Origin of the sequence: Streptomyces sp. HNM0645 (assembly GCF_030056615.1) — a bacterium.
Taxonomy (GTDB): domain Bacteria; phylum Actinomycetota; class Actinomycetes; order Streptomycetales; family Streptomycetaceae; genus Streptomyces; species Streptomyces marianii.
Genome location: NZ_JASHLT010000009.1, coordinates 114,888 through 166,476 on the forward strand (window position 1 = coordinate 114,888; position 51,589 = coordinate 166,476).

At 72.9% G+C, this 51,589-nt stretch carries 41 protein-coding genes and 2 pseudogenes (1 of these 43 running past the window's edge); 20 read left to right on the forward strand and 23 right to left on the reverse strand.

The annotated features are described in order from the left end of the window. Window positions 1-347 carry the 3' end of a LacI family DNA-binding transcriptional regulator gene (locus QMZ92_RS08045; protein WP_283296533.1) on the forward strand. Its footprint begins 745 nt before the window's first position, so only the last 347 of its 1,092 coding nucleotides appear in the window; its start codon lies off the left edge, out of view; its stop codon occupies window positions 345-347. Window positions 348-366: 19 nt separating this feature from the next. Here the strand turns inward: QMZ92_RS08045 and QMZ92_RS08050 are convergent, their stop codons facing one another. After that, window positions 367-930 carry a VanZ family protein gene (locus tag QMZ92_RS08050; protein ID WP_283296534.1) on the reverse strand — a complete coding sequence of 188 codons (564 nt, stop codon included), beginning with the start codon at window positions 928-930 and terminating at the stop codon, window positions 367-369. 154 nt (window positions 931-1,084) lie between these two features. Here QMZ92_RS08050 and QMZ92_RS08055 point away from each other — a divergent pair, with 154 nt between their 5' ends. Next, on the forward strand, window positions 1,085-1,591 hold the full coding sequence (locus QMZ92_RS08055; protein WP_283296535.1) for a metallophosphoesterase family protein: 507 nt from the start codon (window positions 1,085-1,087) through the stop codon (window positions 1,589-1,591). 16 nt (window positions 1,592-1,607) lie between these two features. Here the strand turns inward: QMZ92_RS08055 and QMZ92_RS08060 are convergent, their stop codons facing one another. Further along, window positions 1,608-3,245: an FAD-dependent oxidoreductase gene (locus QMZ92_RS08060; protein WP_283296536.1), complete on the reverse strand. Its 1,638-nt coding sequence runs from the start codon at window positions 3,243-3,245 to the stop codon at window positions 1,608-1,610. Between the two features lie 204 nt (window positions 3,246-3,449). Between QMZ92_RS08060 and QMZ92_RS08065 the strand changes: the two genes are divergently transcribed. The 7 genes from QMZ92_RS08065 (at window position 3,450) to QMZ92_RS08095 (ending at window position 8,732) form a co-directional block, all read left to right on the forward strand. Continuing rightward, complete coding sequence (locus QMZ92_RS08065; protein ID WP_283296537.1) at window positions 3,450-4,571, forward strand: SchA/CurD-like domain-containing protein; 1,122 nt, start codon at window positions 3,450-3,452, stop codon at window positions 4,569-4,571. A gap of 79 nt (window positions 4,572-4,650) precedes the next feature. Next, the gene (locus tag QMZ92_RS08070; protein ID WP_283296539.1) at window positions 4,651-5,091 is read left to right on the forward strand and encodes a cupin domain-containing protein; all 441 of its coding nucleotides are present in this window, start codon (window positions 4,651-4,653) and stop codon (window positions 5,089-5,091) included. After that, window positions 5,088-6,356, forward strand: a complete 1,269-nt coding sequence (locus QMZ92_RS08075; protein ID WP_283296540.1) for a beta-ketoacyl-[acyl-carrier-protein] synthase family protein — start codon at window positions 5,088-5,090, stop codon at window positions 6,354-6,356. Before QMZ92_RS08070 ends, QMZ92_RS08075 begins: the two co-directional genes overlap by 4 nt. Then, the gene (locus QMZ92_RS08080; RefSeq protein ID WP_283296541.1) at window positions 6,353-7,600 is read left to right on the forward strand and encodes a beta-ketoacyl synthase N-terminal-like domain-containing protein; all 1,248 of its coding nucleotides are present in this window, start codon (window positions 6,353-6,355) and stop codon (window positions 7,598-7,600) included. The genes QMZ92_RS08075 and QMZ92_RS08080 overlap by 4 nt, the downstream gene beginning before the upstream one ends. A 23-nt stretch (window positions 7,601-7,623) precedes the next feature. After that, window positions 7,624-7,890 carry an acyl carrier protein gene (locus tag QMZ92_RS08085; protein ID WP_093652936.1) on the forward strand — a complete coding sequence of 89 codons (267 nt, stop codon included), beginning with the start codon at window positions 7,624-7,626 and terminating at the stop codon, window positions 7,888-7,890. A 1-nt stretch (window position 7,891) separates the two neighbouring features. After that, window positions 7,892-8,374, forward strand: coding sequence for an SRPBCC family protein (locus QMZ92_RS08090; RefSeq protein WP_283296542.1), 483 nt, complete (start codon window positions 7,892-7,894; stop codon window positions 8,372-8,374). 25 nt (window positions 8,375-8,399) lie between these two features. Continuing rightward, window positions 8,400-8,732 carry a TcmI family type II polyketide cyclase gene (locus QMZ92_RS08095; RefSeq protein WP_093652938.1) on the forward strand — a complete coding sequence of 111 codons (333 nt, stop codon included), beginning with the start codon at window positions 8,400-8,402 and terminating at the stop codon, window positions 8,730-8,732. A 63-nt stretch (window positions 8,733-8,795) separates the two neighbouring features. Here the strand turns inward: QMZ92_RS08095 and QMZ92_RS08100 are convergent, their stop codons facing one another. The 3 genes from QMZ92_RS08100 to QMZ92_RS08110 form a co-directional block, all read right to left on the reverse strand. Beyond that, window positions 8,796-9,866, reverse strand: a complete 1,071-nt coding sequence (locus QMZ92_RS08100; RefSeq protein ID WP_283296543.1) for a methyltransferase — start codon at window positions 9,864-9,866, stop codon at window positions 8,796-8,798. Then, entirely contained in the window at window positions 9,863-10,924 is a 1,062-nt protein-coding gene (locus QMZ92_RS08105; RefSeq protein ID WP_283296544.1) for a right-handed parallel beta-helix repeat-containing protein, read from the reverse strand. Before QMZ92_RS08105 ends, QMZ92_RS08100 begins: the two co-directional genes overlap by 4 nt. 89 nt (window positions 10,925-11,013) lie before the next feature. After that, window positions 11,014-11,874 (reverse strand): (2Fe-2S)-binding protein, encoded by an 861-nt coding sequence (locus QMZ92_RS08110; RefSeq protein ID WP_283296545.1) that lies wholly within the window; start codon window positions 11,872-11,874, stop codon window positions 11,014-11,016. 190 nt (window positions 11,875-12,064) lie between these two features. On the opposite strand from QMZ92_RS08110, the gene QMZ92_RS08115 reads away from it, so the two are divergent. Genes QMZ92_RS08115 through QMZ92_RS08130 form a run of 4 tightly spaced genes read left to right on the forward strand, consistent with a single transcriptional unit; the run spans window position 12,065 to window position 18,020 of the window. Further along, window positions 12,065-13,252, forward strand: a complete 1,188-nt coding sequence (locus QMZ92_RS08115) for an ATP-grasp domain-containing protein (RefSeq protein WP_283296546.1) — start codon at window positions 12,065-12,067, stop codon at window positions 13,250-13,252. Beyond that, on the forward strand, window positions 13,249-15,027 hold the full coding sequence (locus QMZ92_RS08120) for an IucA/IucC family protein (RefSeq protein ID WP_283296547.1): 1,779 nt from the start codon (window positions 13,249-13,251) through the stop codon (window positions 15,025-15,027). The genes QMZ92_RS08115 and QMZ92_RS08120 overlap by 4 nt, the downstream gene beginning before the upstream one ends. Before the next feature lie 6 nt (window positions 15,028-15,033). Then, entirely contained in the window at window positions 15,034-16,785 is a 1,752-nt protein-coding gene (locus tag QMZ92_RS08125) for an IucA/IucC family protein (RefSeq protein ID WP_283296548.1), read from the forward strand. After that, a complete protein-coding gene (locus QMZ92_RS08130) occupies window positions 16,782-18,020 on the forward strand; it encodes a type III PLP-dependent enzyme (RefSeq protein ID WP_283296549.1) in 1,239 nt (412 codons plus the stop codon). Before QMZ92_RS08125 ends, QMZ92_RS08130 begins: the two co-directional genes overlap by 4 nt. Before the next feature lie 269 nt (window positions 18,021-18,289). On the opposite strand, the gene QMZ92_RS08135 is transcribed toward QMZ92_RS08130, so the two are convergent. From QMZ92_RS08135 to QMZ92_RS08165, 7 genes are all read right to left on the reverse strand, one after another. Next, complete coding sequence (locus tag QMZ92_RS08135; RefSeq protein ID WP_283296550.1) at window positions 18,290-18,472, reverse strand: hypothetical protein; 183 nt, start codon at window positions 18,470-18,472, stop codon at window positions 18,290-18,292. After that, a complete protein-coding gene (locus QMZ92_RS08140) occupies window positions 18,469-19,209 on the reverse strand; it encodes a DUF2470 domain-containing protein (protein ID WP_283296551.1) in 741 nt (246 codons plus the stop codon). The genes QMZ92_RS08135 and QMZ92_RS08140 overlap by 4 nt, the downstream gene beginning before the upstream one ends. Window positions 19,210-19,641: 432 nt before the next feature. Then, complete coding sequence (locus QMZ92_RS08145; protein ID WP_283296552.1) at window positions 19,642-22,440, reverse strand: DUF5682 family protein; 2,799 nt, start codon at window positions 22,438-22,440, stop codon at window positions 19,642-19,644. Continuing rightward, complete coding sequence (locus QMZ92_RS08150; protein ID WP_283296553.1) at window positions 22,437-23,549, reverse strand: ATP-binding protein; 1,113 nt, start codon at window positions 23,547-23,549, stop codon at window positions 22,437-22,439. Before QMZ92_RS08150 ends, QMZ92_RS08145 begins: the two co-directional genes overlap by 4 nt. Window positions 23,550-23,763: 214 nt before the next feature. Beyond that, window positions 23,764-25,518 (reverse strand): vWA domain-containing protein, encoded by a 1,755-nt coding sequence (locus tag QMZ92_RS08155; protein ID WP_283296554.1) that lies wholly within the window; start codon window positions 25,516-25,518, stop codon window positions 23,764-23,766. Next, window positions 25,515-26,933 carry a hypothetical protein gene (locus tag QMZ92_RS08160; RefSeq protein WP_283296555.1) on the reverse strand — a complete coding sequence of 473 codons (1,419 nt, stop codon included), beginning with the start codon at window positions 26,931-26,933 and terminating at the stop codon, window positions 25,515-25,517. The genes QMZ92_RS08155 and QMZ92_RS08160 overlap by 4 nt, the downstream gene beginning before the upstream one ends. Then, entirely contained in the window at window positions 26,903-27,415 is a 513-nt protein-coding gene (locus QMZ92_RS08165; RefSeq protein ID WP_283296556.1) for a hypothetical protein, read from the reverse strand. Before QMZ92_RS08165 ends, QMZ92_RS08160 begins: the two co-directional genes overlap by 31 nt. Before the next feature lie 341 nt (window positions 27,416-27,756). On the opposite strand from QMZ92_RS08165, the gene QMZ92_RS08170 reads away from it, so the two are divergent. Both QMZ92_RS08170 and QMZ92_RS08175 read left to right on the forward strand, forming a co-directional pair. Beyond that, on the forward strand, window positions 27,757-29,226 hold the full coding sequence (locus QMZ92_RS08170) for an aldehyde dehydrogenase family protein (protein ID WP_283296557.1): 1,470 nt from the start codon (window positions 27,757-27,759) through the stop codon (window positions 29,224-29,226). A 247-nt stretch (window positions 29,227-29,473) separates the two neighbouring features. Beyond that, a complete protein-coding gene (locus QMZ92_RS08175; protein ID WP_283296558.1) occupies window positions 29,474-31,054 on the forward strand; it encodes a GMC family oxidoreductase in 1,581 nt (526 codons plus the stop codon). Window positions 31,055-31,296: 242 nt separating this feature from the next. Here QMZ92_RS08175 and QMZ92_RS08180 read toward each other — a convergent pair whose 3' ends face one another. From QMZ92_RS08180 to QMZ92_RS08200, 5 genes are all read right to left on the reverse strand, one after another. Further along, complete coding sequence (locus tag QMZ92_RS08180; RefSeq protein ID WP_283296559.1) at window positions 31,297-33,516, reverse strand: NADP-dependent isocitrate dehydrogenase; 2,220 nt, start codon at window positions 33,514-33,516, stop codon at window positions 31,297-31,299. A gap of 115 nt (window positions 33,517-33,631) precedes the next feature. Beyond that, window positions 33,632-36,235: a SpoIIE family protein phosphatase gene (locus QMZ92_RS08185; RefSeq protein ID WP_502962010.1), complete on the reverse strand. Its 2,604-nt coding sequence runs from the start codon at window positions 36,233-36,235 to the stop codon at window positions 33,632-33,634. A 20-nt stretch (window positions 36,236-36,255) separates the two neighbouring features. Next, the gene (locus QMZ92_RS08190) at window positions 36,256-38,328 is read right to left on the reverse strand and encodes a SpoIIE family protein phosphatase (RefSeq protein ID WP_283296561.1); all 2,073 of its coding nucleotides are present in this window, start codon (window positions 38,326-38,328) and stop codon (window positions 36,256-36,258) included. Window positions 38,329-38,496: 168 nt separating this feature from the next. Further along, window positions 38,497-39,474 (reverse strand): SAM-dependent methyltransferase, encoded by a 978-nt coding sequence (locus QMZ92_RS08195; protein WP_283296562.1) that lies wholly within the window; start codon window positions 39,472-39,474, stop codon window positions 38,497-38,499. A 387-nt stretch (window positions 39,475-39,861) separates the two neighbouring features. Then, on the reverse strand, window positions 39,862-40,044 hold the full coding sequence (locus QMZ92_RS08200; protein WP_283296563.1) for a hypothetical protein: 183 nt from the start codon (window positions 40,042-40,044) through the stop codon (window positions 39,862-39,864). 225 nt (window positions 40,045-40,269) lie between these two features. Here QMZ92_RS08200 and QMZ92_RS08205 point away from each other — a divergent pair, with 225 nt between their 5' ends. Both QMZ92_RS08205 and QMZ92_RS08210 read left to right on the forward strand, forming a co-directional pair. Beyond that, window positions 40,270-41,292: a zinc-dependent alcohol dehydrogenase family protein gene (locus tag QMZ92_RS08205; protein ID WP_283296564.1), complete on the forward strand. Its 1,023-nt coding sequence runs from the start codon at window positions 40,270-40,272 to the stop codon at window positions 41,290-41,292. 86 nt (window positions 41,293-41,378) lie between these two features. After that, window positions 41,379-42,461, forward strand: a complete 1,083-nt coding sequence (locus QMZ92_RS08210) for an NAD(P)/FAD-dependent oxidoreductase (protein WP_283296565.1) — start codon at window positions 41,379-41,381, stop codon at window positions 42,459-42,461. Window positions 42,462-42,620: 159 nt separating this feature from the next. Here QMZ92_RS08210 and QMZ92_RS08215 read toward each other — a convergent pair whose 3' ends face one another. Further along, window positions 42,621-45,188 (reverse strand): SpoIIE family protein phosphatase, encoded by a 2,568-nt coding sequence (locus tag QMZ92_RS08215; protein ID WP_283296566.1) that lies wholly within the window; start codon window positions 45,186-45,188, stop codon window positions 42,621-42,623. A 231-nt stretch (window positions 45,189-45,419) separates the two neighbouring features. Here QMZ92_RS08215 and QMZ92_RS08220 point away from each other — a divergent pair, with 231 nt between their 5' ends. Together QMZ92_RS08220 and QMZ92_RS08225 are read left to right on the forward strand one after the other, a co-directional pair. Next, window positions 45,420-45,917 carry a peptidylprolyl isomerase gene (locus tag QMZ92_RS08220; protein WP_283296567.1) on the forward strand — a complete coding sequence of 166 codons (498 nt, stop codon included), beginning with the start codon at window positions 45,420-45,422 and terminating at the stop codon, window positions 45,915-45,917. A gap of 650 nt (window positions 45,918-46,567) precedes the next feature. Then, window positions 46,568-46,918: a WhiB family transcriptional regulator gene (locus tag QMZ92_RS08225; protein WP_283296568.1), complete on the forward strand. Its 351-nt coding sequence runs from the start codon at window positions 46,568-46,570 to the stop codon at window positions 46,916-46,918. A 136-nt stretch (window positions 46,919-47,054) separates the two neighbouring features. On the opposite strand, the pseudogene QMZ92_RS36300 reads toward QMZ92_RS08225, so the two are convergent. From QMZ92_RS36300 to QMZ92_RS08240, 4 genes and pseudogenes are all read right to left on the reverse strand, one after another. Next, window positions 47,055-47,792: pseudogene (locus tag QMZ92_RS36300) on the reverse strand (iron-containing redox enzyme family protein); the annotation flags it as partial. A 197-nt stretch (window positions 47,793-47,989) separates the two neighbouring features. Then, window positions 47,990-48,451, reverse strand: coding sequence for an SRPBCC family protein (locus QMZ92_RS08230; RefSeq protein ID WP_283296569.1), 462 nt, complete (start codon window positions 48,449-48,451; stop codon window positions 47,990-47,992). A 112-nt stretch (window positions 48,452-48,563) separates the two neighbouring features. Next, entirely contained in the window at window positions 48,564-48,944 is a 381-nt protein-coding gene (locus QMZ92_RS08235; protein ID WP_283296570.1) for a VOC family protein, read from the reverse strand. A gap of 144 nt (window positions 48,945-49,088) precedes the next feature. Further along, window positions 49,089-49,409 (reverse strand): DUF6480 family protein, encoded by a 321-nt coding sequence (locus QMZ92_RS08240; RefSeq protein WP_283296571.1) that lies wholly within the window; start codon window positions 49,407-49,409, stop codon window positions 49,089-49,091. Window positions 49,410-49,780: 371 nt separating this feature from the next. On the opposite strand from QMZ92_RS08240, the gene QMZ92_RS08245 reads away from it, so the two are divergent. After that, window positions 49,781-50,536 (forward strand): VOC family protein, encoded by a 756-nt coding sequence (locus QMZ92_RS08245; protein WP_283296572.1) that lies wholly within the window; start codon window positions 49,781-49,783, stop codon window positions 50,534-50,536. A 123-nt stretch (window positions 50,537-50,659) separates the two neighbouring features. Here the strand turns inward: QMZ92_RS08245 and QMZ92_RS08250 are convergent. Further along, a pseudogene (locus QMZ92_RS08250) lies at window positions 50,660-51,589 on the reverse strand (DUF1996 domain-containing protein); the annotation flags it as partial.

Sequence of the window (51,589 nt, forward strand, 5' to 3'; positions counted from 1 at the left end):
GCGCCGCGGTCACCCGCGGAGTGCTCTCCGGCGACGCGCCGCCGACCGCTCTCGTGTACGACAACGACGTGCTGGCCGTGGCCGGCGTCGCCGCGGCGACGGGTCTCGGCTGGGGGGTGCCCGAGGACGTGTCGATCGTGGCCTGGGAGGACTCGGCGCTGTGCCGGCTGGTCGACCCGTGGCTCACCGCCCTCTCCCGGGACACCGTCTCCTTCGGCCGCATCGCGGCGGGCGAACTCACCGCGCTGCTCGACGGAGGCGCCGCTCGTACGGTCCGGGTGCCGGTTCCTGGCCTGATCGAGCGGGCCAGCATCGGTCCGGGTCCGGCGGCGGCCGGCCGCGGGTGACCGGGACGTCCCCCGGGCCTCAGGCGTCGGGCGCCGCCGCGCCGCGGGGCCGGCGCCGCCACCAGTGGTGGCGGCGCGGGTGCACGGCGCGGCCGAGCCGGCGGCCGATGAGGAGATAGCCCAGCACGGCACCCGTGGTGTTCAGGATGACGTCGTCGACGTCGAACGCACGGCCGGTGACCAGCGCGCCCTGGACGAGTTCCACCAGCGCCATGACCAGCGCCGTCGCCAGCAGCACCCGTAGGAGGCCGCGGGCCTTCGGCACCAGGACCGGGAGCAGCACGCCGAACGGGACGCCGAGCAGGACGTTGCCACCGAGCTGCTTGACGGTGTCGCGGAACGCCGGCTGGGACAGGTAGTCCCGGATGGACGCGCCCGGCCGGACGTTGCTGTGGGTGAGCGGTTCCGACGCGGCCGACGGCTCGAGGGTGAGCCGGGCGAGGACCACGCTGAAGCCGACGGTCGCCACGAACGCGGCAACCACGGCCAGTGCCCGCAGAGCGGGTGCCATCGGTTCCGCTCCCGGTGCCGGCCGGGCTCCGGTCTCCTTCGCCGCCGTGTCGTTGCCGCCGCTGCGCCTCATGGTCGCCTCTCCCCAGCCGTGTGGGCCCGCCAGTGCCCGCACCGGATACCCGCGCCCCGTGGGCTTCATGCGCCCTGCCGCGAGCCCTGCGCCCGCCCTCCACGAGCCCCCTTCCGGACGGCCGGCGGACGCCCGTCCGGTGGACAATGCGCTCATGAGGCTGGTGCTGACGTCGGACACCCATGTCCCCGCGCGGGCCCGGGAACTGCCGGGTGAGCTGCTGCGGCGGATCGAACGTGCCGACGTCGTGATCCATGCCGGCGACTGGGTGGACACCGCCACCCTGGACCTGCTCGAAGCCCGTGCGCGGCGGCTCGTCGCGGTGTACGGCAACAACGACGGTCCCGCACTGCGGGACCGGCTGCCGGAGGTCGCCCGGACGGAACTGTGCGGTCTGCGCTTCGGCGTCGTGCACGAGACGGGTCCCGCACAGGGCCGCGAACGGCGGTGCGCGGAACGGTTCCCCGACCTGGACGTCCTGGTGTTCGGCCACAGCCACGTTCCCTGGGACAGCACCGCCGAGGGCGGGCTGCGGCTGCTGAACCCCGGCTCGCCCACGGACCGGCGGCGGCAGCCGTACTGCACGTACATGACCGCCGTGGCGGCCCGCGGTCGGCTGACCGCGGTCGGACTGCACCGGCTGCCGCCACGGCGGCCGTGAGGATGCCCGCGCCGGGTCAGGCGCGGTGGAGCAGGGCTTTCATGGTGTCGAGCAGGGCCGTCTCCGGGTCGCGGACCGCACCCGGCGCGCGCCAGGCGACGAAGCCGTCGGGGCGCACCACCACGGCGCCCTCGTCGGTCGTGCCGTGCAGTTCGGCCCAGTCACCCGCTTCGGGTACGAGTTCCGCGTGCGGCTCAGCGCCGATCCGGTAGGCGTCCAGTGTGATGGACAGCTTCTCGGCCACCTTGGCGGCCGCCGTGTGCCACGGTGTGCCGCCGGAGCCGGTGAGCAGCACGAAGCTGCGCTCGTACAGGTCCAGCGTGGAGATCGTCCGCTCGCTGCCCTGCGGGTGCAGCCACATGTGCGGGGCGCGGGTGCCGGGGTCCCCGGAGAGGTCCATCCGATCGGGTACGACCGCCATGTCCGGATCGGCTCCGACGACGGCGCCGCGCGGATAGCGGTAGCCCATGGCGACGGTGAGCATGCCGCGCTGGCGGCCGCCGACCATCTCCGGTCCGGGGGTGTAGCCCGGATGGCTGTGCTCCGCCGACCGTGCCGAGGCGCGCTCGCTGGTGGCCTCGGCCACCGGCCGGCGCTCGGCCTCGTAGCTGCTCAGCAGCCCGGGACCCGCCGACCCGTCGAGGACGAGGGAGAGCTTCCAGGCGAGGTTGTGGGCGTCCTGGATGCCGGTGTTGGAGCCGAACGCGCCGGTGGGCGACATCTCGTGGGCGGAGTCGCCGGCGAGGAAGACCCGGCCCCGGCCGTACCGTTCCGCGACGCGTTCGGCCGCGTGCCACGGGGCCTTTCCGGTGATCTCCACGTCGATGTCCGGGGCCCCGACCGCGCGGCGGATGTGCGCGGCGCAGCGCTCGTCGGTGAAGTCCTCCAGCGTCTCGCCGGTGTCCGGCTGCCAGGGGGCGTGGAAGACCCAGTTCTCGGTGTTGTCCACGGGCAGCAGGGCACCGTCCGCACCCTCGGCGGTGAGGTAGCAGACGATGAAGCGCCGGTCGCCGACGATGTCCGCCAGCCCGCGTGAGCGGAAGGTGATGCTGACGTTGTGGAACAGGTCCCCGTGGCCCGTCTGGCCGATGCCGAGGTGCTGGCGGATCGGGCTGCGGGGCCCGTCGGCCGCGATCAGGAAGTCGGCGCGCACGGTCCTGCGCCGTCCCGACCCGCGTTCCTGCACGACGGCGGTGACGCCCTCCGCGTCCTGCTCGAACGAGACCATCTCGGTGGAGTAGCGCAGGTCGCCGCCGAGTTCGCGCGCGCAGTCCAGCAGCACCGGCTCGAGGTCGTTCTGGCTGCACACGCACCACCCGGACGGGCTGAAGCGGGCGATCCCGCCCCCGGGGTCGATCTCCTTGAGCAGCCACTCCCCGGCGTCGCCGTGGAGCGACGGGGTCTGGAAGATGCCGTGGTTGCCGGCGAGGAGGGACGCGGCCTCGTGGATCAGCGGCTCGGCACCCGCCACCCGGAACAGCTCCATGGTGCGGACGTTGTTGCCCCGGCCGCGCGGATGCCTCGACGTGCCCGCGTGTCTCTCCACCAGCATGTGCCCGACGCCGAGCCTGCCGAGGAACAGCGAGGAGGACAGCCCCACCAGGGAGCCGCCCACGATGAGTACCGGTACGCGCTCGTCGATGTGTTCTTCCATCAGTAGCTCCAGCTCCAGCCGCCGGTAGGGGGGAATGGAGTTTCCATGCCCTGGCGGGAGGGGCTCGATCGCCTGGTTCACCCACCTGGTTCACACATCTCGCGCCACCCGTGGTACCGGCACAGGATCGAAGCCTGAAACCCCCGAGCCGGCTTCGTGCACCGCACGCGGCGGCCCCACCGTCTCGAAGGAGATGCGTGCATCATGACAACGCTTTCCGAACGTATATCCCAGTCGGCCTTTGACGGCTCCAGGCTGCGTGTCGTACTGCTGCTGGACCTTCATGACGGCGCTCAGCAGAACTTCCTGAAGGCGTACGAGCACATGCGCAACCAGGTCGCGTCGGTGCCGGGCCACATCAGCGACCAGCTGTGCCAGTCGATCGAGAATCCCTCGCAGTGGCTGATCACCAGCGAGTGGGAGAGCGCACCGCCCTTCCTCGCCTGGGTGAACAGCGAGGAGCACGTCGAGACCGTACGGCCGCTCCACAACTGCGTCCGGGACACCCGCTCCCTTCGCTTCAGCGTGTTGCGCGAGACGGGCAAGCTGAACACCTCCGCAACCGCCGACGCCGTTCAGGGCGGACTGCAGCCGTTCCCCCGTGTGGGTGACAACGTGGTGCGCCACGCCCTCACCTTCACCGTGAAGCCGGGCACCGAGGCGCTCGTGGCCGACATCCTCGCGGGGTACCAGTCGCCGCAGGCGAAGGTCGACGAGCACACCCGGCTGCGCCGGACCTCGCTGTTCATGCACGGCAACCGTGTCGTGCGGGCCGTCGAGGTGGAGGGCGACCTGATGGCGGCGCTGCGTCACGTGGCCCGTCAGCCCGAGGTGCGTGCCGTCGAGGAGGCCATCAACCCCTATCTGGAGCAGGACCGGGACCTCAACGACCCGGACTCCGCACGGGTGTTCTTCACCCGGGCCGCGCTCCCCGCGGTGCACCACCTGGCCTCGGCGGGCACCGACGACGAGGCCGTCAAGCGGCACGCGCTCTACTACCCGGCCAAGCCCGGTTGCGGCATGGCGCTGGCGCGGCTGCTCGCCGGTCAGGACGAGGCGGCGGCGGGCGACCCGTCGACCCCGATCGACAGCAGCACGATCTTCCAGCGGGACGACATCGTCGTACGCCTGGTCGACGTGCGCGGCTCCGGTGACGCGGCGCCGCTGCAGGTGATCGGGGCGCACGGACCGCGCAAGGCGGCCATGCTGTCCCGCCTGCTGGACAGCGAGGCACTGGGCATCGACGCCCCGGCCACGGAGGAGGACATGTCCAAGCTCCTGTCGTCCGCGGACATGCGTCCGATCACCGACCGCCACGCCCCCTGACCCGTGCGGTCGGCCGCCCAGGCACCCGCACACCCCGACCGCCGGCGCCCCATCGCGCGGCCACGTGGAGGAACCCGTCATGACCACACCCCATCGCATCGTCGACCTCAGCGAGACCCAGCACAACACCAAACGCGGAGGCGATCTGCGCGCCATGCTCACGCCCACGGCGGTGGGCGCCACGAGCGGCTTCATGGGCCTGGCGACCGTCGAGCCCGGCGACCGCATCGGCGAGCACTACCACCCGTACTCCGAGGAGTTCGTGTACGTCGTGTGCGGCGAGATGGAAGTCGACCTCGACGACGAGACGCTGTCGATCCGGCCGGACCAGGGGCTGTTCATCCCGCCCTACGTGCGGCACCGGTTCCGCAACGTCGGCAGCACCCAGGCCCGGATGGTCTTCCACCTCGGGCCGCTGGCCCCGCGGCCGGAGCTGGGGCACGTCGACACCGAGGAGACACCGGTGGCGGAGGCCGCGGCGGCCCACCGGCCGCCGGAACGCACCGGGACGGCTTCATGACCCGGCGCGTGGCGGTCACCGGTGTCGGCATAGTCGCGCCGGGGGGTGTCGGGATACCGGCGTTCTGGGACCTCCTGGCCAACGGCCGTACGGCGACGCGCGGCATCACCCTCTTCGACCCGACCGGCTTCCGCTCGCGGATCGCCGCCGAGTGCGACTTCGACCCGAAGGAGCACGGTCTGGGGCCGGAGGAGGTGCAACGCGCGGACAGGTACGTCCAGTTCGCGATGGTCGCCGCCCGGGAGGCGCTCCGGGACGCCGGTCTCGACCCGGAGAAGGAGGACCCCTGGCGGATCGGGGTGTCGCTCGGCACCGCCGTGGGCGGCACCACCCGGCTGGAGCACGACTACGTCAAAGTCAGCAGTTCCGGCCGGCGCTGGGACGTGGATCCGAGCGAGGCGGAGCCGCATCTGCACCGGGCGTTCTCGCCCAGCGCCCTCGCCTCCGAGGTCGCCGAGCAGACGGGCGCCCACGGTCCGGTCCAGACCGTGTCCACGGGCTGCACCTCCGGCCTGGACGCGATCGGGTACGCCTTCCACGCGATAGAGGAGGGCAGGGTCGACGTGTGCGTGGCCGGCGCGTCGGACTCGCCCATCTCCCCCATCACCGTGGCGTGCTTCGACGCGATCAAGGCCACGTCACCCAACAACGACGATCCGGCCCACGCCTCCCGCCCCTTCGACGCACGCCGTGACGGGTTCGTCATGGGCGAGGGCGGAGCCGTGCTCGTCCTGGAGGAACTCGAACACGCGCGTGCCCGCGGTGCCACGGTGTACTGCGAGATCGGCGGCTACGCCACGTTCGGCAACGCGTACCACATGACGGGTCTCACCCGTGAGGGCCTGGAGATGGCGCGTGCCATCGACAGCGCCCTGGACCACGCCCGGATCGACGGGTCGGACATCGACTACGTCAACGCGCACGGCTCCGGTACGCAGCAGAACGACCGGCACGAGACGGCCGCGGTGAAGCAGTCGCTCGGTTCCCACGCGTACAAGGTCCCGATGAGTTCCATCAAGTCCATGGTGGGTCACTCGCTCGGGGCGATCGGGGCGATCGAGGTCGTCGCATGCGTGCTGGCACTGGCCAACCAGGTGGTGCCGCCGACGGCGAACTACGAGACCCCCGACCCCGAGTGCGATCTCGACTATGTGCCGCGCACGGCGCGCGCCCTCAAGCTGCGCAACGTGCTCTCGGTCGGCAGCGGATTCGGCGGGTTCCAGTCCGCCGTGGTCCTGACCCGGCCAGGAGGGAGGACACCATGAGTCCTCGGCAGGACCGGCGACCGGTCGTCACCGGAATCGGTGTCGTCGCCCCCAACGGGGTCGGTGCCGATGCCTTCTGGAAGTCCACACGGGAGGGCATCAGCGTCCTCGACCACATCACACGTGAAGGCTGCGACCACATGCCGGTCCGGGTCGCGGGAGAGGTCCGCGGCTTCGACCCCGAATCCCTGGTCGAGGAGCGCTACCTCGTCCAGACCGACCGGTTCACGCACTTCGCGATGGCCGCCGCCGACATGGCGCTGGCCGACGCGAGGATAACGTCGGGCGACTACAGCGACTCCCCGTTCGCCGTGGGCGTGGTCACCGCGGCCGGCTCAGGCGGCGGCGAGTTCGGCCAGCGGGAGCTGCAGCGGCTGTGGGGACAGGGTTCGCGCTATGTGGGCCCGTACCAGTCCATCGCCTGGTTCTACGCGGCGAGCACCGGTCAGATCTCCATCCGCGGCGGGTTCAAGGGCCCCTGCGGTGTGGTGGCCAGTGACGAGGCGGGCGGTCTCGACGCCCTCGCGCACGCGGCCCGGGCCATCGGCCGGGGCACGGACGCGGTCGTCATCGGGGCGGCGGAGGCGCCGCTCGCGCCGTACTCGCTGGTCTGCCAGCTCGGATACCGGGAACTCAGCACGAACGAGGACCCGGAACGGGCCTACCGGCCCTTCACCTCGGCCGCGAGCGGGTTCGTGCCCGCGGAGGGCGGGGCCATGCTCGTCGTCGAGGAGGAGTCGGCAGCCCGCCGGCGGGGCGCCGCGGTCCGCGCCGTCGTCGCCGGTCACGCGGCGACGTTCACCGGAGCCTCCCGGTGGGAGGAGTCGCGCGAGGGGCTGGCCCAGGCGATCCGGGGAGCCCTGGCGGAGGCCAGGTGCGCGCCCGAGGAGATCGACGTCGTCTTCGCGGACGCGCTCGGCATCCCGGACGCGGACCGTGCCGAGGCCCTGGCGCTCGCCGACGCGCTGGGGACCCACGGCCGGCGGGTGCCGGTGACCGCCCCCAAGGCCGGTACGGGCCGGGCGTACTGCGGAGCGCCCGTGCTGGACACGGCTGCCGCCGTGCTCGCTCTGCAGGACGGTGTCGTCCCGCCCACGCCCAACGTCTTCGACGTGTGCCACGAGCTCGAGGTGGTCACCGGCAGGCCCCGTCCTGCCGAGCTGCGCACCGCCCTGGTGCTGAGCCGAGGGCTCATGGGCTCGAACGCGGCGCTCGTGCTGCGGCACGGCGCCAACACCCGGTGAAGAACCGTGAGAAGGAGGACCTCATGACCATGCAGATCTCCAAGCTGACCATCGAAGAGCTGGCCGCTCTGATGAAGAAGGGCGCCGGCATCACCGTCGACCCCGCGGAGATGGGCGGCCGCCCCGAGGCGCGGTTCGACGAGTACGGCCTCGACTCCCTCGGTCTCCTCGGCATCGTCGGGGAGCTCGAGAACCGCTACGGCCGTGCGCTCCCCCAGGACGCGGACCGCTGCAAGACCCCGCGCGAATTCCTCGACCTCGTCAACAACTCCCTCATGGCAGGAGCCTGAAGTGTCCGGGCACACCGAGAACAAGATCGTCATCAACGCTCCCATGGACCTCGTCTGGGACGTCACCAACGACATCGAGAACTGGCCCCAGCTGTTCAGCGAGTACGCCTCCGTCGAGATCCTGGAGCGCGAGGGCAACCGGACGAAGTTCCGGCTGACCATGCACCCGGACGAGAACGGCACGGTGTGGAGCTGGGTGTCGGAGCGCGTCGTCGACCCGGGTGCGAGGACCGTCCGCGCCCGCCGGGTCGAGACGGGCCCCTTCCAGCACATGGACATCCACTGGAAGTACGCCCGGACTCCCGACGGCGTCCTCATGCACTGGACCCAGGACTTCGCGATGAAGCCGGACGCCCCGGTCGACGACGACTGGATGACCGACAACATCAACAAGAACTCCAAGGTCCAGATGGCCCTCATCAAGGAGAAGATCGAGCAGCGCGCCCGGGACCGCGGCACGCCGGTCTCGGTCCACTCCGACTGACCGTCCAGCGAAGGGATCCCCCTCGATGCACCACGCCCTCATCGTCGCCCGTATGGCACCGGACTCGGCCCATGACATCGCCAAGGTGTTCGAGGCCTCCGACCGGGGCGAACTGCCCGACCTGGTCGGGGTGACCCGGCGCAGCCTCTTCCAGTTCGGCGATGTCTACCTCCATCTGATCGAAGCCGACCGGCCGCCGGGGCCGGCGGTGGCCAAGGTGGCGGGCCATCCCGAGTTCCGTGACATCAGCGACAAGCTCTCCGCGTACGTCAGCGCGTACGACCCGGAGACCTGGCGCAGCCCGAAGGACGCCATGGCCCACGAGTTCTACCGCTGGGAGCGAGCGGCGAAGGGATGACCACGACGAGTCGCCGGCTCCGCGTGCGGACGCGGAGCCGGCGAGGGGGAGGGAGCCCGGCGGTCAGCCGCCGGGGGTGACGCTGTCGAACGCGTGGAGGTACGCGTTGACCGGACGGACGTCGCCGACGACGAGACCGGCGTCCGCCATCCTGGCGGTCATGCTCTGGCGGGTGTGCTTCGCACCACCCACGTTGAGGAGCAGCAGCAGGTCCATCGACGTGGTGAACTTCATCGACGGGGTGTCGTCGACGAGGTTCTCGATGACCACCACCCTGGCCCCCGGACGAGCGGCCGAGACGACGTTGCGGAGGGTTCTGCGGGTGCTGTCGTCGTCCCATTCCAGGATGTTCTTGATGATGTAGACGTCGGCCTCGACCGGGATGGCTTCCCGGCAGTCGCCGGGGACGATGGTGACCCGGTCGGCGAGGGCCCCGCCGTCCCGCAGCCGGGGATCGGCGTTGGCCACGACGCGCGGCAGGTCCAGCAGCGTGCCCCTGAGGCCGGGGTTCTTCTCCAGCAGACTCGCCAGGACGTGGCCCTGGCCACCGCCGATGTCCGCGACGGTGGCCGCTCCCGTCAGGTCGAGCAGTTCCGCCACGTCGAGCGCGGACTGCATGCTGGAGGTGGTCATGGCCTGGTTGAAGACGTGCGCGGACTCGTGCGCGTCCTCGTGGAGGTGGTCGAAGAAGCCCTTGCCGTACAGGCCCTCGAAGACGCTCCGGCCCGTCCGTACCGCCTCGTCGAGGCGGGGCCAGGCGTCCCAGGTCCACGGTTCGGTGCACCACAGGGAGATGTACTTCAGGCTGTGCGGGTCGTCCTCCCGCAGCAGCCGTGACATCTCGGTGTGGGCGAACGTGCCGTCCGCGTGTTCGGTGAAGATGCCGTAGCAGGTCAGCGCGCGCAGCATCCGCCGCAGTGCCCGGGGGTCGGCCTCGACGGCCGCCGCCAGGTCCTCGGCGGTGGCCGGTGTCTCGCCCAGCGCGTCCGCGACGCCGAGCCGGGCGGCGGCCCGTACGGAGCCGGCCAGGGCGGCGCCGAAGACGAGCTCCCTCAGCCGCATGGACGGCGGGGTGGCGGTGCGGACGGTGGAACCCGCGGTGTCCGCGGCCGCGCCGGTCGTGCCGGTCGTCATGCGCACTTCCCCGCCTTCTCGGACAGGCGGCAGTAGTTGCCGGAGAAGGTGTTGCCGGTGCCGGTGTCCCGGTTGGCGAGGTCCGCCGGACGGTTGGCCACCAGCATGTTGTCCTTGATGACGTTGCCGCTGTTGGGGGCGCCCACGATGCTCTTGAAGAGCACGATCCCGCCGGAGAACGGGGAGGTGCCGACGTTGCTCCAGACGGCGTTCGACGCGACGGTGGCGCCCTCGACGCCGGTGAGGACGATGCCGGCGCCCTGGATCCTCGGGAGCCGTGCGGTCTTGGCGCAGGACTTGTTGTTGTGGTGCACGCGGTTGCCGCGCACGGTCAGGTCGCCCGTCCGGGGGACACCCTCGTCGCCCACGACGAACATGCCCGCGCAGTTGCCGGTGACGACGTTGTTGTTCACGTACAGGTTCCGCAGGCGCCGGACGGTGATGCCGATGCGGTTCCCGGCCAGCAGGTTGTCCATGACCACGGTGCGGCGGGTGTTGACGGCGCCGGCCTCGGTGTCGATGGTGTTCGACACGAAGATGCCCGACTCCGCGTTGTCACGGGCTGCGTTGCCGCGGATCTCGGACCGCAGGGAGCGCTCCTGGGCGATGCCCCAGTTGCCGTTCCCCATCGCGGTGACGCCGCGGATGCTCAGCTTGTTGGTGCGCGAGGCCCAGATGCCGTTCTTCTTGAACCGCGACACCGTCAGCGAGTGGACCCGGACGTTCGTGGCGGGCCTGGCGTCGGTCCCGATGACGCAGATGCCGTTGCCGCCCACCCCGCAGATGTGCGTCGGCTTGGCCGTGGAGGGCATGAGGACGGTCCGCTCGCCCGCGCCGCGCAGCGTCAGGTCGGACTTCCTGATGATGACGCTCTCCCGGTAGACGCCGGGGGCGATGTCGATGGTGTCGCCGGGGCGCGCCCGGTCGACCGCGAGCTGGATCGACTCGCCGGGGACCACGTCGTAGGTGGTGCGGGCGCCTGCCGGTGCCGCCACGCCCAGCCCCGAGGTCACCATCAGAGCGACACAGCCGAGGTACATGAACTGTCGTTTCGTCATGAGCTCAAATTATGTGGCGAATAGGATAAGTCGCCACATAACTCACCCATCAGAAGCGTGTCGTGGACACCTCCCGGGCGGGACCCCCGTCAGCAGGGGCGGTCACCCTCCAGCCTGCGCAGCCGCTCGGCGTCACTCGTACGGGGGCAGGTGCCGCACGCCTCGGCCGGGCGGACGGTGTAGTGGAGGCAGCAGCCCGCGCGGGTGCGGGTCGGGTACGACCGGCCCTCGCGGCCGGCGAGCCGGCGGAAGTCGGCACCGCCGGGGAACGGGGGGACGGGCTCCGGCAGCAGTTCGGCCGCGGCCCGCACACCGCGCTCCTCCTCCCCCAGCATCCGGCCGAGGTACCAGACGCCGGACACCAGGTCGTCGCCCGCCATGCCCCACAGGGCACGGGGCCCGCGGCGCACCCGCGGGGCGATCGCGGTCAGCAGCGGACGCACGTGGTCGGCGAAACCGGCGCGCAGCTCCGCGCGCAGGGCCTCCTCGTGCGGCAGCACCCTCACGCCCGGCAGCCCGGCGGCCGGATCGCCGGGAAGGCACGCGAAGCCGCCAGGCACGACGGAGAACGCCCCGGTGGTGAGGCTGACGCGGACGCCCTCGGGCCGGATCCGCGGGACGCGGCGCTCAAGGCACCAGGGGCCGCTCATCAGCAGACCGACGGACCAGAGGTAGTCGTGCAGCGCACGGGAGGCCGCGACGTCGGGACGCGGGGTGCGGCCGTGGTCGCGCTCCGTCCGCAGGGTCTCGGCGGTGACCAGGGCGTCCAGGAACTCGGGGCGGGCGGCCAGCTCGGCGCCGTCGGCCCAGCCCTGCGGGGTCCGCGAACCGGCCTCCGCGACGTCCGCCTCGAGTGCGGGACAGAGCACCGTCAGCCTGCGGAACACCGAACCGGCCAGGGTGGAGCAGCTCACGACGGAGGCATGAGGGTACACCGGAGCCAGGGTCACGGACGCTCCTCGACACGACGGCTGACACGAATGAGGTAAGGCGAGCCTCACCTTAACCACAGAAGTGATCTCGTGCGCCAACCGGGGCCGTGTCGACGCGAATTGACAGACTTAGGTGTGCCTAACCTAGTCTCTCGTCCCGTGATCCGGAACTTCGGATCGCCGGATCCGAGCGCGGAGTGGTCCCCTCATGCGGTTGTACCTGCTTGCCCTGAACCCGACCGACTCGGTCACCGAGGGATTCCTCCCGGCCGCCCGTCGGCTCGGCCTGGACGTCACACTGCTCACCGACCGGCCCGCCGCACACCGCGCCGTGCACCCGGACGTCGAGGTTCTGGAGTGCGACGTGCACGACTTCCGGGCCGTGGTCTCCCGCGTGTCCGCCCACGGCACCCCCGAGGCGGTGTTCACCAACAGCGACCATCTGCAGACCCAGGCCGCGCTCGCCGCCGACTACTTCGGGCTGGCCGCGAAGGACTGGCGGGCGACGCTGCGCACGAAGGACAAGGCCGAGATGCGCCGCCGGCTGGCCGCCTCGGGCGCCGACACCGTGCGGTCCGTGGAACTGACCGCCGGGCAGGACCCCGCGGCCGTCGCCGCCGGCGTCCCGTACCCGTGCGTCGTCAAGCCGCGTGAGGGCGTGGCGAGCGAGGACGTCGTCATGGCCGGGGACGCGCCGGAGCTGCTGCGGCGCTGCGAGGAGATCCGCGCGCGGCGGCCGGGGGCCGCGCTGGTGGTCGAGGAGTACCTGCCCGGCGAGTTGTTCACCCTGGAGACCCTCGGCGACGGGCGGGTACGCCATGTGCTGGGCGGGTTCCGCACCGAGCTGTCCCCTCCCCCGTACTTCGTCGAGGAGCGGCTCACCTACGTCCCCCGGCACCCGAGGGACATCGAGGCCCAGGTGCTCGCCCAACTCGACGCGCTCGGCGTCGGGTTCGGCGCCTGCCACACGGAGTTCACGGTGCACGAAGGCCGCGCGCGGATCATCGAGGTCAACTACCGTGCCATCGGGGACCAGTGCGATCTGCTGCTCGCCGGGCTGCTGGACATACCGCTCTTCGAGCACGTCCTGCGCACGCATCTCGGTGAGCCGCTCCCGCCGGTGCTGGGCGCGCGGACCGACGGGGCGGCCAGGCTCGACTACCCGTGCGCCGACCGTGCCGGGACGCTGACGTCGGCCCCCGGGGCGACCGAAGTGGAGGCGGACGGAGTGAAACTGACGTACCGGCCGCTGCGCGGCCTCGGCGAACGCCACCCGGTGTACGGCACCAACCGGGACTTCCTCGGCGTGGTGCGGGCCACCGGAACCGACCGGTCGGCCGTGGACCGCGCCGTGACCGCGTTCCTGGCCGCGCAGAGCTGGGAGATCACGCCTTGACGGTCCCCCCGGCGGGCGCCGCCGCCCGGGCCCGGGCGGCCGGACCGGCCGCTGCCGGAGGCGAGTTGCTGCTGCGGGTGCTGAGCGCCCTGCTGCGTGAGGACGTCGCGGGGCTGCGCAGCCGCGGCCGCCCCGTCGAGCGCGCGGACGGGACCTGGCTGCGACTGGAGACCCCCGGACCCGACGCACTCCTGCTCCCTGTGCGCGAGGACGGCTTCCAGTGCGTGTGGGCGGCCAGGGAACCGCTGCTCCACCGGGAGTCCGACGGCGCCGGGCTGACGGACACCGACACGGTCCTGGCCGAACTCCGTTCCCTCGCCGCGCCGGTGGACCGGGGCGGCTTCGAGGCGTTCGCCGAGGAGTGCCGCCAGACCCTCGACACCGTACGGCTCCACGAGGTCACGGAGGAGGAGGTGCTACGGACGCTCGCGGAGCGCCACGGAGCCGATCCGGCCGACTGGACCGGGCTGTCGGGGGGCCTCGCCCTGGACACCCTCGCCGCCCGGCTCGACCACCCCGTGTATCCCACCGCTCGCGGCAGGTCCGGCCTGGCCGGCGCGGCGCTGCGGGCGTACGCGCCGGAGTTCCACCCCCGGTTCGCGCTGCGCTGGCTCGCCGTGCCGCGCGAGGCCGTGACCGCCGTGGGCCCGCTCCCCGGCCCGGCGCCCTCGGCCCTCGGGCTGTCCGGCCTCGACGGCAGTCATGTCGCGCTGCCCGTGCATCCGCTCACGGCAGCCGGCCCGCTCGGCGACGCGGTGCGCGCCGCCGGGCTCGGTGACCGGGCGGTTACCGCACCGCGGGCCCAACTGGACGTCGTGCCCACCCTGTCCATGCGGACGGTCGCCCTCGCCGACCGGCCCGGGATCCACCTGAAACTGCCGCTCGCCACCTCCACGCTGGGCCGGCTCAACCGGCGCACCATCAAGCCCGGGACCCTGAGCGACGGTGCCGCCGTCCAGCGTCTGCTCCAGGCCGTGACCGCCCGCGAACCACGCTTCCGGGACTCCGTCCTGCTCGCCGACGAGACCCGTTTCGCGCACGCCGGGCACGAACTGCTCGCGGTACTGCTGCGCCGCCAGCCCGCAGGGCTCGACGGCTGCGTCGTCGTGCCGATGGCGGCCCTGCTCGCCCGGGCACCCGGAGGGCGGCTGGTCGTCGACCATCTGGCCGACCGCTTCCACGGCGGCGACCCGCTCGCCCTGCTGGACGCCGTTCTCACGCTGCTGCTGGACTTCCAGACCACGCTCTTCGGGTACGGGATCGCCCTGGAGTCCCACCAGCAGAACGTGTCTCTGGTGCTGGACGGGACCAGCCGAGGCCCCCGGCTGCGGCTGCTCCTCAAGGACAACGACGGCCCGCGGATCCACGGCGGCCGGCTGCGGGCGGCGCTCGGCGCGGACGCGCCCGGGCCCGGGGGCTTCGACGACCGCCGCATTCTCACCGACGGCGACGCTCCGCTCGCCGACCTCTTCGCCACCGTCACCGTCCATCTGTGCGCGGGGGCCTACGCCTTCGGCCTCGCCCGCCACGGACGCGCCCCGCTGGACCGGCTGCTGCGGCTCGTCCGGGATCGGCTGGCCGAGGCGGTCGAGCGGCTCGGGACCGGACCGGGTGAGCCCGGGGCCGTGCTGCGGGCACGGGTGCTGGACGCGCCCGAGCTGCCCGTGAAGGCGATGGTGACCGCGGGAACCCTGTTCGCCAAGCAACGTTCGGGAGCGTCCGACATCAACAAGCACTACACCACCGGCCCCAACTACCTGCTGCGGGGAGTGTGACCCGGGATGACCTCCACACATCCTTCCGCGCACCGCTCCGCGCTGGCGCCCCCGCCCTCGGCGGACGAGGCGGTCGCCCACACCCTCCTCAACTGCCTCCTGCGTGAACTGTGCGGACCCGAGCACCAGACCGCCGTCGTCGACGGGCACCTGCTGCTGCGGCTGCCCCGCCGCGAGGTGCTGCTGCGCGTCGCGCTGCGCCGCACGTCGCTGCTGGGCGCCCACCGGTTCGCCGGCCCCGTCACCGAGGAGACCTCCGGCGGCTGGTCGCCCGTCGGCTGGCGGAGGCTCGCCGAGCACGTCCACGCGGAGCTGACACTGCGCACGGGCGTGCGCAACGAGGAGTTCCTGGAGCAGGTCGCCTCCAGCCACCGGGGCGTCGCCTCCGCGCTCGCAGTTCGCCGCCCGGCCGCCCGGGACGCCGGCCCGCGTGCCGTGCCCGCCGGGTATCTCGCCTCGGAGCAGTCCCTCGCCCTCGGGCACCGCTTCCACCCGACGCCCAAGGCCCGCGGCGGGGATCCCGCGGCCTGGGCGGCGTACGCGCCCGAGGCCGGCGCTTCGTTCCCGCTGCGGCTGCTCGCGGTACGGGAGGACCTGATCGCCGGGGAGTCGGCGGAGCCGGGCGCCGACGCGGCGCTGGACCGGCTGGGACGTGCTCCGGACGGCTACCGGCTGCTGCCCGCGCACCCGTGGCAGTACGCACTGCTGCGCGACGACCCCCGGCTGCGTACGGCCCTCGCCCGCGGTGAGGTGCTCGACCTCGGCCAGGGCGCCACGCCGTTCGCCGCCACGGCCTCCGTCCGCACCCTGTTCGACGGGAACGGCTTCCTGAAGTTCAGCCTCAACGTCCGCATCACCAACTGCCTCCGGAAGAACGCGGCATACGAACTGTCCGGCGCGGTGGCGCTGACCCGGCTGCTGGAGCCGGTCCTCGCCGAACTGGCGACCCGCTTCCCTGGCAGCGACATGCTGCGCGAACCCGCGTACCGGAGCCTCGCCCTGCCCGGGCCGGACGGAGAGCCGGTCCGCGGACTCCTGGAAGGCCTCGGCGTGATCGTCCGCGAAGGGCTCGACCGGAGGCTGCGGCCCGGACTCACCCCGCTGCTCGCCGCGGCCGTCGCCGACGAGTACGCCACCGGGCCCGCCCACGTCTCCCGCCTCCTGGCGGACACGGACCCGCGCACGGCGCTGTCCTGGTGGCGCGCGTACCTCGGGCTGCTGGTGCCGCCGGTGCTCGCCGCGTACTTCGACCACGGCCTCGTCCTGGAGCCGCATCTGCAGAACGTCCTCGTGTGCGTGGACGACGGTGGCCGCCCCCGGCAGGTGCTGTTCCGCGATCTGGAGGGGACCAAGCTCCTGGCGGACCGGCACTCCGCCGCGCTCGCCGCGCTGCCGGCGGACGTGGCGGGGCCCATGACGTACGACACCGGACGCGGCTGGGACCGGGTGGTCTACTGCCTCCTGGTGAACCACGTGTCCGAGATGCTCGCCGCCCTCGCCGATCTGCACCCGGTCGCGGAGGCCGCGCTGTGGGCCGAGGTACGGGACACGCTCCGCCGCCACGCGGCCGAACACGGGCCGCAGCCGCGGCTCGACGCGCTGCTGTCGGGCGCGCCGCTGCCCGCCAAGGCGAATCTGCTCACCCGCTGGGCGCGAACGGCCGACCGTGACGCGGGTTATGTGCGGCTGCCCTCCCCGCTCGCCGAGGACGTGCTGTCCGGAGCGGCCCGCGCCGACGACATCCGGAGCGGACGATGACGGACTTTCCGACGGTCGCCGCGGTCTCCCCCGCCGTCACCGCGCCGGTGCGCGAGCGGGTCCGCTCCCTCCCGGCCGACCAGCTCCCCGCCTATCTCTACGACCTCGGCGCGCTGCGGGAGCACGCCGCGGCGGTACGGGAGGCACTGCCGGAGCGGGTCGAGCTCTACTACGCCGCCAAGGCCAATCCCGAACCGGAGGTCCTGACGGCCCTCTCGCCGTACGTGGACGGCTTCGAGGTGTCCTCGGGCGGCGAACTGGCCCATACGGCCGAGGCCGTACCGGACCGTCCGCTGGCGTTCGGCGGTCCCGGGAAGACGCCTGCCGAGACGGCGGCGGCGCTGGCGGCCGGCGTGGCCCGGTTCCACGTCGAGAGCGCCCATGAACTGCGGATGCTGGCAGCCCTCGCCGCCGAGCGGCCGGCGTCCGCCCCACCGGTCGCGGTGCTGCTGCGCTTCAATCTGCCGCTGTCCGACGGGGCGTTGAGGGCGAGTGCGCTGTCCATGGGCGGGCGCCCGACACCGTTCGGTCTGGACCCGTCCGAGGCGGGTGACGTGATGCGGTTCCTCACCGGTGGGGCCTGCCCCCGGCTGCGGGTGCACGGGGTACACGCCCATCTGGCGAGCGGGCTCGGGGCGGCGGCCCAGCTCGCCGTCGCCGAGTCCGTGGTGTCATGGGCCGTACGGCTCTTCGAGCACCACGGCGTACCGCTCCACGAGGTGAACGTCGGGGGCGGCATGACCGTCGACTACGCGGATCCCGGCACCCGGTTCGACTGGGCCGGCTACGGGGCCGGACTGGCCGGCCTCACCAAGGACCACCCGGGCCTTCGGCTGCGCATCGAACCGGGGCGCGCGCTGACCGCGTACTGCGGCTGGTACGCCACCGAGGTGCTGGACGTGAAGCGCAGCCACGGCGAGGACTTCGCCGTGGTCCGCGGCGGAACGCACCATCTGCGCACCCCGGCGACGAAGGGCCACGACCAGCCCTGTGCCGTGCTGCCGGTGGCCGGCTGGCCCCACCCGTGGCCGCGCCCCGCGGCCCGGGGCGACAGGGTGACCGTGGCGGGGCAGCTGTGCACGCCGAAGGACGTGCTCACCCGCCGGGTGCCGGCGCCGGGTCTGCGGGCCGGGGACCGGCTGGTGTTCGCGCTCGCGGGCGCGTACGCCTGGAACATCTCGCACCACGACTTCCTCATGCACCCGCGTCCGGGATTCCACTTCCTCGACGGGTGAGGGCGGGCCACGGAGGCTCTCCGAGCAGCCCGGGCGGCCCGTTCGCCGCGCTGAGGCCGTCCGCCCGGGCTCCGTTCACGGCAGTCGTCCGGGAAGGCTCCCGGCCGCACTACGGCGTGGTCCACGGCGAGGCGGGGCTTGCGACGTCTCCCACGGGGACCCCGCCTCTCGGAGGGCCGCTCTCGTACCGGGCGCATTCGGACGGGCCACACGACGAATCAGGTGCGCGTGCCGGGCGTTGCGGGCCGGGTGGCACTCGCGTACCCGGGCTAGCGGCTCGGGGGTCCCGGCGGGGTGCAGATCGCGGCCGCGCGAGGGGCGGCGCGGATGATCGCGCCGACCAGGTCGGTGCCGGGCTCCGGGGAGGGATCCTCGGCGGTCCGGTCCGGGCGCTCCGCGGCGGGACGCGCGGTGCGGCGGGCGGGGAGCCGCTCGGGGCGTACGCCGGTCACGGCCGGCTCGGCAGTCGGCTTCCGCGACGGCGGGCGCGGGCCGCCGCCAGCAGTTCCCGGACCCGGTCGCCCGCGTGCCCCGGGTCGCGCACGGGCGCGGGGAAGGGAAGGAGGACGTCCCGGTGGCTGTGCGGGTGTTCGAGGCGGAGGGTGATCCCCCGCCGGTCCATGGCCAGCGGCCACACCCGGACCACTCCCTGGAGCAGCCGGGGATCCACCAGCCGCGTGAGCAGGGCCACGACATCGGCGTGGTCGTCGACGAGGTGGGTGAGCACGGCGGCCTCGTGGAGAGCGAGCACGTCCGGCCGGGCCAGGGCGAGTTCGTCGAGGCCGACGGTGACCGGTCCTGCGGGGGTCTCCAGGGCGACGTGTGCCGTGACCGTCCGGAAGGTGACGGTGCCGGACTCCTCGCATCCCGGGGCACCTTGGGGAGCCAGCCATCCGGCGACGGTGACGCGGGATCGCACCCGGTCGCGGACCGCGACCGGCGCGACGTCGGTGAACTTGAGCACGACGGGGAGCGTGCCGCGTGGTGCGAGGGCGACCTCACCGGCGAGTCGGCAGTCGGCCGGCACTCTCAGCAGCAGCCGGCCGCCGACGCTGTGCAGGCCGCCGCCGACCAGATCGCAGGTGTGCCCGTCGGTGACCACCGTGAACGAATCGGCGGCGGCCAGCACCGTGCGCACCTGTTCGGCCGCGCTCACCTCCTCGCCCGCGCAGACGTCGTCGGCAGCCATCCCACACCCCTCGACTAGATTAGGTAAGGCACACCTAACCTAACCCATGGTCGGGTGCGGACGCATCAACCGTCGGGACCTGGCGCCGACTCCTCCGCCGCACCCGTCCGCGTGGGACGTCCGACCACCTCGCGCGATGGATCCGCACCCCACCGGGCACACACGGTTCGACGGATGGCCGTGAGGCACCGCCGGGGGGAACGCCCGTGCACCGTGTGCTCCGCCACCGGCACCGGAACAGAGGGTTCCGGCAGCGCCTGGACCGGCCCGTACGCTCCCGGCCCGTGCGGACACCGCGACGGGACGCCCTTCACGGACGGGCGTCCCGTCCGGCGCCCCGACGGGCGCCGTGTGAGCCGGTCGCGACAAGGGACCGCGGGCAGCCCGGGCGCCCCTGCGGCCGGGGCGCACCGGACTCAGCGTCCATCGGGCTCAGGGCGGGGCCAGCAGAGCCTCCAGCGCCGCCGCCGTACCGGGATGGGCATGGACGAGTACCGCGCCGCGCGGGCCCGGGTCCGTCGTCTCCCACCCGCCGTCGCAGCCCAGCAGCTCCGCCACCGCGTCGCAGGTGGCGGGGTGGGCGGCGAGCAGCGGGACGCCGCGGCCGGCGCCCCTTGGCCGGGCGGCAGGCTCTGCCCGGTGGTCCGGCTCCACACGCCACGGCGGCACCCATGAGTCGAGGGCCCCGAGCCGCCCGGGAAAGATCCGGCCGGCCTCGCGGATCAGCAGCGGCGCCTGCTCCGCGCCGCCGGACCGCAGGGTGCCGATGAGGGTCGGCAGCCACGGCAGCAGCACCGCGTCCGGCAGCCGGGCGAAGGCGTTGGACACCGCCTCCACGACGAAGTCGGCCAGGGCGGGGACCGGCTCCAGCGCCTGGAGGAACCCGCTGAGGTAGCGCGGATAGGCCGGAACCACCAAGGGGTTGCCGAGGAGTTCGTCGCAGCGTGCCCGCAGCTCCGCCCGGGACAGGCTGCCGAGCTGGGTCCGCGCCGCCCAGAGCAGCGCGACCTTCGCCGGCTCCTCGGGGTGCGACGCCGCGACCGCCAGCTCCAGTTGCGTGCGGTCGCAGCCCAGGGACAGCGCCAGGCCCTCCATGCTGAACAGGAACCCGAGCATCGCGGCGACCTGGCGCACCGTCGCGTCCTCGTCGGTGAACGCCGTCGGCAGCAGAGTGCAGTAGTGCGCGTACCCCGTCTTGACGAAGGACTCGATCCACGGCGGCAGCACCGGCTCACCTGTCCGGTAGTACGCCAGCAGTCCGCGCACCCGGCGCAGCACCTCGGGGGCGCCGTCGACGCTGCGCTCGGTGGCCAGCACCTCCAGGGCACGGGTGCCCAGCTCGTCGGCGAGGCGCCGGCTGCGCAGATGGAGCATCGCGTCCTCGACGGCCTCGAGGACGACGGCCGTCGTGGCCCGAGGACCGTACGCCGTGCGCCGCAGCCGCTGCTCCAGCACCTGCTCGATACTGACGCCCTCGTAACCGAGCTCGATCAGCGCACGCTGGTGTGTGCCCAGCGCGAGGTCCCAGGACTCCTGGATGGGGCGCTCACCGAGCCGCCGCTCCCCCATGATCGGACGCGCCGCGCCCTGCGGCATCAGGTACCGCAGCATCCACAGAAGGTCGGAGCACTTCTCCAGCTCCGGTCGGGAGGCGATGTCGAGCAACGCCCGCTGCACCCCGCGCTGCTGGAGCTTCAGCCCAAGCGGCGCGAGCCGGTCGTGCACGTCACGCGCCAGGGGCGGCAGCGCGTCGTAGCCGACCTGGCCGATCCGGTCGCCGCCCATCATGATCTCCACGAGCCGGCGCACATCGCGCCGGCCCGGCACGGTGTCCTTCTCGATGCAGGTGACGGCCGCGTCCTGGAAGTCGTACGGGGTGGGCTTGGCGCGGTCACGCATCCCGGCGAGGAGGATCGACGTCTCGAACACGGCGATGGCGTCGGCGGTGGAGGCGAGATAGCCGTTACGACGCGCCGCCCGCACGATCTCGACCGACCAGCCGAGCAGTTCGGCCTCGTCGAGCCGGTCCAGGACGGGTGACCGCCGCAGAAATCCGGAGAGCCTGTCGGAAGCGGGCTCCGCCGCGTCGGCGGCTGCGGGGCCGGCTTTCGCCGCCTTCGCGCGCTTCTTCGTGCCCGCCTGTCCCACCAGCCGGAAGGGCTCGACGCGGGTGCGCCTGACGTTCTTCGCCCACACCGTCGAGGCGATGGAGACCGAGCCGGCGGCGAGGCCGAACTGCGCCTCGATCGCGGCATGGCTGGACGGAATCAGACCGTGCTGCCACCTGGTCGCGGTCCGGGGCCCGATCTCGAAGCCACCGGCACCGTCCACGCCGAACTCGGCGACACGGCTGGCCGCGTGGAACGCGCCGCAGACGTACAGGCAGTCCGCGGGATCCGTGCCGGTGGCGGCCAGGTGCTCGCGCATGCGGGTCCACATGTAGCGCTCGCGGTCCTCGTCCACGCCCACCCGCCGGGGGTCACCCGGGGCGAGGCGGCGGAACAGACTGCCGATCAGCAGCATGACCTGCCGGTAGGTGTCGTGGTCGGTGTCCCCCAGCGGCAGTTCCACGTACTGGTGCCACCACTCCGACCAGTGGCGGACCCGGCCGTGGCGCAGCAGATGCTCCTCCAGTTCGGCGAAGCGGGGCCGGAGGTCCCCGATCTCGACGCCGACCGCGTCCCCGTGCAGGGCGGCCTCCTCCTCGGCCGGCGCGTCCGGACCGGACGGCTCGGAGCGTGCGGCACCGCGCGCGTCCCACTGGAACACATGGTCGGAGGAGCGGTCGACGAGAACGAGTTCGACACCCGGAGTGTCCAGTGCGTAGGCGATCGCCTGGTACTCGGCCGACGCCTCGGTGATGGGCGCGACCACCGAGAGCGGCGACCAGTCGGCCGGGAAACCCTCGACCTCGGTGGCGAACGCCTGCACCGCGACCGGGAGTCTGCAGTTCCGCAGTTCGGTCAGGAGCGGGGCCATGTCCTCGCACAGTTCGAGGTACACCACCTTCGGCTGCTTCTCCCTCAGCCGCCGTGCCATCGCGAGCGCCGAGGCGGGTGAGTGGTGGCAGACCGGGAAGATCTCCAGGGGCTCCCGCACCGCGCGGTCCACGTCGTCGACGATGCCGAGCAGGACGCCCTCGAGCGCGTCCGGGCCGTCGGCGAAGGCCGCCGCCGCTGCCTGCAGTTGGGACCGCAGCTCGGTGAACGTCCCTTCCTGGGCGGTGCTCATGACAGGGTGGCGATCGCGTCGCGGCCGCCCTCCAGGAACTCCGGCCAGGAGCCGCCCTCCTCCTTGCTGCGCGGCTCGACGACGCCGTGCAGATACTTGTTGAGGATGGCCAGGTCCTCGGGCTCGCGCCGGGCCAGCGACCCGACGAGGGAGGAGGCGAGGGTGTGGGCGGTCAGCGCGCGCTCGCCGAAGAAGTTGCTGTGCAGGATCGCGTCCTCGAGCACGCCGATCTGCTCGGCCGTCGACAGCGCGGACTCCAGCTTCTCGTCGTCGCTGCCGGCCGAAGCCGAGGAGGCGCGCAGGTCGGCGAAGCTCTGCAACAGTACGTCCAGCAGCGTCGGCGGTACGTCCAGTTCGATCTGGTGGCGGCGCAGCAGTTCCTCGGTACGGAAGCGGACGATCTCCGCCTCGCTCTTCTTGTTCGTCACCACCGGGATGCGCACGAAGTTGAAGCGCCGTTTGAGCGCCGAGGACAGGTCGTTGACGCCCCGGTCCCGGCTGTTGGCGGTGGCGATGACGGAGAAGCCAGGCCTGGCGAAGACGATACCGTCGCTGTCCAGCTCGGGGACCGAGACGTACTTCTCCGACAGGATGGAGATCAGGGCGTCCTGGACGTCGCTGGTGGAGCGGGTGAGCTCCTCGAAGCGGCCGATCGCACCGGTCTCCATCGCGGTCATGATCGGCGAGGGGATCATCGACTCGCGCGACTGGCCCTTGGCGATGACCATGGACACGTTCCACGAGTACTTGACGTGGTCCTCGGTGGTGCCGGCCGTGCCCTGCACCACCAGGGTGGAGTTGCGGCAGATCGCCGCGGACAGCAGCTCGGCCAGCCAGCTCTTTCCGGTGCCGGGATCGCCTATGAGCAGCAGGCCGCGGTCGGAGGCCAGGGTGACGACGGCACGTTCGACGAAGCTGCGGTCGCCGAACCACTTCTGGGAGATGTCCCTGCCGAGATTGTCGGAGCGCTCCGACCCCAGGACGAAGAGCCGGACCATCCTCGGGGAGAGCCGCCAGGAGAAGGGTTTGGGGCTGTCGTCGATCGACTCCAGCCAGTCGAGTTCCTCGGCGTACTTGATCTCGGCGGGGGCGCGCAGCAGTTCGGACATGTCAGGGCCTTTCTGAACGTGGGAGCGTGCAGACGTGGGAGCGTGCAGACGGGTCAGCCGGAGGAGAGGTCGGCCCGAGGAGAGGTCGGCGTGGCCGGTGTGTCCCGGCAGAGGACACCGCGGCCGGTTGGGTGGGCACGGCCCGCGAGCGGGAGTGACGGCTGCGGGGCGGTTGCCGGCCGCGCCTCTCGTGGGGACCGGGGCGGGACAGCCCTTAGGCGAGGAACGTCTTGAGTTCGTGGACGAGCTTGCGTATGTGACCGGATATGACCGGTGTGCCGAGGTCCTTGAAGCGCTCCCGGAACCAGGGGTTGACGCTTCCGCGGCCGGAGCTGGTCACCGAACCGACGGGAATGAACTTGGCCCCCGACCGATGGATGGCGGCCATGGACTCGAAGAGCTGCTCGCTCCGCCACTCGTAGAAGTCCGAGATCCACACCACGACGGTGTTGCGGGGTTCGGCGATCTTCGGCTGGGCCAGCGCCATGGCGACCGTGCCGTCCGTACCACCGCCGAGGTTGGTGCGCAGCAGGGTCTCGAAGGGGTCGTGCACCCAGGGGGTGAGGTCGAGGGCCTGGGTGTCGTAGGCGATCAGATGGACGTCCACCTTCGGCAGCCCGGTGAAGATCGAGGCGAGGATGGTGCAGTTGACCATCGAGTCGACCATGGAGCCGGACTGGTCCACGACCACGACGAGCCGTTGCGGCGTCGTCTTGCGCACGGTGTGCCGGTAGTAGAGGCGGTCGACGTACAACCGCTCCTCCTCCGGGCTCCAGTTGGTGAGGTTCTTCCAGATCGTGCGGTCGAGGTCCAGGTTGCGGAAGACGCGCTTCGGCGGCACGGAGCGGTCCAGGGCACCGACCGTGGCCTTCTCCACCTGGGTCCGCAGCACCTCGGCGACCTCGTCGACGAAGCGGCGGATCAGGGCCTTGGCATTGGCCAGCGCCACACCGGACAGGTTGTTCTTGTCACGCAGCAGCTGCTCGATCAGCGACATGCTCGGGGTGAGCTGCGAGGCGAGCCGGGGATCGGCGAGGACTTCGCGCAGCTGCATCCGCCGCACGAGGTCGGCCTCGATGGCGCCGAGTTCCGGGCCGATCGCCGGGACGAGCCTGCTGAGATCGGGCGCCCCACCGCCACCGGTGCCGATGGGGCTGACGCCCCGGCCGGCCGTGCCGTTGCCGGTCCGGCCGCCGCGCAGTTCACCGGGCCGGCAGCCGAGCGCACGCTCCAGCCAGCCCGCGTCGGACTGCCAGCGCGAGAGCTCCCCGGCGGTGACCGTGCCGGATCCGGATGAGAAGACGTTGAGCAGCACCTTCGACACCAGTGCGGCGCGGCGCACTTCGGCGGCGCGGTCGCGTCCGTCCGCGCCGCCCCCGCCGGCGTCGTCCGCCTCGGGTACGGCTGCGGGGCCCGTGGCGGTTCCGGCCGCCGCGGAACCGGAACCGGTTCCGGTACCGGACCCTGCCACGGGCGCGCAACCGGTTCCGGATCCCGCCGGGAACCCCGCCTCGGGTACGGTGCCGGCTCCGTGCCCGGCCGCCGCGGAACCGCTGCCGGTGGCGGGTGGGGCCTCCTGCTCGGGCGCGGACGGGGCCGCGGACGGGGGCCCGGGCTCTGCGGACCCCCCGTCGGCCCGGTCGACGGTCCCGGCGCCGGGACCGGGCCGGTGAACGGGTCCAGGGCCCGCTCCGCCATCGGGCCGGGGCACCATCAGCCCGTCGAACTCGGCGGCCAGCTCCGGGTGTCGCTGCACGACGGAGTCGACGGACACCTGCGGGTCCAGCAGCGCGGGCGGCAGCCCGATGTCCTCGACGACGGCGAGGCTCGCCGATTCCAGCGTCGTCTGCTCGTCGCGGTCGAAGAGGCGGGCGAGGAGCCGCCAGTAGAGGACCTGGCGGCGGTTGTCGTGGGCGTCCGCCTCGGCGTGCCGGTCCCTGTGCTCGGGTGCGGTCGTCTGCTCGGTCATTTCCGCAGCAGCCTCCCCGCCCGCTCGCGCAGCACCTTCACGGCATCGGTGGCGGCCTTCTCCGCCCTGAGGCCGGCCTTGTCGGTGGTACCGCCGGCCCAGGCCCCGCCGTGTACCGCCGCGGTCCTCTTCCGCACGGTCGTCTCGACGGCGAGCGGCTGGACGCTGAACACCCCGGCGTCCCAACGGAGCAGCCCAATGCACGCGCCCGACGCCTCGACGGCCTCCGGCGTCAGCGGGCCCGCGGCCGGAACGCGGCAGGCGTCGACGAGCACAGGGTGCCCGGCGACCTCGAACAACAGTACGCCGTCGTCCTTGCGTACGGTGTATCCCTCCAGGAACACCGGCTCGGCGATACGCGCCGGGTGGCGGTCCGGCGGTGCGGCCGCCGTGGCCGTGGCCGCGGCCAGGGCGACACGGGCGGTGGCGAAGGCATCGGCGGGCCCACCCGGGCGCGCTCGCTCGTCGTCCCAGATCAGGTCGCCCTCCGCGGTGATCGGCATACCGGACAGATCCATCGAGCTCCCTTCGCTCACGGCCGCCAGCAGCGTCATGTGCGGACGGAGCAGCTGCCAGACGCCCGCCCCCACGACCGTGTCCGGTTTCGGCACGGACACGGCGGCGCGCACCAGCCGGGGCGCAGTGCCGTCCGCGGGCTCGAACACCGCGTGGACCTGGGCCTGCGCGGCGGTCGCGTGCTCGTGGACGTCGACGCCGAGCGGTAGCAGCCTGCCGGTGGCCGTACCGGGCGTGGCCACCTCGGCCGCACCGGGCAGCGTCAGCAGCATCGCCCGCGACCAGAGGTCGGCCCAGCGGCGCACGGGGACGCGTTCGAGCGTCGCCCCCGGGCAGGAGGCGGCGAGTTCGGCGGCGAAGCCGTCCAGGAGCGTCGCGGGCCTGCGCAGTGCGGGGTCGGGGAGCATCGCGGAGACCACCTGGGCGGCCCCGGAGACCAGTTCGTGGTCGATGCCCTGCCATCCGGCGCGCGCCACGTCGGAGAGCCAGGAGCGGGCGGCGGCCGACAGGTTCGCCGACTGCCGCTGGGCGGGCGGGGGCGCGGTCTCCTCGATGCGTGGACGGCCGGTCGCCTCGTCGACCCGGGTGACGAGCGCGTCGTGGACGGAGCCGAGCAGCGCAGTCCGGGCTGCGGCCAGGGCGACGAACTGGTCTTCACCGGCGGCCCCGGCCGCTGCCTTCCCGGCCGCCTCGGCGGCCCGGGAGGCCAGCGGCGTGCCCGCCACGGCGTCGGCGAGTCCGGCCAGACCCGCGGCCTGGGCGGGCTGGGGACGGTGGAGTCCGCCGACGAGAGCACGGTCGAAGGCGTCCACGGCGGCCAGGGCCTCGTCGAGCCCGTCGACCGGATCGGTGAGCAGGGCGGTGCGCATCACGCCACCGCCCTGGCCTGCGGGAACCACTGCATCTCGGGCAACGGCGCCGTGCCGGGGGTCAGTTCGAGGTAGGCCAGGTGGCGCAGGAACCGACTGAACACGGGAGCAGCGGTCTTCGTCTCCGCCTGCGCGGGGCGGGTGGCGGTCATGGCGGCGGTGACGCCGGCCGCCGTCGGCTCCTCGTCCCCCGTGTCGACCCTCAGCCATCGGGCGACGCGCTCGGCACCGTACTGCAGCACGGCTTCGCCGACCAGGGCCCGGATGTGGTTGCAGAACGAGCCGCGCGCACCGCCGCAGGGCCGGTTGTTGTTCGTGCTGCAGGCGAACGCGTACGTGCCCGCCTCGACCGACGACACATAGACCCGCTCGATGTCCGAGCCGCTGGACACCACGCCCTGCAGGCGTCCGTCGGCCAGCTCGACGAACGGGACCTTCGCGAGCTTTCGCGGTCGCGCGGGCGCCACCAAGCGCGCCGCGCTCCGCTTCTCCCAGTCGGACAACGCACCCATCTCCTTCGCACAGCACGGGAAGTCCCTGCCGGAAGAGTGAGGCCGGCGGGACACGACTGAACCTAGCGGCGCCCACTGACAGCACCGATCTTGGGCGGGCGGCCCAGCACGGCGAACGGCAGCCGGGAAGGGACCCGCGGAGGAGCACGGACGAGCCCCAGGTGCGCACACCCTGGGTGCCCGTGCGGGCACCCGGGGTGGCGCCTTCCGGGCGTCGGGCACGCTCGCGGTGCAGAGCGGGCCCGGGCTCTCTAGCCTCGAAGCAGAAGAAACGCGAAGAACCGCACAACTCGGAAAGCGCTCCGGTACGCCCGCCCGTCCGAACCCGGAGGTGGCCCCACATGCCCGAGCTCTTCATCGGCGGTACCTGGACCGCCGCGGCCGGCGGGCGGAAGCGGGAGATCCGCTGTCCGGCCGACGGCACACTGGTGGCGACCGTCGACGAGGCGGGACCGGAGGACGTCTCCGCCGCCGTTGCCGCCGCCCGGGACGCTTACGACAGCGGCCCCTGGCCCCGCACCCCGGCCGTCGAACGCGGCGAACTGCTGCTGCGAACCGCCGCCCTGCTGGAGCGCGACAAGGCCGAACTCGCCCGCGCCGAGTCGCTGGACACGGGCAAGCGGCTGGTGGAGAGCGCATACGACATGGACGACATCGCCAAGTGCTTCCGCTGGTTCGGCCATCTCGTGGCGGCGGGCGGCCACGACCGGGTCGTCGACGCCGGACTGCCGGACGTGGACAGCCGGGTCGTCCACGAGCCCGTCGGGGTCTGCTCGCTGATCACTCCGTGGAACTACCCGCTGCTCCAGACGTCGTGGAAGGTCGCCCCGGCCCTCGGCGCCGGCAACACGTTCGTCCTGAAGCCGAGTGAACTGACCCCGCACACCGCGGTGATGCTGATGCGGCTGCTCACCGAGGCGGGGCTGCCCGACGGCGCCGCCAACCTGGTGCTGGGCGCGGGCGGTGCCGTCGGGGCTCCGCTGACCGAGGACCCCAGAGTGGACATGGTGTCGTTCACGGGCGGCCTGGTCACCGGCCGTCGCATCATGGCGGCCGCAGCGCCGACGGTGAAGAAGGTGGCGCTCGAACTCGGCGGCAAGAACCCGAACGTGGTGTTCTCGGACGCGGAGTTCGAGGCGGCGGTGGACTACGCGGCGACGGCCGTCTTCCTGCACTCCGGCCAGGTCTGCTCGGCCGGGGCACGCCTACTGGTGCAGGAGGGTCTGCACGACGCGTTCGTGGCGGAGGTCGTCAAGCAGGCGGAGTCCATCAGGCTCGGCGGGCCCTTCGACGACGACGCCCGCGCGGGCCCTCTGATCTCCGCCGGGCACCTGGAGAAGATCGAGGCGTACGTCGCAGCCGGTCTCGCCGAGGGCGCGGTCCTGCGCTGCGGTGGTTCCCGACCGGACGACCCGGAGCTCGCCGACGGCTTCTACTACCTCCCGACGGTGCTGGACGAGTGCACCCCGGACATGACCGTGGTGCGCGACGAGTCCTTCGGCCCGGTACTGACCGTGGAGCGGTTCCGCGACGAGGAGGAGGCTGTGGCGCTCGCCAACGACACGGTCTACGGGCTCGCGGGAGCCGTCTGGACCGGGGATCCGGCGCGGGCCCACCGGGTGGCTTCGAGGATGCGGGCCGGCACGGTGTGGATCAACGACTTCCATCCGTACGTCCCGCAGGCGGAGTGGGGCGGGATGAAGCAGTCCGGGTTCGGCCGCGAACTCGGCCTGGCCGGCCTGGCCGAGTATCTCGAGGCCAAGCACATCTGGCGCAATCTCGCACCGCGCCCGCAGAGGTGGTTCGCATGACGGCGTACGCGCGACGGGCCCCGTACCCCAGGGACCCGTCGGGCCCGGGCCGCCGCGACGACTCTTCGACCGCGGAACGGGGGTACGGGCCGGAGCCCATTCGTCCGGCGCCACAAGACGGGTGTGCTCGCCGAGCACGCGTACGAGTCCGCGCCGACCGTTGGTCCGGCGGCTCCTGACGAGTCCTCCAGGCACGCCCGGACGCGTCCGGACACGGCCCGACGGCTCCCGACGACCTGGAGATGCCATGGCCTCACCTCTGTCCGCGCCGGAGTTCGACCACGTCGTCGTGGGCGGCGGCACGGCCGGCTCCGTCGTCGCCGCCCGGCTCAGCGAGGACCCGGACGTCAGCGTCTGCCTGCTGGAGGCCGGCCCCTCGGACGTGGGCGACGACAACATCCTGGTGCTGGAGCGCTGGATGGCCCTGCTGGAGTCCGGATACGACTGGGACTACCCGGTCGAACCGCAGGCGAACGGCAACAGTTTCCTCCGCCATGCCCGGGCGAGGGTCCTCGGCGGCTGTTCGTCGCACAACTCCTGCATCGCGTTCTGGGCGCCCGCGGAGGATCTGGACGAGTGGGCGGCGGCGGGCTGCACCGGCTGGAGCGCCGCGGACTGCTTCCCGCTGTACCGGCGGCTGGAGAACAACGACGCGCCCGGCGAGCACCACGGACGTTCCGGCCCGGTGCGGCTGCGGACGGTAGCTCCGAGGGACCCCTGCGGGCGGGCCCTGCTGGAGGCCTGCGCCGAGGCGGGCATCCCGACGACTCCGTTCAACGCCGGCACGACGGTGGTACGGGGCGCCAACTGGTTCCAGATCAACGCCCGCCCGGACGGGACCCGTTCGTCCGCGTCGGTGTCGTATCTGCACCCGGTGCTCGCCGACCGGCCGAATCTGGAGGTGCGGACCGGGGTACGGGCACGGCGTCTGCTGTTCTCGGCCGACGGCCGGTGCACGGGTGTCGAGTACCTGGAGCCGGACACCGTCCACACCTCCGTGGTGACCGCCCGTGGTGAGGTGGTCGTGGCGTGCGGGGCGATCGACTCGCCCAAGCTGCTGATGCTGTCGGGCATCGGCCCGGGAGGACATCTGCGGGACGTCGGGGTCGACGTCCGGGTGGACGCCCCCGGCGTCGGCTCCCATCTGCAGGACCACCCGGAGGGAGTGATCATGTGGGAGGCGAAGCGGCCCATGGTCACCACCTCCACCCAGTGGTGGGAGATCGGCATCTTCGCGGACACCGTCCCCGGCCTGGACCGCCCGGACCTGATGTTCCACTACGGTTCCGTGCCCTTCGACCTGAACACCTACCGGCAGGGCTACCCCACGTCCGACAACGCCTTCTCGCTGACGCCGAACGTGACCCGGGCCCGCTCGCTGGGGACGGTCCGGCTGCGCAGCCGGGACTTCCGCGACAAGCCGTTGGTCGACCCCCGGTACTTCACCGACGAGCACGACATCCGCGTGATGACGTACGGGCTGCGGCTGGCACGGGACATCGTCTCCCGCACGCCGATGAGGGACTGGGCCGGTGCGGAGCTCGCCCCCGGGCCCGGCACCACGAGCGACGACGAGTTGTTCGCCTACGTGCGCGCGACCCACAACACCGTCTACCACCCTGCGGGCACGGTGCGGATGGGCGGCGACGACGATCCGGGATCGCCGCTCGACGCGCGCCTGCGGGTCAAGGGCGTACGGGGCCTGCGGGTGGCCGACGCCTCGGTGATGCCACTGCTCACCACGGTCAACCCGTGCATCACGACGATGATGATCGGCGAGAAGTGCGCCGACATGGTCAAGGCCGACGCCGACGCGGGGAACGGCTGAGCGGGCTCCGGCGGGGGCGGCGGTCCCGTAAGCGCCCCGGGCGGACGCCGGCCGGCACCGCCGCGGCGCCGGGGAGGACGCCGGACACCGCGAGGTTCCCCGGCGCACGCGGAGCGGGCCCCGCTGCGGCTCCCGGGGCCGCCAACGGGTCCGCCCCGTCCGGTGGTCGTGCACCGGACGGGGCGGAGGGCCGCCGGGACGAGGGCGTCCCCGCGCGGGAGGACGCCCCTGCTCCCCAGGGTTCAGCCGAGGGTCGCGAGCGCCTGGTTGAGGGTCTGCGACGGGCGCATCACCGCCGAGGCCTTGGCCGCGTCCGGCTGGTAGTAGCCGCCGATGTCGGCGGGCGAGCCCTGCACGGCGATCAGCTCGTCGACGATGGTGCCCTCCTGCTCGGTCAGCGTCTTGGCCAGCGCGGCGAACGCCTCGGCGAGCTGGGCGTCGTCGGTCTGCCTGGCCAGCTCCTGGGCCCAGTAGAGCGCCAGGTAGAAGTGGCTGCCGCGGTTGTCGATGCCGCCGAGACGACGGCTCGGCGACTTGTTCTCGTTGAGGAAGGTGCCGGTCGCACGGTCGAGCGTGTCGGCCAGGATCCGGGCGCGGGCGTTGCCCGTCGTGGTGGCGAGGTGCTCGAAGCTGACCGCGAGCGCCAGGAACTCGCCCAGGCTGTCCCAGCGGAGGTAGTTCTCCTTGACGAGTTGCTGGACGTGCTTCGGCGCGGAGCCGCCGGCGCCGGTCTCGAACAGTCCGCCGCCGTTCATCAGCGGGACGACCGACAGCATCTTGGCGCTGGTGCCCAGCTCCAGGATCGGGAACAGGTCGGTCAGGTAGTCGCGCAGCACGTTGCCGGTGACCGAGATGGTGTCCTCGCCGCGGCGGATGCGCTCCAGCGAGAAGCGGATCGCGTCGACCGGGGCCATGATCTCGATCTGCAGGCCCTCGGTGTCGTGCTCCGGCAGGTACCGGCGGACCTTCTCGATCAGCCGGGCGTCGTGCGCGCGGCCCTCGTCGAGCCAGAACACGGCCGGGTCGCCGGTGGCGCGGGCGCGGGTGACGGCGAGCTTGACCCAGTCCTTGATCGGTGCGTCCTTGGTCTGGCACATGCGGAAGATGTCGCCGGCGCTGACGGTCTGCTCGAGCACGGCGTTGCCGTCGGTGTCGACGACGCGGACCGTGCCGGTGGTCGCGACCTCGAAGGTCTTGTCGTGGCTGCCGTACTCCTCGGCCTTCTGGGCCATCAGACCGACGTTCGGGACGGAGCCCATGGTCGCCGGGTCGAAGGCGCCGTTGGCCCGGCAGTCGTCGATGACGACCTGGTAGATGCCCGCGTAGCTGCTGTCCGGGATGACGGCGAGGGTGTCGGCCTCCTGGCCGTCCGGGCCCCACATGTGGCCGGAGGTGCGGATCATCGCCGGCATCGAGGCGTCGACGATGACGTCGCTCGGCACGTGCAGGTTGGTGATGCCGCGGTCGGAGTCGACCATCGCCAGGGCGGGACCCTCGGCGAGCTCGGCCTCGAAGGACGCCTTGATCGCGTCGCCCTGGGGGAGCGACTCCAGACCCTTGAGGATGCCGCCGAGACCGTCGTTCGGGGTCAGGCCGGCCGAGGCGAGGGCCTCACCGTGCTCGGCGAAGGTCTTCGGGAAGAAGGCCCGCACGACGTGGCCGAAGACGATCGGGTCGGAGACCTTCATCATCGTGGCCTTGAGGTGCACGGAGAAGAGCACGTCCTCGGCCTTGGCGCGGGCGACCTGCTCGCCGAGGAACTCGCGCAGCACGGCCACGCGCATCACGGACGCGTCGACGACCTCGCCGGCGAGCACCGGGACCGACTCGCGCAGCACGGTGGTGCTGCCGTCGTCTCCCACGAGCTCGATGCGGAGAGTGCCGTCCTCGGCGATGACGGCGGACTTCTCGGTGGAGCGGAAGTCGTCGCCGGTCATGTGCGCGACGTTGGTCTTTGACTCGGAGGTCCAGGCACCCATGCGGTGCGGGTGGGCCTTGGCGTAGTTCTTGACCGAGGCGGGCGCGCGGCGGTCGGAGTTGCCCTCGCGCAGCACGGGGTTGACCGCGCTGCCCTTGACCTTGTCGTAGCGGGCGCGGATGTCGCGCTCCTCGTCGGTCTTCGGGTCGTCCGGGTAGGCGGGCAGCGCGTACCCCTGCTCCTGCAGCTCGGCGATCGCGGCCTTCAGCTGCGGGATGGAAGCCGAGATGTTCGGCAGCTTGATGATGTTGGCGCCGGGGGTCTTGGCCAGTTCACCGAGCTCGGCGAGGGCGTCGTCGACGCGCTGGCCCTCCTCCAGGTACTCCGGGAACTGGGAGATGATCCGCCCCGCCAGCGAGATGTCCCGGGTCTCCACGGCGACTCCGGCCGTCGAGGCATACGCCTGGATCACCGGCAGGAACGAGTACGTCGCCAGGGCCGGGGCCTCGTCAGTGTGTGTGTAGATGATGGTCGAGTCACTCACCGGGTGCTCCGCTCTCCACGTCTGCAACATTGCTCGACATCAAGATATCTCGGTGCGGCTCCCCTCTCGACAGTGGCCCGCCCCACAGCCGGCGGACTACCGCCGGCCCACGGTCTCACGGTGAGTGGCCGGCGAGGACGAGGGGCAGGGGCTGCTCGGACCAGACGGTCTTCCCCTCTCTGGTGTAGCGGCTGCCCCAGCGGCGCGAGAGCTGGGCGACGAGATACAGACCGCGGCCTCCCTCCTCCGACGTCCGGGCCCGGCGCATCCTGGGCTGGGTGTTGCTCGGATCGGAGACCTCGCAGGTCAGCGCGTCGGTCCGGATCAGCCGGAGGCGTACGGGACCGCCGGCGTAGCGGATGGCGTTGGTGACGAGCTCACTGGCGATCAGCTCGGTGGTGAAGCCGAGTTCGTCGAGGTCCCAGCGGGTCAGCTGCTCCAGGACCAGGTGGCGCGCGTCCGAGACGACGGCGGGATCGGCGTCGAGCAGCCAGGTGGCGGTGGAACTTGCGGGCACCTCGCGGGTACGGGCCAGCAGCAGCGTGACGTCGTCCCTCAGCCGGCCCGGCGGGAGGTCCGCCACGATGTCGTGGCGGGCGTGGCGCAGCGGCCGCTCCACCACCTCCGCACGGATCAGCCGGTCCGCCAGGTCCCGCATGCCCTCATCGATGTCTCCCTCCCCGCGTTCGATCAGGCCGTCGGTGTAGAGGGCCAGGACACTGCCCGGCGCCAGATCGCGCTCGACGGCCTCGAAGGGCCAGCCGCCGACACCGAGCGGCGGGCCGGGGCTCACGTCGACCCAGTCCACGGTGCCGTCCGGCGCGACGACCGCGGGCGGCGGATGCCCGGCGCTCGCCATGACGCAACTCCGGGCCACCGGGTCGTAGACGGCGTACAGGCAGGTGGCGCCGGCCGGACCGCCGGGAAGGGGGATGCCGGTGTCCCCGTTGCCCGGCTCCTCGCTCTCGGCCTCGGCGGCGACCTGGAGGACCAGGTCGTCCAGGTGCGCGAGCAGTTCCTCGGGTTCCAGGTCGAGATCGGCCAGCGCCCGTACGGCGCTGCGCAGCCGCCCCATCATGGCCGTGGCGTGCAGTCCGTGACCGGCCACGTCACCCACGACCAGGGCGACCCGGGCCGAGGACAGCGGGATGACGTCGAACCAGTCTCCGCCCACGCCGCTGTCGGCGTCGGCCGGCAGATAGGCGCCGGCCGCCTCCAGCGCGGGCCGCTCGCAGGTCGCGGGCGGCAGCAGGCTGCGCTGGAGGCCCACGGCGGTGCGGCGCTCCTTCGTGTAGCGGCGGGCGTTGTCCACCGCGAGCGCGGCCCGTGCGGCGATCTCCTCCAGCAACGCCAGGTCGTCCAGGTCCAGGATCGGGCGGTGCGCGGTGCGCCAGACCAGGAGCCTGCCGAACATGACGCCCCGGGCGCGCAGCGGGGCGGCCATCGCCGAGTGGGCGCCCGGTACGGCGGCCGTCCACTCCGGCGCACCGCCCGGGGGCACAGCGTCCCGGCCGAGTCCGGTGACCAGCACACCGCGGCCGTCGCCCGCGAGGTCCCCGGGGTCCCGCCCGTCAGGGGCGTCGATCGGTTCCACGTGTGCCGTGCCGGTCCGCGGTACGCCGGCCTCCGCCCCGGCGACGGCCATCCGCAGCAGCACCAGCGTGTGCCGGCCGTCCGCCGGCGGTTCGCCGCCCGTCAGCACGGTCTCCGCGAGGTCCACGGCGGCGTGGTCCCCGAGCGCGGGTGCCAGGACCTCCGCCAGGTCCTCGACGGTGCGCATGACCGAGAGCGATCCGCTCAGCGCCTCCGTGGCGCGGTACAGGAGCTCCAGCCGGCCGCGGGCCCGCTGGTGGTCGGTGACATCGGTGAAGACCGTCGCCACGCCCATCGCGCGGCCGTCGGACTCCAGCAGCCGGAACGCCGAGAAGGACAGTTCCCGGCCGCCCAGGGGGTCGGCCAGGGTGCGCACGGCGGTGCTGAAGCCGATCAGCGGGGCGCCCGTACGCAGGACCTCCCTCAGCTGTGCGTCGATGGTGTCGGCGTCCTCGGCGCGGAGGAAGTCCCCGAGGCGCCGGCCACCGAGATCGACGGGCACGCCCGTATAGGGCAGCAGGTGGGTATTGGTCCGAAGCAGCCGCAGTCCGGCGTCGAAGAGGGCGAGCCCCACCCGGCCCTGGAGGAACAGCTCCCGGGTGAGGGCGCGGTCCTGCCGCCACCGCACGAGAGCGTCGGCGGGCGCACCGACGACCAGGAAGCGGGCCGTGCCGTCGCCGCGGCCCGGGTCGAGGGGAAGAACGCCGAAGCCGACCTCCAGGTCGTGTCCGGCGCCGTGCCGGAGCGTCACCCGGCCCTCCCAGCCCGCCGGCGGGTCCGATGCCTGCTCTCCCCGGCCGGTGGCCGTCGTGCCGGCCGGATCCGGCGCCTCGTCCCGTTTCGGCACGCCGGTCCGCTGCGAGAGCAGGGCCTCCCAGCCGCCCACGTCTGCCAGCAGCTCCCGTACGGGCCTCCCGCAGACGTCCGCGGACCGCCGGCCGAGCAGCACCTCGGCGGCCGGCGTCAGGGCCACGACGGTACCGGCGCCGTCCAGCAGTGCCGCCGCTGTGCCCGCGACGGCGAAGGGGTAGTCGTCGCGGTCGGCGCCGGTGGCGTCCGCACGGGGGGCGTCCACCCGCCGCAGCGGCCGTTCTCCCGGTCCTCCGGGGCCTGCGGGGGGCCACATGTCCGGGAACGACGCCGGTGTCACCGCGCCGCCCGCCGCCGGGAGCGTCTGGCCAGCAGTAGCGCCACGTCGTCGCGTGGCGCCGAGGGCAGCAGCCGGGAGAGGACACGGTCGCAGGTGTCCTCCAAGGGCAGGTCGAGGTACCGCAGCGCCATGGCGAGTTCCCGCATGCCCTCGTCCAGGTCCCTGCCGCGGGCCTCGATCAGCCCGTCCGTGTAGAGCACCAGCAGGGCGCCGGGTGCCAGCGGCACCCTCTCGGTGCGGAACTCCGCGCAGCCGGTGCCCAGCGGCGTACCGGGAGAGCAGTCGAGGAAGGCGACCGCGCCGTCCGGGGCGACCACGGCCGGGGGCGGATGGCCCGCCCGGGCGATCAGGCAGTCCCCGGCCACCGGGTCGTGGACGGCGTACACGCACGTGGCCATCTCGTTCTCCCCGAGATCGGCCACGGCGGCGTCGAGTGAGTGGAGCATCCGGGCCGGGGGGACGTGGTGCCGTGCCAGCGTCCGCACCACGGTGCGCAGCTGTCCCATGACCGCCGCCGCGTGGATGCCGTGCCCCATCACGTCGCCGATGACGAGTCCGGTCCTGCCGTCGGGCAGGGCGATCACGTCGAACCAGTCGCCGCCGACCTCGTGGTCGCTGGCGGGCAGATAGCGCCCGGTGAGCTCCAGCCCGGTCACCTCCGGCAGCGCGGCGATCGACAGGCTGCGCTGGAGGGTGAGGGCCGCTTCCCGCTGGCCGGTGTACATGCGCGCGTTGTCGATGTTGAGCGCCGCCCGGGCGACCAGCTCGTCGATCAGCACCTTGTCCAGCTCGTCGAACGGTTCGCGGTCCCGGGTACGGGTGAGCACCACGGCGCCGAGGGCCTTGCCCCGGGCGACCAGCGGCACCAGGCGCGCGGAGCGGATGCGGGCGCCGAAGTACCCGCGCAGTCGCTCGCCCCCGGGGCCGGGGAACAGCGTCGGCAGATCGCTGCGGAAGAGGTCCATGGGCCTGCCGTCGGCGATGACCCGCTCGTACACCGAGCCGAGCGGGACCTGGTAGGTGGTGCCGGCGACGAGAGCCTCGGTGGGAGCGTCCGCCTCGGGGAACACGGCCGCCATCCGGCGCACCATGCCCTTGCTGGACTCCGTGGCCTCGTCGGGGCCGAGGACCTCCTCCAGCAGCTGGACGTCGGCCGAGTCGGCGATCTCCGGCACCAGCATCTGCACCACCTCTTCGGCGGTCCGGCGCAGGTCCAGGGTGGTGCCGATGCGTGCGCCGGCGTCCGCGAGCAGCGCGAACCGCCCCTCGGCCCGGCGGGCCTGGGACCGGGCCTCCTCCTGGTCGCTGATGTCGATCAGCGAGGCGATCAGCCCCAGCCGGCGCCCGGTGATGTCGAGGAGCGGGGCGAAGGAGCAGGACCACATGCGGTCGCGATCGGGCTCGGCGGGGGTACGGCCGGCGCCCCGTACGTCGACCATCGCCTCGCCCCGCTGCAGGACCTCCCGCATCAGCGACTCGAGGACCTCGACGTTGACCCCGGGGACGACCTCGGTGGGCCGCTTGCCGAGATGGCCTTCCGCGGGCACGCCGTTCATCCGGGCCAGCGCTTCGTTGACGCGCAGATAGCGCAGGTCGGGGCCGAGCATCGCGAGCCCGATGGGCGACTGGGTGAACAGGCCCTCCATGGCCGCCAGTGAGTCCCGCATGCGCAGGACGGCGGAGGTCTCGACGGCGATCGCCATGACTCCCGTCTCGCCCTGCGGGTCCGCCGCGGGGCAGATCCACATCTCCATCGCCACGAAGTGTCCGTCTCGATGGCGAACGGGGAGGGTACCGACGACCGTCTCACCGGCCAGAACGCGCTGGGCGAGCTGCTCGGCCAGCTCCTGGTTGCCCTCCGGGACGAGTACCTGGTTGGCGTCGCGGCCGAGCAGGTCCTCCGGCGAATGGCCGAGGACGTCCCGGGCCGCCAGCGACCACTCGACGATGCGTCCGCCCGCGTCCGTCCGCCAGAGCGCGACCGGCAGCAGCTCGCGCAGCACACCCGCGTACCCGACCACTGCCAGGGGCTGGTCGGGCAGCTTGCTGATCGGCTCGTGAATGTCCACGCAACCGCCTCACCCCGGGGAGCGGGTGCGCAGCGCGGACCGGGAACTCCCCGGCGACTCCGGATGAGCGCTGCTCGCCCAGCACCGGTGCAGCCTTTCGGGTGCATTTTCTCAGGAATCACCCTATCCAAGGCACCGGAACCGGCAAACGAGGGTGCGGTCCGGGGCTCAGACCTTCTCGAAGACCATCCGCAACGCGGTGTAGCGGCGCTCGCGCAGGAACTTCAGCGCGGTGCGCTGCTCCCTGATGATGTCGGCGACCGCGTCCTCCCCGATGAGCTCGGCGCCCCTGGCCCGGTTGGCCTGCGCCCGCTCCAGCCAGCTCGCCACGGTCCTCACACCGTCGTCGGGGTCGCTGCGCACCTCCGGGATCCGGAACAGGCCGCGGGCCGCCTCGGTGAGCTCGCCCCGGGTCGGGAGGAACACCTCGGGGAAGACCTTGCGGGAGGCGTGCATTCCCTCACGGACGTTGTCGAATCCGTCCCGGACGTCCTTCAGAGCCGTCCGGATCCGCCCGCCGCCGTTCCCCTCGTGCCCGGCGGGACGGCGCGGCGGGAGCACCAGGGAGGTGAACCAGCCGCCGCTGTTCCAGGCATTGGCCTGGAGGGAGACGCGCCCGCCGGGCCGCAGCCAGGTGTGACAGCGCTCGAAGAACGTGCGGTAACTGGCCACGCGCTTGCGCCGCAGCATGGTCGTGCCCGCGAAGTGCTCGATCGCCTCGATCGCGATGATCGCGTCGTAGGGGGCGTCCGGCTCGTGGTCGAACCAGTTCTCGGCCAGGATCTCGCAGTTCGGCCAGCCTTTCTGGCGGACCCACGCCGCCTGGCCCGGGCTCATCGTGAGCCCGACGGCATGGCCGACGCCGTGGTTCTCGACCAACCGCTGCAGGAGACTGCCCCAGCCGCAGCCGACGTCGAGCACGCGGCCGGCGCCCACCGCCCGCGCCGCCTCCACGTGGTGGTCCAGCTTGCGGAGCTGTGCCGACTCGAGAGTGTCGCCGTCCTCCCACATGCCGTAGGAGTACACGAGTTCGGGGCCGAGCGTCAGCCGGTAGAACTCACCCAGGAAGTCGTACTGATGAAGGATCGCCTCTGACGAGGTGCCTTTGTACGCGGACGTTCTTCTCGACCCGATCAACGCGATCACCTGCCTGCCTGTCGATTCGGCGGAGTTCCGACGGCCGCGGGCGGGCCGGATCGGGAACGGCGGCAGCCGTTCGGAGGAGGTGTGCACGCAAGACGGTTCCCGGACGCCCGGGTCGCATCTGAGGACCGCGCTGATCAAGGACGTCGACCCGTCGACGGCCCGGACCGCGTTCGCGGAACGCACCTTCCCATCACATTAACGGTGTGCCGTCGAACCGGCACGCTGAGCGATCGACCGCGGCCCGTCGGGGGAGCGGCACGCGGCGCGCGCCGACCGGGCCCGCCACCGCTGCGGGAGCCGCGCCCTCGGCGCCTCCAGCCGCCGACCCCCGGGACGCCACGGCGGGCGTTCCGGCCGGAGCCGGAACGCCCGCCGCCACAAGGCCGTCTACGGCAGCCGGCTGCCGGTGGGCACGCCTTCCCCGGCCTGTCGCCTGGTCCTGAGAACGTCCCCCGCACCGCCGCGTGCCCGGCGGCGCCCGGTCATCTCCGGCGCGACATCCATGATTTCCCTGTCGAGCTCTTCCTCGGCCTTGGGAACGGGCTTCCCGTGCTGCCTGGCTCGCTTCATGGCGACCTCCTTCACTGCGTGAGGCTTATGCGCCGTTGGCTACCCGGTCGCGGCGCCGTCATACGTACGCGTCACCGTCGAGTGGGATGCCACTAGGAATAAACCACAGAACCGTTGCCGGGGCCTGCCGGACGTCCCCACCCGTCCGGCCGCGCCGCCCGCCGATACGATGTGTCCTGTCCCGGCGGTACGGCAGGAGAGGTCCAGCGGTACGGCAGGAGAGCGATGACGGCACTCCCGGCTTCAGGCACGACCCACGCCTGGGTGGTCGAGCACCCCGCGCCGATCGCCTCGGGTCCGCTGCGCCGCGTCGAGCGGGAGATCCCCGAACCCGGTCCCGGCGAGTTGCTGCTCGGCGTCCTCGCGTGCGGTGTCTGCCGTACGGACCTGCATCTCGCCGAGGGCGACCTGCCGCCCCGGCGACCACGTTGCACTCCGGGCCACGAGATCGTCGGCGAGGTGCTGGCCGCAGGCCCGTCCGCCGGCGGATTCGCTCCCGGTGACCGGGTGGGCGCGGCCTGGCTGGCGGGAACCTGCGGACGGTGCCGCTGGTGCCGGACCGAGCGGGAGAACCTCTGCCCCGCCTCGCGCTACACCGGCTGGGACGTCCACGGGGGGTTCGCCGGGCGCACGGTCGTGGACGCGCGGTACGTGTACGAGCTGCCTGAGGGCCTGCCGGACGAGGACGCGGCCCCGCTGCTGTGCGCCGGGATCATCGGCTACCGGGCCCTGGAGCGCGCCGAGCTGCCGCATGGCGGGCGGCTAGGCGTCTACGGCTTCGGCGCCGCCGCCCATCTGACCGCCCAGCTCGCCGTGGCCCGGGGCGCCGAGGTCCATGTCGTCACCCGTTCGCCGAAGGCGCGGCGGCTGGCGCTGGAGCTTGGCGCCGCGTCCGCCCGGCCGGACGCCCCTCCGTGCCCCCTGGACTCCGCGATCCTGTTCGCCCCCGCCGGGACCCTCGTGCCGAAGGCGCTCGAGGCCCTGGACCGGGGCGGGACCCTGGCGATCGCCGGCATCCACCTGACCGACGTACCGCCGCTCGACTACGAGCGGCACCTGTTCCACGAGCGCACCGTGCGCAGCGTCGCCGCCAACACCCGGGAAGACGGCCGCGCCTTCCTCGCCGAGGCCGCGCGGGTGCGCCTCGCCGTGCGGGCCGTGCGCTATCCGATGCGGCAGGCGGACCGGGCGCTGGCAGACCTGGCGGCCGGGAGGGTCACGGGTGTGGCCGTGCTCGTACCGCAGTGAGTCAGACGGATCGCGACAGCGGGGCCCCTTTGCCGAAACGGCAAGAAGCATTGCTTCGCCGTCCGGAGGGGTCGCAGGGTGGCGCCATGAACGAGACGAAAGAGCGGGATCTCGCGGAACTGGACGTCGTGGTCGTGGGGGGCGGCGCCGCCGGGCTGTCCGCCGCGCTGACCCTGGCCCGGGCCAGGAGAACCGTGCTGGTGGTCGACTCCGGGGAGCCGCGCAACGCCCCCGCCGCCGGAGTCCACGGCCTCCTCGGCCGGGAGGGGATGCCCCCGGGTGAGCTGGTGCGGACCGGGCGGGAGGAGGTCGGCCGGTACGGCGGGACGGTCGTGTCGGACACGGTGACGGGCATCGGCCGGGACGGCGGCCGCTTCGTGGTGGAGACCGCGAGCGGCGGCGGCCACCGGGCAAGGCACCTGCTGGTGGCCTCCGGTCTGGTCGACGAGCTGCCGGGCGTTCCGGGCCTGCGCGAGCGCTGGGGCCGGGATGTGCTGCACTGCCCGTACTGCCACGGGTGGGAGGTGCGGGACGAGCCGATCGGGGTGCTGGCGAGCGGTCCCGCGGCGGTGCACCAGGCGCTGCTGTTCCGGCAGTGGACGCCGGACGTGACCCTGTTCCTCCACACCGCGGAAGACCCGGCCGAGGAGCAGTGGGAGCAGCTGGCGGCACGTGGCATCGCCGTGGTCGACGGCGAGGTGACCGGTCTCTCGGTCGAGGACGACCGGCTCTGCGGGGTGCGGCTGGCATCGGGCCGGCGGGTGCCGGTCCGGGCACTGGCGGTGGGCCCGAGCTTCGCGGCACGCGGGGATCTGCTCGCCGGACTCGGCGTGACGACCGCCGAACACCCCATGGGCGTGGGCCGTTACGTGGAGTCCGACGCACGGGGGGCGACGGCCGCCGAGGGGGTGTGGGTGGCGGGCAACGTCACCGACCTCATGGCGAGCGTCGCCATGGCGGCGGCGTCGGGAGCCCAGGCGGCCATGGCGATCAACGCCGAGCTCGTGGCCGCCGACACCGCCGCGGCGGTCGCGGCTCGCCGTTCGACGGCCCGCGCTCCGGAGGCGTTCGGCACGGCGGCCGAGGCGGCGGCCTCCGAGCGCGTCCTCGGGGAACGCCGTCACGGGCTCGGATCCCTGCTCGGCGGGGGTCGCGGCGGAGCGGGGTGAGGGCGGCCCGGCGGAGCCGGGCGGGGCGGCCGGGGCGAGCCGGGGCGGCCGGGTGAGGGCGGAGCAGTCGGGGACCGTCCGACGAGGATCCGGGCAGGGCGCACACTGGCCGGCCCAGGGCAGGTGCGGGGGCAACCCGACGCGGAGAGGTTCGGCGGGTCAGGAGCGGGCCAGCACCGGGTCGTCCGGGAGGCCGGTCGAGTCGCCGACACCGGGGCGCGGGCGTGAGGGCACCGGGAGGGCCTGCTCCGTCCAGATGGCCTTGCCGTCCTGGCTGTACCGCGTGCCCCAGCGCTGGACCAGCTGGGCGACGATGAACAGTCCGCGCCCGCCCTCGTCGTCGTCGGCACTGTGGCGGAGATGGGGCGCGGTGTGGCCGGCGTCCGTCACCTCGCACACCAGGGTGCGGTCGTGGATGAGCCTCAGGTGCAGCGGCCCTTCGGCGTATCTGACCGCGTTCGTGACCAGCTCGCTGGCGATCAGCTCGGTGGTGAAGACCAGTTCGTCCAGCCCCCAGGACCGCAGCCGGTTCGCGACGAACTCGCGCGCGCGGCCCGCGGCGACCGGTTCCGCCGGCAGGCTCCAGACGGCCACCCTGCGGTCGTCCAGCTCCCGGGTCCGCACCAGCAGCAGCGCGGTGTCGTCGTTGGTGGTGCCGTCGGGCAGCAGGTCGGAGATGGCCCGGTCGCACAGGTCCTCCAGGGAGTCCGCGGGATCCGCGCCCCCTGCGAGGACGTGCGCCAGGGTCTCCAGCCCCTTGTCGATGTCCCGGTCGCGGGCCTCGACCAGACCGTCCGTGAAGAGCGCGAGCAGACTGCCGACGGGCAGCTCGATCTCCAGGCACTCGAAGGGCAGCCCGCCGAGCCCCAGCGGAGGTCCGGCCGGCAGGTCGGGGAAGCTGACGCGCCCCCCGGGTTCGACGACCGCCGGCGGCAGGTGCCCGGCGCGCGCCATGGTGCAGCTCCGCGACACGGGGTCGTAGACGGCGTACAGGCAGGTGGCACCGGCCGCGACGTCCTCGTCGCCGGTGAGCGCGCCGAGAGCGTCGGCGCTGTCCTGGGCCGACTGCCCGACGAGGTCGTCGAGCCGTTTGAGGAGTTCGTCGGGCGACAGGTCCAGGGGCGCCAGCGCCCGTACGGTCGTGCGCAGCCGGCCCATGGTGGCCGCCGCGTGCAGGCCGTGGCCCACCACGTCGCCGACGACGAGGCCGACGCGAGTCCCGGACAGCGGAATGACGTCGAACCAGTCGCCGCCGACCCCGCTGAGGTCGTCCGTGGGCAGATAGCGGTACGCCAGGTCGACTGCCGAGTTCGACGGGAGGTGCTGGGGCAGGAGCTGCCGCTGGAGGGCCAGTGCCGACTCCCTCTCCCGGGTGTAGCGACGGGCGTTGTCGACGGACACGGCGGCGCGGGCGACGAGTTCGTCCGCCACGGCGACGGCCCCGCGGTCGAAGAAGCTCCGCCGACCGTCGCGCACGAACGTGACGAGCCCCAGCACACCTCCCCCGGCGCGCAGGGGAACGACCAGGGTGTCGTCCTCCAGCACGAGCCCGCCGGAGGCGAGGCTGCGGTGCTGGGGCGAGCCCTCCGCGTACCTCACCGGCCTCGGGAGGCTGCTCCGTTCCTTCGGAGTGCCACCGGCCCGCCCGTCGGCGGTGGCGTGGGCGGAGGGTTCGGGGCCCGGGGCCCCGGAATCCGGAGCCCCCGCCGGACGGGAGGCGGCGCGGAGCAGATCCGACGCCCCGGCCCCCGTACCGCCCGGCATCTCGCCCTCCAGTACGGCGGGGGCCAGGTCCACGTCCACGCGGTCGGCGTACTCCGGCACGGCCACCGCGGCGAGTTCGCCGGCCGTGACGAGCACGTCCAGGGTCGTTCCGACGCTGCGGCCGGCCTCGACCAGCAGGTTCACCTGGCGCTGCGCCTCGTAGCGGTCGGAGATGTCGAAGGCGTCCTCGCACACACCGAACACATGGCCGTTCGCGTCCTGCAGCCGGTAGTAGGAGCAGGACCAGAGGTGTTCCTCGCCCGGATCGCTGGGCTGCTCCGCGCGGAAGTGCAGGTCGAGGAACGGCTCACCGGTGTCCAGCACCTGACGCATGACCGCGTGGAGCGTCTCCGGGTAACCCGGGGTGACGAACCTGCCTCTGGGGTAGAGCTCCTCGGCGAGCTCGCCGCGGGTCTCCGCGAGCGGGCGCCCGATCTCCCGCTCCGAGGCGGCGTTGCACCAGACGAGTCGGAGGTCGACGTCGTATATCGCGAACCCCAGGGGCGACTCGGTGGCGAGCCCCTGGAGCATGGCGAGACGGGACTCCCATTCCCTGAGCCGGTCGCGGTCGGCCACCACGACGACGCGCTCCGCCTGCCCCGTCCCGGAGAGCAGGCAGACGGCGGTCACGAGCCGCATCCGGTGGCCGTCCCGGTGGACGGCGGCGTGCACGTCGTGCTCGGGAAAGGGCGGGACCAGGGGGCTGCCGCCCGGACCGGAGGCCCGGCCGGCTGCCGCCCGGCGTTCCGGTGCGGCGCCGGGACCGGGTACGCCGTCGGGCCCCAGGATAACGGCGACGGACCGTCCGATGATCTCGTCGGTCCGGTAGCCGAGCAGATCCTGCGCCGCTTGGCTCCAGCCGATGACGACGTCACGCTCGTCGAGCACGAACGTGGCGGCACTCGTGACGTCGAGCGGTCCGCGGAAGTCGGCGTCCTCGGTCGCCTTTCTCGCGTTGTCCATGACGCCCTCACCCGCCGGCTTCGTCAGGTCCAGAATCCGCCTGATGCTGACCCTGCGCAACCGATCGGACCGGCTGCGCGGCCGCTCCGCCGTATTCGGTTCCGGATGCATACGAACAGGTGAGCGGCGAGGTGGTGACGGACCGCTACGAGTCGCCCCCGGTGCGGACACGCACCTGGTCGGAGGGGTCTGGTGTGAACTCCCACGAGCACGGATGACAGCATGGGCCCCATGAGTAACGACGTTTTCTTCGACATCACCATCAACGACGAGCCCGCCGGGCGGATCGCCTTCACGCTGTTCGACGACGTGGTCCCCAAGACCGCGCGGAACTTCCGTGAGCTCGCCACCGGCGAGCACGGCTTCGGCTACGAGGGCTCCGGCTTCCACCGCGTCATCCCCGACTTCATGCTCCAGGGCGGTGACTTCACGGCCGGCAACGGCACGGGCGGCAAGAGCATCTACGGCGACAAGTTCGCCGACGAGAACTTCCAGATCAAGCACACCAAGCCCGGTCAGCTGTCCATGGCCAACGCGGGCCCGAACACCAACGGCTCGCAGTTCTTCATCACGACCATCGTCACCGACTGGCTGGACAACAAGCACGTCGTGTTCGGCGAGGTCGTCGAGGGCATGGACGTCGTGAAGCGGATCGAGTCCCTGGGGTCGCGCAACGGTGCCACCCAGGCGAAGATCACCATCGCCAAGTCGGGCGTCGTCGAGGGCTGAGCCCCGGCCGTAGCCGTCCCGGCCCCGGCAGCGGTCCCGACCCGCCGGGGCGGGGTGGCGGCGCGCCTCGTCCGCCGACCGCCCCCGTACGGACGGGCACCGGTCCCGCGTGCGCCCCGGTCCCGCGTCGGTCCCCGCACTCGGACGGCGAACTCCCGTGGCCCGTCCGCCCGTCCGCCCGTCCGCCCCGGCGTGTCCTGTTCCGCCGCGGTGAGGCATTCGGTCCGTCCGTGCCCCACGACACACCCCCGGCGTGCCCGGCAGGGGCGTCGTCCCGCTGCGGGGCGCCTCAGCGAGGACGGACCCCGCTGCCGAGCCAATCGCCGTTCGGGCAGCCCCGGTTCGACCGCCTGGCGGGCGGCCGCCGGACCGCCGGCTCGGGCGGTCACCGCGGACGCCTGCCCCCAGGGACCATCCGGGGGACGAGCCCGCCGAACCGAACCCCGTGGGCGGCGTGTTGACGGGTCGGGGAAGCAGGCGTGTCGCGTTCGGCCAGGGGCACGGCGGCGGAGCGCCGACCTGCGGGACGACCTCGGCGGGACGGCATCGGTCGAGGACCGGGAGGGGTGCCGTGGTACGGAGCACGCACGTCCGCTTGGTGCGACGGGCGCGGGGTACCCGGGGACGACACCCGAGGGAGAGGACGTCCGATGACGGATGTGTCGCGCCTGCCCGGCGCAGCGAACCACCACTGGGACTGGCAGCTGCGCGCCGCCTGCCGGGGCGAGGACAGCAGTCTGTTCTTCCATCCGCCCAACGAACGCGGCGAGGCCCGGGACGAACGGGAGAGGAGGGCCAAGCGCGTGTGCGGTCTGTGTCCGGTGCGCAGCTCCTGTCTGCGCCACGCCCTGGAGACCCGTGAGCGGTTCGGCGTGTGGGGCGGACTCGGCGAGCACGAGCTCCGGACGCTGCTCGGGCCCGCCAGGGGCGCGCCGGAGGAGCCCGGCGAGCGGCAGATCGAGCGGGGCGACCGGGGCACCGTGTGCCGCCCGGCCGCCTGAGAGCAGGCGGTGCCTCCGGTCCGACCGTCCGGGCATCCGGGCACTTGGCACCGGGGCATCCGGCGCCGAGGCGCCCGGTCGCCGCGCGCGCACTGCCCCGCCCGGACGTCCGGGGCCCCGCCCCGGCCATCCGCCGCGACGCCGGCGGGGACGTGATCTCGACGGTCGCGAAGTGGCCGACCAGACAGCCTCGGAGCGCGCGGTGCAGCCCGAACAGCGACATGACGGTCACCGTCGCGAGCATCGGCGCGGGCGCCGAGTCGACACAGCGACCGTACGCGGTGTCCAGCCCCAGGTCCTCCATGAGGGCGGCGAAGAGCCGGGCATGGATCCGGTCCGCCCGGCCGCCGCCGTACTCGTCGAACTCCACGGCGGCCATCCCCGCCTTGGCCCGCCCCCACAGCCTCGGCAGCACCCAGGCGTGCGGGTCGGCCTCCTTGAGGTGGTAGAGGGACCGCTGGGCCGCGAGTTCCCTCAGCTGCCACAGTTCTCCCTCGCGCCGCAGATGGTGCGATATCGAGGCGCCTTGGGCCGGCTCGACCAACAGCCCCGCCACGGCCTCGTCCACCGTCTCGTGGCGGGTGGCGTCCCTCCGCAGGGCCGAAAGGAACCGGTCCTCCAGAGCGCGCCGCACCCCGAGCAGGCCCGGATCCCACTCCAGGGCGGGATCCACCCCGGAGAAGCCTCGGTAGTGGAGCTCGTAGCAGAGGCAGAGGGCGAGCTGAAGATCGTCGCCGTACGGGTCGGGCCCGGCGGCGACCGGGGCCGCGGGAGGCGGCGTTTCCCCGATGAGGCGGCCGATGACCGCCTCGGAGAGCATGCCCCGCGGCTGCGGCAGCGCCGGCGCCCGAAGGTCGGCCGCCGTGTCACTCATGTCCCACGTGTACCCACTGTGCCTGCCTTCGCTTCTCGGCCGACGGGAAGGAGCGGGCCGCTGACTTTCCGATCGGGCAGTCGCCTCGGGACAGCCGGCCCGTGGCTTCACCGGCTCGATGCACCGGCTGCGGGCCGAGGGAAGGACCGGAGTCCCGACCGGGGCGCCGGGGTGGGCGGGTCAGGTGGTGGGGCGGGTCAGGTGGTGGGGCGGATACGTCCGCGCCAGGCCCCGGACTCGTCACCCCGGCCCTCGATGAAGTCCTTGAAACGCCGCATGTCGTCCTTCACCCGCCGGTCGATCAGTCCGGTCACGGCCGCGGTCCTCTCGGCGGCTCCGGTCGGTTCGACGTCCATCACCAGCTCCACGCGGGTGCGCGTGTCGTCCAGGCGCTGGAAGCTGACCGTGCCCTTCTGCCTGGTGTCACCGCCGGTGGTGCGCCAGGTGATGCGCTCGTCCGGGAGCTGGTCGACGATCTCGGTGTCGAACTCCCGGTGGACGCCTCCGATCGTGGTGGTCCAGTGGTTGTGGCGGTCGTCGAGCTGCTTCACCTCCTTGACGCCCTCCATGAAGTTCGGGAACTCCTCGAACTGCGTCCACTGGTTGTAGGCGGTGCTGACGGGAACGTCGACCTCGACGGATTCCCTCACCGTGCTCATGACTACGACTCCTCTCGTCCGGCGCCGTGCGGGAGGTGGCCGCCGCACGAACGGGCACGCCCGACACGTACCCAGTGCCGGCGGAGCTACCGCCCCGCCACCGGGGACCGGGCTACTCGCGGGCCCGCAGCAGGAAGGAGTGGCCTGCCGGGTCGGACAGCAGCCGGGCCTCGCGCGGGGTTCCCCGGCCGGCCACGTCCATCGGGGTCGCCCCGAGGCTCACGGCCTCCCGCTCCGCCTCGTCCAGGTCCCCCGGGCCCAGCAGGACCAGCAGATGGGCCTGCTGGGCGTCCTCCGGGCGGGGCCAGCTCGGGGGCGTCAGTCCATGGTCGCGCTGGAACCCCAGTACGGTACCGTCCTGGCCGACGACCTCGAAGAGATCCGGGTCGGACGTCCTCCGCACCTCGGCGCCGAGCAGCGCCGCGTAGAACTCGGCGAGCGTCTCCGGCTCGGCGCAGTCGAGGGCGAGCATCGCCGTCTTGGGAACCGCCATCTTCCCTCCCCTTCGGCAGGACTTCACGGATGGGTACGGCGGGTACCCCCTATCCCAACCCTCAGTCATGGCAGGGCAGTCGGTACGCCGAGCCGGACGGGCGGCGGGACGCGGGCGGGACGCACCGGCCGTGGTCCGGGCCGCTCACAGCATCAGGACGAGCGCGTACGCCAGGAAGAACGCCGCCACCAGCAGGACGATCGCGCAGACTGCGACGAGCGCGACCTGGGCCCAGCCGACCCTTCGCACCGGCGACATCGACCTCGGTGCCGTCGACGTGGAGAACGGTCGATCGCCCGTCGGTGTCCTCATCGCCCGATCGGCCTTGACCAGCCAGTCCTCCGGCGCGGGGACGATCTCCGCACCGCCGTCCCGCAGTGCCTGGACCACCTCGTCGACGTCCTCGCTCCGGATGCAGACCCCGGTTCCGGGGCCCGGATCCGTGCCGTGCCGTCCTTCAGGCACGTCGAATCCGGGACGTCCCCGCGGGACCTTCACCTGGGACCCCGCAAGCCCGGGAGTCCGCATGCCCGGGCGCCCTCAGCGGGCGCGGCTCATCCGGGCGGGTACCCGTGCCGGTGCGCCCCACGCGCCCGGCGTGGGCAAGCGGCCGGTACCCGGCACACCGCACCGGCTCCGCGGCGCGGCAGCCCGGGTTCCTCACGGATCGGCGGGCCCCGGTCACTCGAGGTGACACGGCCCGGCGCGGGCCGGTCGAGCGGAGTAGCGTGAGAACTCCAGTCTCGCGTGTCCAGACTCGCGCGAAGTGGAGATGGGCGGCTGTCGTGTCTACGTCAAGTCATGCGCTGTTCGGCGCTCCGTGCTGGGTGAGCCTCATGGCTCGTGACCTCCCGGCGGCGGAGGAGTTCTACTCGAAGGTGCTCGGGTGGGCGTTCCGTCCAACACGGCTGGGCGAGGAGTTCTCCGTCGGCTTCCTCGACGGCACTCCGGTCGCCGGTATCGGGGCGCTCGCGGACAGCCTCGCGGTCGCCGTGGCGTGGACGCCGTACTTCGCGGTGGACGACGCGGACGCGACCGCGGCCCGCATAAACGAGCGCAGTGCCACGGTGGCCGTGGGCCCGCTCAGCTTCGGCACCGGCCGGGCGGCGCTGGCCGCGGACCGCGACGGCGCCGTGTTCGGCATCTGGCAGGGCAAGGCCATCCCCGACTGGAGCATGGGGACCGACAAGGCCCCGGCCTGGCTGGAACTGCGGACCCGCGACGCCTTCGAAGCGGCGATCTTCTACGCCGAGGTACTGGACTGGGCCTGCGCACAGCCCGGTTGCTGCCAAGTCGCCTACGAGGAAGACCACGTCGTCCTCCGCCACCAGGGGGACGTGGTCGCCCGGATCACCGGCGGGGCGGCCGGCGAGGCCCCCGATCCGCACATCCGCCCCCGCTGGCACGTGTACTTCTACGTGCCCGACGTGGACTCCGCCGTCCGTACGGCAGTCGGCCTCGGCGGTCGGATCGCCGCACCGGCCCGACCGGCAGCGGCGGAGGACTGGGTCACCCTCTTCGACCCCGACGGCGGACTGTTCACCGTCACGTCGAACAATCCGGTGCCGGCGGCTGCTTGTCCCCTGCGCTGAGCCCGCCGTCCCCCGTCCGACGGGACGGGGCCGGGGGCCGCGGGGCGCGGGGCGCGGGCGCCCGCAACGACCTGGCCGGCCCCGTGTCGACGGGACCGGCCAGGACCGATGTGCGGGGCCGCGTCAGTGACGGCGTGCGGCCGCGCGCTGCGGACGACGCGTACGGAGCAGCAGGACTCCCGCGACGAGCAGCACACCTCCGGCCGCCGACGGCCAGAGCTGGGCACCCGTCTCGGCGAGCCCGCCGCCCTGTCCCGCGGCCACGGGCCGACCGCCGCCGTTGGGCTCGGGATCGTTCTCCCCCGCGTCCTTCGTGGCCTCGGCGGTGGCGGTGGGTTTGCCGTCGCCCGCACCGGCGGCCTGCGACGAGCCGTTCGAACCGGCGGACGAACCGGCGAGGACTTCGGGGTCCTTCTCGTCACCGCCGCCCTGCGGGACGTTCGGCTCCCCTGAACCGTCGTCGCCGGCCCCGGCGCCGTCCTGACCGGCACCGTCCTGACCGGCACCGTCCTGACCGGCACCCGCGGCAGCGCCGGGCTTGTCGTCCCCGCCGGGTGCAGCGGGTGCGTCCTGACCGCCCGCTCCACCGTCGGCGGGCGGGGTGTCCCCGCCGGGGTTCTGAGGCTTGCCGGGTGCGTCGGGAGCGTCCTGACCGCCCGTCGCACCGTCGTTCGGCGGGGCCGGGTCAGCGGGGTTCTCCCCGTTGCCGGCGTCACCGCCGTTGCCGTCACCGTTGTCACCGCCGCCGTTGTCACCGCCGCCGTTGTCACCGCCGTCGGCGGGAGGTGCGCCCGCACCGCCCGGACCGCACTCGCGGCCCTCGTTGATGCAGCTCACCAGCTCCTCCATCAGGTTCTCGTCGAAGACGTTGATGAAGTCGCCGTGGTCGGTGATGGGCTTGTGCAGCTGCTCCGGGAAGGAGTCGACCGCGAAGACGCTCGGGTTCTCCCCGTCGAAGACCGGCGGCGGCACGTCGTAGACGATGCGCTGCACGAGCTGCGGAATGGCCCGGAAGCCGTTGGGGCAGGCGCCGTTCGCCTGGGCGAAGGCGAC

Coding starts and splice junctions, on each gene's coding strand:
- QMZ92_RS08050 (WP_283296534.1), bottom strand. CDS start 930: ATGAGGCGCAGCGGCGGCAACGACACGGCGGCGAAGGAGACCGGAGCC.
- QMZ92_RS08055 (WP_283296535.1), top strand. CDS start 1,085: ATGAGGCTGGTGCTGACGTCGGACACCCATGTCCCCGCGCGGGCCCGG.
- QMZ92_RS08060 (WP_283296536.1), bottom strand. CDS start 3,245: ATGGAAGAACACATCGACGAGCGCGTACCGGTACTCATCGTGGGCGGC.
- QMZ92_RS08065 (WP_283296537.1), top strand. CDS start 3,450: ATGACAACGCTTTCCGAACGTATATCCCAGTCGGCCTTTGACGGCTCC.
- QMZ92_RS08070 (WP_283296539.1), top strand. CDS start 4,651: ATGACCACACCCCATCGCATCGTCGACCTCAGCGAGACCCAGCACAAC.
- QMZ92_RS08075 (WP_283296540.1), top strand. CDS start 5,088: ATGACCCGGCGCGTGGCGGTCACCGGTGTCGGCATAGTCGCGCCGGGG.
- QMZ92_RS08080 (WP_283296541.1), top strand. CDS start 6,353: ATGAGTCCTCGGCAGGACCGGCGACCGGTCGTCACCGGAATCGGTGTC.
- QMZ92_RS08085 (WP_093652936.1), top strand. CDS start 7,624: ATGACCATGCAGATCTCCAAGCTGACCATCGAAGAGCTGGCCGCTCTG.
- QMZ92_RS08095 (WP_093652938.1), top strand. CDS start 8,400: ATGCACCACGCCCTCATCGTCGCCCGTATGGCACCGGACTCGGCCCAT.
- QMZ92_RS08100 (WP_283296543.1), bottom strand. CDS start 9,866: ATGACGACCGGCACGACCGGCGCGGCCGCGGACACCGCGGGTTCCACC.
- QMZ92_RS08105 (WP_283296544.1), bottom strand. CDS start 10,924: ATGACGAAACGACAGTTCATGTACCTCGGCTGTGTCGCTCTGATGGTG.
- QMZ92_RS08115 (WP_283296546.1), top strand. CDS start 12,065: ATGCGGTTGTACCTGCTTGCCCTGAACCCGACCGACTCGGTCACCGAG.
- QMZ92_RS08125 (WP_283296548.1), top strand. CDS start 15,034: ATGACCTCCACACATCCTTCCGCGCACCGCTCCGCGCTGGCGCCCCCG.
- QMZ92_RS08130 (WP_283296549.1), top strand. CDS start 16,782: ATGACGGACTTTCCGACGGTCGCCGCGGTCTCCCCCGCCGTCACCGCG.
- QMZ92_RS08140 (WP_283296551.1), bottom strand. CDS start 19,209: ATGGCTGCCGACGACGTCTGCGCGGGCGAGGAGGTGAGCGCGGCCGAA.
- QMZ92_RS08145 (WP_283296552.1), bottom strand. CDS start 22,440: ATGAGCACCGCCCAGGAAGGGACGTTCACCGAGCTGCGGTCCCAACTG.
- QMZ92_RS08150 (WP_283296553.1), bottom strand. CDS start 23,549: ATGTCCGAACTGCTGCGCGCCCCCGCCGAGATCAAGTACGCCGAGGAA.
- QMZ92_RS08155 (WP_283296554.1), bottom strand. CDS start 25,518: ATGACCGAGCAGACGACCGCACCCGAGCACAGGGACCGGCACGCCGAG.
- QMZ92_RS08165 (WP_283296556.1), bottom strand. CDS start 27,415: ATGGGTGCGTTGTCCGACTGGGAGAAGCGGAGCGCGGCGCGCTTGGTG.
- QMZ92_RS08170 (WP_283296557.1), top strand. CDS start 27,757: ATGCCCGAGCTCTTCATCGGCGGTACCTGGACCGCCGCGGCCGGCGGG.
- QMZ92_RS08175 (WP_283296558.1), top strand. CDS start 29,474: ATGGCCTCACCTCTGTCCGCGCCGGAGTTCGACCACGTCGTCGTGGGC.
- QMZ92_RS08185 (WP_502962010.1), bottom strand. CDS start 36,235: ATGTGGCCCCCCGCAGGCCCCGGAGGACCGGGAGAACGGCCGCTGCGG.
- QMZ92_RS08200 (WP_283296563.1), bottom strand. CDS start 40,044: ATGAAGCGAGCCAGGCAGCACGGGAAGCCCGTTCCCAAGGCCGAGGAA.
- QMZ92_RS08205 (WP_283296564.1), top strand. CDS start 40,270: ATGACGGCACTCCCGGCTTCAGGCACGACCCACGCCTGGGTGGTCGAG.
- QMZ92_RS08210 (WP_283296565.1), top strand. CDS start 41,379: ATGAACGAGACGAAAGAGCGGGATCTCGCGGAACTGGACGTCGTGGTC.
- QMZ92_RS08215 (WP_283296566.1), bottom strand. CDS start 45,188: ATGGACAACGCGAGAAAGGCGACCGAGGACGCCGACTTCCGCGGACCG.
- QMZ92_RS08220 (WP_283296567.1), top strand. CDS start 45,420: ATGAGTAACGACGTTTTCTTCGACATCACCATCAACGACGAGCCCGCC.
- QMZ92_RS08225 (WP_283296568.1), top strand. CDS start 46,568: ATGACGGATGTGTCGCGCCTGCCCGGCGCAGCGAACCACCACTGGGAC.
- QMZ92_RS08230 (WP_283296569.1), bottom strand. CDS start 48,451: ATGAGCACGGTGAGGGAATCCGTCGAGGTCGACGTTCCCGTCAGCACC.
- QMZ92_RS08235 (WP_283296570.1), bottom strand. CDS start 48,944: ATGGCGGTTCCCAAGACGGCGATGCTCGCCCTCGACTGCGCCGAGCCG.
- QMZ92_RS08245 (WP_283296572.1), top strand. CDS start 49,781: ATGGCTCGTGACCTCCCGGCGGCGGAGGAGTTCTACTCGAAGGTGCTC.